53 protein-coding genes and 1 riboswitch (2 of these 54 cut by a window edge) are annotated in these 55,215 nt (G+C 64.0%); of the genes, 23 read left to right on the top strand and 30 right to left on the bottom strand.

Annotation, left to right across the window (positions count from 1 at the left end):
- Positions 1-1,963, top strand: the 3' portion of a protein-coding gene (locus ACJRPG_RS13740) for a S46 family peptidase (protein ID WP_408000654.1). The gene continues 173 nt to the left of window position 1, outside the view; 1,963 of the gene's 2,136 nt are visible here — the last part of the coding sequence; its start codon lies beyond the left edge, outside the window; it ends in the stop codon at positions 1,961-1,963.
- Positions 1,964-1,996: 33 nt separating this feature from the next.
- On the opposite strand, the gene ACJRPG_RS13745 is transcribed toward ACJRPG_RS13740, so the two are convergent.
- Positions 1,997-3,955 (bottom strand): alpha/beta hydrolase family protein, encoded by a 1,959-nt coding sequence (locus tag ACJRPG_RS13745; RefSeq protein ID WP_408000655.1) that lies wholly within the window; start codon positions 3,953-3,955, stop codon positions 1,997-1,999.
- Between the two features lie 120 nt (positions 3,956-4,075).
- On the opposite strand from ACJRPG_RS13745, the gene pnuC reads away from it, so the two are divergent.
- From pnuC to ACJRPG_RS13760, 3 genes are read left to right on the top strand one after another with little or no spacing between them, the layout of a single operon-like run.
- Entirely contained in the window at positions 4,076-4,708 is a 633-nt protein-coding gene (gene pnuC, locus ACJRPG_RS13750; protein WP_408000656.1) for a nicotinamide riboside transporter PnuC, read from the top strand.
- On the top strand, positions 4,705-5,226 hold the full coding sequence (locus ACJRPG_RS13755; protein WP_408000657.1) for an AAA family ATPase: 522 nt from the start codon (positions 4,705-4,707) through the stop codon (positions 5,224-5,226). The genes pnuC and ACJRPG_RS13755 overlap by 4 nt, the downstream gene beginning before the upstream one ends.
- A 4-nt stretch (positions 5,227-5,230) precedes the next feature.
- Positions 5,231-5,938: a hypothetical protein gene (locus tag ACJRPG_RS13760; protein ID WP_408000658.1), complete on the top strand. Its 708-nt coding sequence runs from the start codon at positions 5,231-5,233 to the stop codon at positions 5,936-5,938.
- Here ACJRPG_RS13760 and ACJRPG_RS13765 read toward each other — a convergent pair.
- Positions 5,935-8,034 (bottom strand): TonB-dependent siderophore receptor, encoded by a 2,100-nt coding sequence (locus tag ACJRPG_RS13765; RefSeq protein ID WP_408000659.1) that lies wholly within the window; start codon positions 8,032-8,034, stop codon positions 5,935-5,937. The two genes, ACJRPG_RS13760 and ACJRPG_RS13765, sit on opposite strands and share 4 nt — an antisense overlap.
- Positions 8,035-8,089: 55 nt before the next feature.
- Positions 8,090-8,190: riboswitch (TPP riboswitch) on the bottom strand.
- A 106-nt stretch (positions 8,191-8,296) separates the two neighbouring features.
- Between ACJRPG_RS13765 and ACJRPG_RS13770 the strand changes: the two genes are divergently transcribed.
- Genes ACJRPG_RS13770 through ACJRPG_RS13780 form a run of 3 tightly spaced genes read left to right on the top strand, consistent with a single transcriptional unit; the run spans position 8,297 to position 9,512 of the window.
- Complete coding sequence (locus ACJRPG_RS13770; RefSeq protein WP_408000660.1) at positions 8,297-8,599, top strand: ferritin family protein; 303 nt, start codon at positions 8,297-8,299, stop codon at positions 8,597-8,599.
- Between the two features lie 37 nt (positions 8,600-8,636).
- Positions 8,637-9,095 (top strand): Imm26 family immunity protein, encoded by a 459-nt coding sequence (locus tag ACJRPG_RS13775; protein WP_408000661.1) that lies wholly within the window; start codon positions 8,637-8,639, stop codon positions 9,093-9,095.
- Positions 9,096-9,098: 3 nt separating this feature from the next.
- Positions 9,099-9,512 carry a GFA family protein gene (locus tag ACJRPG_RS13780; protein WP_408000662.1) on the top strand — a complete coding sequence of 138 codons (414 nt, stop codon included), beginning with the start codon at positions 9,099-9,101 and terminating at the stop codon, positions 9,510-9,512.
- On the opposite strand, the gene ACJRPG_RS13785 is transcribed toward ACJRPG_RS13780, so the two are convergent.
- The 6 genes from ACJRPG_RS13785 to ompR form a co-directional block, all read right to left on the bottom strand.
- Positions 9,509-10,774, bottom strand: a complete 1,266-nt coding sequence (locus ACJRPG_RS13785; protein ID WP_408000663.1) for an RNA polymerase sigma factor — start codon at positions 10,772-10,774, stop codon at positions 9,509-9,511. The genes ACJRPG_RS13780 and ACJRPG_RS13785 overlap by 4 nt on opposite strands.
- Positions 10,771-11,469 (bottom strand): YciI family protein, encoded by a 699-nt coding sequence (locus ACJRPG_RS13790; RefSeq protein ID WP_408000664.1) that lies wholly within the window; start codon positions 11,467-11,469, stop codon positions 10,771-10,773. The genes ACJRPG_RS13785 and ACJRPG_RS13790 overlap by 4 nt, the downstream gene beginning before the upstream one ends.
- Before the next feature lie 16 nt (positions 11,470-11,485).
- Entirely contained in the window at positions 11,486-11,908 is a 423-nt protein-coding gene (locus ACJRPG_RS13795) for a YciI family protein (RefSeq protein ID WP_408000665.1), read from the bottom strand.
- An 11-nt stretch (positions 11,909-11,919) separates the two neighbouring features.
- Positions 11,920-12,393: a VOC family protein gene (locus tag ACJRPG_RS13800; RefSeq protein WP_408000666.1), complete on the bottom strand. Its 474-nt coding sequence runs from the start codon at positions 12,391-12,393 to the stop codon at positions 11,920-11,922.
- Positions 12,394-12,500: 107 nt separating this feature from the next.
- On the bottom strand, positions 12,501-13,838 hold the full coding sequence (locus tag ACJRPG_RS13805) for a sensor histidine kinase family protein (RefSeq protein WP_408000667.1): 1,338 nt from the start codon (positions 13,836-13,838) through the stop codon (positions 12,501-12,503).
- 9 nt (positions 13,839-13,847) lie between these two features.
- Positions 13,848-14,615: an osmolarity response regulator transcription factor OmpR gene (gene ompR, locus ACJRPG_RS13810; RefSeq protein WP_408000668.1), complete on the bottom strand. Its 768-nt coding sequence runs from the start codon at positions 14,613-14,615 to the stop codon at positions 13,848-13,850.
- Positions 14,616-14,802: 187 nt separating this feature from the next.
- Here ompR and ACJRPG_RS13815 point away from each other — a divergent pair, with 187 nt between their 5' ends.
- Both ACJRPG_RS13815 and ACJRPG_RS13820 read left to right on the top strand, forming a co-directional pair.
- A complete protein-coding gene (locus ACJRPG_RS13815; protein ID WP_408000669.1) occupies positions 14,803-15,204 on the top strand; it encodes a hypothetical protein in 402 nt (133 codons plus the stop codon).
- A 172-nt stretch (positions 15,205-15,376) separates the two neighbouring features.
- Positions 15,377-17,248, top strand: coding sequence for a flagellar assembly protein A (locus ACJRPG_RS13820; protein WP_408000670.1), 1,872 nt, complete (start codon positions 15,377-15,379; stop codon positions 17,246-17,248).
- Here the strand turns inward: ACJRPG_RS13820 and ACJRPG_RS13825 are convergent.
- Positions 17,238-18,317: a CaiB/BaiF CoA transferase family protein gene (locus tag ACJRPG_RS13825; RefSeq protein ID WP_408000671.1), complete on the bottom strand. Its 1,080-nt coding sequence runs from the start codon at positions 18,315-18,317 to the stop codon at positions 17,238-17,240. The two genes, ACJRPG_RS13820 and ACJRPG_RS13825, sit on opposite strands and share 11 nt — an antisense overlap.
- Positions 18,318-18,427: 110 nt before the next feature.
- Here ACJRPG_RS13825 and ACJRPG_RS13830 point away from each other — a divergent pair, with 110 nt between their 5' ends.
- Complete coding sequence (locus ACJRPG_RS13830) at positions 18,428-18,901, top strand: chemotaxis protein CheW (protein ID WP_408000672.1); 474 nt, start codon at positions 18,428-18,430, stop codon at positions 18,899-18,901.
- Between the two features lie 3 nt (positions 18,902-18,904).
- Here the strand turns inward: ACJRPG_RS13830 and ACJRPG_RS13835 are convergent, their stop codons facing one another.
- The 11 genes from ACJRPG_RS13835 to ACJRPG_RS13885 all read right to left on the bottom strand — a co-directional run bounded on the left by ACJRPG_RS13835 (position 18,905) and on the right by ACJRPG_RS13885 (position 28,898).
- A complete protein-coding gene (locus ACJRPG_RS13835; RefSeq protein ID WP_408000673.1) occupies positions 18,905-20,884 on the bottom strand; it encodes an ATP-binding cassette domain-containing protein in 1,980 nt (659 codons plus the stop codon).
- The gene (prmB, locus tag ACJRPG_RS13840; protein ID WP_408000674.1) at positions 20,881-21,768 is read right to left on the bottom strand and encodes a 50S ribosomal protein L3 N(5)-glutamine methyltransferase; all 888 of its coding nucleotides are present in this window, start codon (positions 21,766-21,768) and stop codon (positions 20,881-20,883) included. The genes ACJRPG_RS13835 and prmB overlap by 4 nt, the downstream gene beginning before the upstream one ends.
- Before the next feature lie 6 nt (positions 21,769-21,774).
- Entirely contained in the window at positions 21,775-22,908 is a 1,134-nt protein-coding gene (gene dapE / locus ACJRPG_RS13845) for a succinyl-diaminopimelate desuccinylase (RefSeq protein ID WP_408000675.1), read from the bottom strand.
- A gap of 1 nt (position 22,909) precedes the next feature.
- Complete coding sequence (locus tag ACJRPG_RS13850; RefSeq protein ID WP_408000676.1) at positions 22,910-23,260, bottom strand: ArsC family reductase; 351 nt, start codon at positions 23,258-23,260, stop codon at positions 22,910-22,912.
- A gap of 52 nt (positions 23,261-23,312) precedes the next feature.
- Entirely contained in the window at positions 23,313-23,714 is a 402-nt protein-coding gene (locus ACJRPG_RS13855) for a hypothetical protein (RefSeq protein ID WP_408000677.1), read from the bottom strand.
- Positions 23,711-24,073: a hypothetical protein gene (locus ACJRPG_RS13860; RefSeq protein WP_408000678.1), complete on the bottom strand. Its 363-nt coding sequence runs from the start codon at positions 24,071-24,073 to the stop codon at positions 23,711-23,713. Before ACJRPG_RS13860 ends, ACJRPG_RS13855 begins: the two co-directional genes overlap by 4 nt.
- 165 nt (positions 24,074-24,238) lie before the next feature.
- Positions 24,239-25,384 carry a PilT/PilU family type 4a pilus ATPase gene (locus ACJRPG_RS13865; protein WP_408000679.1) on the bottom strand — a complete coding sequence of 382 codons (1,146 nt, stop codon included), beginning with the start codon at positions 25,382-25,384 and terminating at the stop codon, positions 24,239-24,241.
- A gap of 32 nt (positions 25,385-25,416) precedes the next feature.
- Positions 25,417-26,244: a 2,3,4,5-tetrahydropyridine-2,6-dicarboxylate N-succinyltransferase gene (gene dapD, locus ACJRPG_RS13870; RefSeq protein ID WP_408000680.1), complete on the bottom strand. Its 828-nt coding sequence runs from the start codon at positions 26,242-26,244 to the stop codon at positions 25,417-25,419.
- Positions 26,245-26,247: 3 nt separating this feature from the next.
- On the bottom strand, positions 26,248-27,465 hold the full coding sequence (dapC, locus tag ACJRPG_RS13875) for a succinyldiaminopimelate transaminase (RefSeq protein ID WP_408000681.1): 1,218 nt from the start codon (positions 27,463-27,465) through the stop codon (positions 26,248-26,250).
- A gap of 87 nt (positions 27,466-27,552) precedes the next feature.
- On the bottom strand, positions 27,553-28,413 hold the full coding sequence (gene motA, locus ACJRPG_RS13880) for a flagellar motor stator protein MotA (RefSeq protein ID WP_408000682.1): 861 nt from the start codon (positions 28,411-28,413) through the stop codon (positions 27,553-27,555).
- A gap of 125 nt (positions 28,414-28,538) precedes the next feature.
- Positions 28,539-28,898, bottom strand: a complete 360-nt coding sequence (locus ACJRPG_RS13885; protein WP_408000683.1) for a MerR family transcriptional regulator — start codon at positions 28,896-28,898, stop codon at positions 28,539-28,541.
- A gap of 79 nt (positions 28,899-28,977) precedes the next feature.
- On the opposite strand from ACJRPG_RS13885, the gene ACJRPG_RS13890 reads away from it, so the two are divergent.
- From ACJRPG_RS13890 to ACJRPG_RS13900, 3 genes are read left to right on the top strand one after another with little or no spacing between them, the layout of a single operon-like run.
- Entirely contained in the window at positions 28,978-29,379 is a 402-nt protein-coding gene (locus tag ACJRPG_RS13890) for a hypothetical protein (protein WP_408000684.1), read from the top strand.
- Positions 29,380-29,418: 39 nt separating this feature from the next.
- Positions 29,419-29,808 (top strand): VOC family protein, encoded by a 390-nt coding sequence (locus ACJRPG_RS13895; protein WP_408000685.1) that lies wholly within the window; start codon positions 29,419-29,421, stop codon positions 29,806-29,808.
- Positions 29,809-29,855: 47 nt separating this feature from the next.
- Positions 29,856-31,106 carry a DEAD/DEAH box helicase gene (locus ACJRPG_RS13900; protein ID WP_408000686.1) on the top strand — a complete coding sequence of 417 codons (1,251 nt, stop codon included), beginning with the start codon at positions 29,856-29,858 and terminating at the stop codon, positions 31,104-31,106.
- Between the two features lie 6 nt (positions 31,107-31,112).
- Here the strand turns inward: ACJRPG_RS13900 and ACJRPG_RS13905 are convergent, their stop codons facing one another.
- The 4 genes from ACJRPG_RS13905 to ACJRPG_RS13920 are packed head-to-tail and all read right to left on the bottom strand — an operon-like array spanning position 31,113 to position 34,460.
- Positions 31,113-31,784 (bottom strand): hypothetical protein, encoded by a 672-nt coding sequence (locus tag ACJRPG_RS13905; RefSeq protein WP_408000687.1) that lies wholly within the window; start codon positions 31,782-31,784, stop codon positions 31,113-31,115.
- The gene (locus ACJRPG_RS13910) at positions 31,781-32,728 is read right to left on the bottom strand and encodes an MlaD family protein (RefSeq protein WP_408000688.1); all 948 of its coding nucleotides are present in this window, start codon (positions 32,726-32,728) and stop codon (positions 31,781-31,783) included. The genes ACJRPG_RS13905 and ACJRPG_RS13910 overlap by 4 nt, the downstream gene beginning before the upstream one ends.
- Positions 32,729-32,735: 7 nt before the next feature.
- On the bottom strand, positions 32,736-33,569 hold the full coding sequence (locus ACJRPG_RS13915; RefSeq protein WP_408000689.1) for an MlaE family ABC transporter permease: 834 nt from the start codon (positions 33,567-33,569) through the stop codon (positions 32,736-32,738).
- 15 nt (positions 33,570-33,584) lie between these two features.
- A complete protein-coding gene (locus ACJRPG_RS13920; protein ID WP_408000690.1) occupies positions 33,585-34,460 on the bottom strand; it encodes a LysR family transcriptional regulator in 876 nt (291 codons plus the stop codon).
- A gap of 107 nt (positions 34,461-34,567) precedes the next feature.
- Between ACJRPG_RS13920 and ACJRPG_RS13925 the strand changes: the two genes are divergently transcribed.
- The 4 genes from ACJRPG_RS13925 to ACJRPG_RS13940 are packed head-to-tail and all read left to right on the top strand — an operon-like array spanning position 34,568 to position 39,805.
- The gene (locus ACJRPG_RS13925; protein ID WP_408000691.1) at positions 34,568-36,019 is read left to right on the top strand and encodes an MFS transporter; all 1,452 of its coding nucleotides are present in this window, start codon (positions 34,568-34,570) and stop codon (positions 36,017-36,019) included.
- A complete protein-coding gene (locus ACJRPG_RS13930; RefSeq protein WP_408000692.1) occupies positions 35,940-38,756 on the top strand; it encodes a M16 family metallopeptidase in 2,817 nt (938 codons plus the stop codon). Before ACJRPG_RS13925 ends, ACJRPG_RS13930 begins: the two co-directional genes overlap by 80 nt.
- A gap of 38 nt (positions 38,757-38,794) precedes the next feature.
- Positions 38,795-39,322 (top strand): SRPBCC family protein, encoded by a 528-nt coding sequence (locus ACJRPG_RS13935; RefSeq protein WP_408000693.1) that lies wholly within the window; start codon positions 38,795-38,797, stop codon positions 39,320-39,322.
- A gap of 45 nt (positions 39,323-39,367) precedes the next feature.
- Positions 39,368-39,805, top strand: coding sequence for a hypothetical protein (locus ACJRPG_RS13940; protein ID WP_408000694.1), 438 nt, complete (start codon positions 39,368-39,370; stop codon positions 39,803-39,805).
- Here the strand turns inward: ACJRPG_RS13940 and ACJRPG_RS13945 are convergent.
- Positions 39,798-40,847, bottom strand: a complete 1,050-nt coding sequence (locus ACJRPG_RS13945; protein WP_408000695.1) for an AraC family transcriptional regulator — start codon at positions 40,845-40,847, stop codon at positions 39,798-39,800. The two genes, ACJRPG_RS13940 and ACJRPG_RS13945, sit on opposite strands and share 8 nt — an antisense overlap.
- A 66-nt stretch (positions 40,848-40,913) precedes the next feature.
- Between ACJRPG_RS13945 and ACJRPG_RS13950 the strand changes: the two genes are divergently transcribed.
- The 3 genes from ACJRPG_RS13950 to ACJRPG_RS13960 are packed head-to-tail and all read left to right on the top strand — an operon-like array spanning position 40,914 to position 45,658.
- Complete coding sequence (locus ACJRPG_RS13950; protein WP_408000696.1) at positions 40,914-42,515, top strand: FAD-binding oxidoreductase; 1,602 nt, start codon at positions 40,914-40,916, stop codon at positions 42,513-42,515.
- On the top strand, positions 42,512-44,086 hold the full coding sequence (locus ACJRPG_RS13955; RefSeq protein ID WP_408000697.1) for a glycerol-3-phosphate dehydrogenase/oxidase: 1,575 nt from the start codon (positions 42,512-42,514) through the stop codon (positions 44,084-44,086). Before ACJRPG_RS13950 ends, ACJRPG_RS13955 begins: the two co-directional genes overlap by 4 nt.
- Positions 44,087-44,095: 9 nt before the next feature.
- Entirely contained in the window at positions 44,096-45,658 is a 1,563-nt protein-coding gene (locus tag ACJRPG_RS13960) for an FGGY-family carbohydrate kinase (RefSeq protein ID WP_408000698.1), read from the top strand.
- A gap of 63 nt (positions 45,659-45,721) precedes the next feature.
- Here ACJRPG_RS13960 and ACJRPG_RS13965 read toward each other — a convergent pair whose 3' ends face one another.
- The 4 genes from ACJRPG_RS13965 to ACJRPG_RS13980 form a co-directional block, all read right to left on the bottom strand.
- The gene (locus ACJRPG_RS13965; protein ID WP_408000699.1) at positions 45,722-47,080 is read right to left on the bottom strand and encodes a diguanylate cyclase; all 1,359 of its coding nucleotides are present in this window, start codon (positions 47,078-47,080) and stop codon (positions 45,722-45,724) included.
- A 232-nt stretch (positions 47,081-47,312) separates the two neighbouring features.
- Positions 47,313-48,506 (bottom strand): aminotransferase-like domain-containing protein, encoded by a 1,194-nt coding sequence (locus ACJRPG_RS13970; RefSeq protein ID WP_408000700.1) that lies wholly within the window; start codon positions 48,504-48,506, stop codon positions 47,313-47,315.
- Positions 48,507-48,594: 88 nt separating this feature from the next.
- Positions 48,595-49,056, bottom strand: coding sequence for a RidA family protein (locus tag ACJRPG_RS13975; protein WP_408000701.1), 462 nt, complete (start codon positions 49,054-49,056; stop codon positions 48,595-48,597).
- A gap of 39 nt (positions 49,057-49,095) precedes the next feature.
- Complete coding sequence (locus tag ACJRPG_RS13980) at positions 49,096-50,016, bottom strand: DMT family transporter (RefSeq protein ID WP_408000702.1); 921 nt, start codon at positions 50,014-50,016, stop codon at positions 49,096-49,098.
- A gap of 104 nt (positions 50,017-50,120) precedes the next feature.
- On the opposite strand from ACJRPG_RS13980, the gene ACJRPG_RS13985 reads away from it, so the two are divergent.
- Positions 50,121-51,554, top strand: a complete 1,434-nt coding sequence (locus ACJRPG_RS13985; RefSeq protein WP_408000703.1) for an aminotransferase-like domain-containing protein — start codon at positions 50,121-50,123, stop codon at positions 51,552-51,554.
- A 65-nt stretch (positions 51,555-51,619) separates the two neighbouring features.
- Entirely contained in the window at positions 51,620-53,533 is a 1,914-nt protein-coding gene (htpG, locus tag ACJRPG_RS13990) for a molecular chaperone HtpG (protein WP_408000704.1), read from the top strand.
- Positions 53,534-53,557: 24 nt separating this feature from the next.
- On the opposite strand, the gene ACJRPG_RS13995 is transcribed toward htpG, so the two are convergent.
- A complete protein-coding gene (locus ACJRPG_RS13995; RefSeq protein ID WP_408000705.1) occupies positions 53,558-54,133 on the bottom strand; it encodes a CHRD domain-containing protein in 576 nt (191 codons plus the stop codon).
- A 253-nt stretch (positions 54,134-54,386) separates the two neighbouring features.
- Here ACJRPG_RS13995 and ACJRPG_RS14000 point away from each other — a divergent pair, with 253 nt between their 5' ends.
- Positions 54,387-55,215 carry the 5' portion of a response regulator gene (locus ACJRPG_RS14000; protein WP_408000706.1) on the top strand. It continues 770 nt past the right edge of the window, so only the first 829 of its 1,599 coding nucleotides appear in the window; its start codon is at positions 54,387-54,389; its stop codon lies beyond the right edge, outside the window.

Genomic DNA, 55,215 nt, shown 5'->3' on the forward strand with positions numbered 1-55,215 from the left:
CGCCATCGTGTCGCTGGGCGGCTGTTCCGCATCCTTCGTGTCGCCTGATGGACTTGTGGTCACGAACCATCATTGCGCGTATGGCGCGATCCAGCGCAATTCCACGCCGCAGAAGAATTACATCGTCAATGGCTTCCTCGCGAAGACCCGCGCCGAGGAACTGCCGGGCGGCCCGAATACGCTGGTGTATGTCACCGACAAGGTGGAGAACGTCAGCGCCCGCGTGCTGAAAGGCCTGGAGAAGACCGGCGGCAAGGAACGCCATGAGGCCATCGAGCGCCGCGTAAAGGAGCTCATCGCCGAGTGCGAAACCGACAAGATGTACCGCTGCTCCGTGCCTGCCTTCCACCGCGGCCTGGAGTACTACCGCATCCGCCAGATGATGATCCGCGACGTGCGCCTGGTGTATGCGCCGGCCGACATGATCGGCAACTACGGCGGCGATATCGACAATTACGAATGGCCGCGCCACACCGGCGACTATTCCTTCCTGCGCGCTTACGTGGGCAAGGATGGCCGTCCCGCCGATCCTTCGCCGGATAACGTGCCGTATAAATCGAAGGACTTCCTCGTGGTGTCGGCTGAAGGCCTGAAGAACGGCGATCCTATCCTGCTGGCCGGCTATCCGGGCCGCACCAGCCGCTACAAGCTGCCGTCCGAAATCCGCTACGCGCGCGATATGGGCTATCCCCTGCAGGTGAAGGAGTACCAGGCCGACCTGGATACCATCGCCGCTGCCACCAAGGGCAACGATGCAGCCGCCGTGCGCTACGCTTCGGTGGTCAAGTCCATCAACAACCGGATGAAGAAGACCCAGGGCCTGATGGACGGCTTCGCGCGCAAGGACATCGCCGCCATCAAGGACGTGCAGGATGCCGAATTCCGCGCCTGGTATGCCAAGCAGCCGAATGTGTCACCAACCCTGCTGGCCGAACTGGATGCCGCCATCGCCGCCGATATGGCGCTGGACCAGGAGCAGTTCGCATGGGGCGTGGCCACCAACAGCGACCTGCTGAAGAGCGCCCGTACCCTGTACCGCCTGGCGCTGGAACGCAAAAAGCCGAACGCCGAACGGGAGAGTGGCTACCAGGACCGCGACCTGGGCTTCATCAAGGCCCGCCTGAACCGCCTGGAGCAGTCGTTTGACGCGAATGTGGACAAGGCCCGCTTCGCGGAAGGCCTGAAGCGCTACGCCGCGCTGCCGGCCAAGTCCCACCCGCAAGGCCTGGACGCGCTGCTGCCGTCGCCGCAGGCGCTGGATGCGATATATGCCGCCACGGAGCTGGGCACCACTGCCAAGCGCATTGCGCTGCTGGACCAGGACGCCGAAGCGCTGGCCAAGTCGAACGACGCCTTCATGCAGCTGGCCGTAAAACTGAACGGCATCGCTTCCTCGCTGGAGGAGCGCACCAAGGAAGTGGAAGGCAACCTGGAAAAGGTGATCCCGCAGTACATGGCAGCCGTGATCGCGTACAAGAAGTCGCAGGGCAAGCCTGTCTATCCGGACGCGAACTCCACGCTGCGCATCACCTACGGCACCGTGTCGCCGTACTCGCCGCGTGACGGCATGAGCAAGGGCCCGTTCACGACCGTGGAAGGCATCGTCGAGAAGCACACCGGCAAGGATCCGTTCGACGCCCCTGCCAAGCTGCTGGAGGCGATCAAGGCCAAGCGCTATGGCCAGTTCAAGGATCCGGTGCTGGGTACCGTTCCGGTGGACTTCCTGTCCAGTGCCGACACCACGGGCGGCAACTCCGGTTCCGCCATCGTAAACAAGCGCGGCGAACTGGTAGGCCTGAACTTCGATTCGACCTATGAGTCGATCACGAAGGACTGGTACTTCGACCGCGACATCACGCGCGCCATCCACCTCGATGTGCGCTACATGCTATGGGTGATGAAGGAAGTCGACCACGCCGATAACCTGCTCAAAGAGATGACAATCAAGTATCCTAAGAAGTAAGCGCAAACAGAAACGGGGCCAAGGCCCCGTTTTTCATTTGCCGATATGCTTGGCGAGAAAGGCTTCCAGCCGGTTATAGACCTCTGATACGTTTTCAGTATCGTAGAATCCGTGCCCCTCATAGTCCACGTAATACCATTCCGGCGGGCGTCCGGCTTTCTCCAGTGCGGCCTTCATCAGGAAGGCATGCTCCTTTGGCGCCGTCTCGTCCTTGCCGCCGTGGATCAGCATCACGGGAATCTTGATGGCATCCGCATGCCGGGTTGGTGATATGCGTTCCAGTTCCTTCTTGTCCTTGCCGAGCGAATCGGCAAAGAACTTGGCCGTCCGCTTGGACGTTTTTGTTTCGTGTTCCTCGTGGACGAGGCCCAGCTCGTACACGCCGGCGTAGCCAATGGCGCATTTGAACAGGTCCGGTTCGCGCTCGGCCAGGCGCAGCGCCGCATAGCCGCCGAAGCTGCCGCCATACACGCACATTCGCTTTCCGTCCACCACGCCTTGTGCAACCACGTGCCGCGTGCCGTCCACCAGGTCATCGATGATCTTGTCGCCCCATTGCAGGTAGCCGGCTGTACGGAATGCGTCGCCATGGCCCCCTGAGCCGCGGAAGTTCACTTGCAGCACGGCGTAGCCTCGATTGGCGAGGAACTGCGCTTCAGTGTCGAAATACCAGTCATCGCGCGGGCCGAAAGGACCGCCGTGCGGCAACAGAACCATGGGCAGTTTTTTGCCCGCGCTGTTCAAGGGTTTGGTCAGGTAGCCGTGCAGCGGCAGGCCGTCGCGTGCCGCGAAGCTGATGGGCTGGCGTTCTGCCATCTGCTCCGGCTCGATGTCTTCCATCGCGGTCAGCAGCAGGTCGGCGCCGTTGGTACTGCGGTTATACAGGTAGTAGCTGCCCGGATCGCGGTCGCTGGAAACCTTGAACAGCAGTTTGCTGCCGTCATCCGTGAAGTCGACGAAGCGCACAACGCTGTCGGGGAATTGCGCGCTGAGCAGTTTGTGCAGCTTCGATTCCGCGTCCGTTTCGTCGAAGTAGATAACGCGGGGCCGGCCGACGCTGGTAATGGCGGCAATCGGGATATCGCGCCGGCTGCCGCTCATTGTGATCCATATGCTGTTCGCGCCGTCGGCAGCGATCACCTTGCGTTCACCCGTCGCGATATTTTCACGCACGATGGTATCCGGGCCGCCGTTTGCGGAATGCGTGCCGATGAATTCCTGGTTGTTTGCAGTGATATAGAGCGGACGCAGCGAGCTGCCAACCCGCTTGCCGTCTTCCCGGTTCCACTTGGCCGCCGCCGCGTCGTACCGGTACAGCATGAACAGGTTGTCCTGGTCATAGCCGAAGGCGAAAGCAGGCACGCCATCGTTCCGCACGGTAAATTGCATGCCGCGGTAGGGGAGCATGGCCTTCTGCTTGCGGATCCCGCTCAGCGTATCGACATCGAGGAGCTCGCTGTGCTCCGTGCGCCAGAGGCGGGTGCCGAGCATCAGCGTGTTATTGCGCACAAGGGGGATGTCGGCAATGTAGGCGAAACCATAGTCGTCGCCATAGCGGGTGGGATTCCTGCCATACTGGAGATAGTCATAGCCGTACAGGTATTCCTGCCGGCTACCGTCGTAGTTCATGGCGACGATCTCCCCGGTCAGCTGGGGCACCTCGCGCGAACCCACTTCGAGCGCCTTGGTAACGACAAGCCGGTCATTGCTGACCCAGGTGTAGTAAGCGGGCACTTCAAATATCTTCATGCGCACGGTGGCTTCGATTTTCAGCTCAGGCAGGCTGTAGAAGGTAATAGTCGGCACCAGGCGCTTACCTATCTTCATATTGACTGTGACTGCAAGGTGCTTCCCATCCGGCGACATCCGGGGCTGCGAGAACTGGTCGAATTTGGCGAATGCCGACACCGGGACTTTCACCGGCGCCGTTTGCGCTGCGGCGGTCAATCCGAAGGTGGCGAGCAGGAGCGCAGCCGGCATGTGTTTTTTCATGAAGGTACCCGTTATTGTTGATAACAGAAATCTATCACCCTGGAAAATGTTTATCTACTGCAATATTTGGAGAGAATTTGTGCTGCGTGGCATAATCCGGCGTCCTTCCCCATCGCGCCCATGAACGAATCCCTGACCCTGTTCGGCCTGTCCACCACACCGCTGGAACTGATCTCTTTCGCGCTCTCCGTCGCCGTGGTCTGGCTGAATATCCGCCAGAACCACTGGGCCTGGCTGTTCGCCATCGTTTCCTCGGCCACCTACGGCGTGGTGTTCTATCGCGCGCGGCTGTATGGCGATATGGCGCTGCAGCTGGTGTTTATCACCGTGTCGGTCTGGGGCTGGTATCAATGGCTGCGCGGCGACGACAGCCACGATCAGCTGCCGGTAACGGTGCTGGCAAATAAGGGGCGCTGGCTGGCGATTGCCGGTTGGCTGGTTGGCTTCGGCGTGCTGGCCTGGTTCCTCAAGTCCTTTACCGATACCGATGTGCCGCATGCGGACGGCTTCCTCACGGCGGGCAGCCTGGTTGGCCAGCTGCTCCTGTCGCGCAAGAAGCTGGAGAACTGGCATGTGTGGATCGTCGTCGATATCCTCTACGTTGCGCTGTACGTGCACAAAGGCCTGATGCTGACGGCCGTGCTGTATGCGATGTTCGTGGTGATGGCCGCTATCGGCCTCGTGGCCTGGCGCCGCGCGATGCAGGGCGCTCCGGAAGGCCTGGCCGCCGGCGATGCGATGGTGCTCAAGTGAGCGCTGCACCGCTGCGCGTTGCCATCATCGGCAGCGCGTCTTCCGGCAAGACCACGCTGGCCGCCGCCCTGGCCGAACGCTACCGGGCCATCTGGGTGCCCGAGTACCTGCGCGAATTTGTCGACACCGTGCAGCGCGTTCCCGTGGAAGAGGACCAGATTCATATTGCTCAAACGCAAGTGGAGCGTGAGCAGGCGGCAATTGTGCGTGGTGGAAATTTTATTTTCTGCGATACTACACCTCTGATGACGGCGGTCTACAGCAGGCATTATTTCGGCGGCATCCGTCCCGACCTGGAAGCGCTGCTGCAGTCGCGCCATTACGACCTCACGCTGGTGTGCGCCGCCGACCTGCCATGGGTGCCGGACGGCCTGCACCGCGAATCGGAGGACGTAAGCGCCATCATCAACCGCCTGCTGGATGAAGAACTGGAAGCGCGCCGCGTGCAGTACACCCGTGTCAGCGGCCCGCTCGACCAACGCCTGGAACAGGTAGCGAAGGTACTCGGAAAGGAGTAGACGCATGAAGAAGCTGCTCGCCATCGCCAGCTTGCTGCCGCAAGTTGCCAGCGCTGCGACCGGCTACTATCTGGTGTCCGTCTACGATGTCGCCGGCCAGGCTTCCATCGACTACAAATACTGGAATGCCCATTACCGCGACCGCCGCACGGCTATGCCGGAAATCGGCTTCGGCTACGGCGTTACCGAGCGCTGGTACACCGAGGTATATGGCAGCTGGATCCAGTTCAACGGCGAGCGCACACGCTACGTCGGCACCTCCTGGCAGAACGATTTCATGCTCACGCAGGGGCAGTACGATATCGATGCGGCCCTGCACACGCTGGTGGAACGCGGCAAGGACCGCGGCTACAGCGTCGAAATCGGGCCGGTGCTGCAAACCCAGGTCTGGCGCACGCAGATCAACTTCAATGTATTCCTCCAGCGCGAGTTCGATACCGGTACTGCGTCCGATACGGAGCTGGTCTACCAATGGCAGGTGAAGCAGCGCTGGAAGCCCTGGCTGCAGCCCGGCGTGCAGGGCTTCGGTGAAGTAGGGAAGTGGAACGACTGGAAGGGCGTGCACGAACAGTCGCACCGTGTGGGGCCGGCGCTGTTCGGGACTGTGGACGCAGGCCGCCAACAGATCAAGTACGAGGCGGCCTGGCTGCTCGGCAAGAATTCGGACCGCAGGGCGAAGAGCTTCACCATGCGGGTCCAGTACATCTTCTAGAAGAACAGCTGCGCGGATACGCGGAAGGTGCGTTCCGCGCCCGGGAACAGGTAGCCGCCCAGGTCCGGCGTCACGTCGCGCCAGTAGAAGCGGTCCAGCGCATTGCGTACCTGCGCGCGCACCACCAGCGGCATGCCCGCCACTTTCGTCGAGTACGAACCGCCCAGGTTCAGCACATGGTACTTCGGCACCATGACCGTGTTCTGCTCATCGAATGCCTTCTTGCCCGTGAACTGCCAGTCGCCGCCGACTTTCAGGCCAGGCAGCTGCGGCACGCTGTATTCCGCGAACAGGGTCGATTTCACGGCCGGCACGTTGGTCACGCGTTTGCCGTCGTAGAAGGAGAGGCCGGTACCGCTTTGCTCCGTATGCAGCGCGGTGGCCGATGCACCGACCAGCAGTTCGCGCGTGAGCTTGCCCTGTGCCGAGAACTCGATGCCGCGGTGGCGCGCTTCGCCGTTGCGAACGAAAGTGTTGGAGGCATCGGTGTATTCCAGGCCCTTGTCGATCTGGTACAGGGCGGCGGCATAGCTGATGCCGGAGACCTCGGCCTTGGCGCCGAATTCCACCTGCTTCGATTTGCCCGGCGCCAGCGCGCGGTTCTGGTTGGTGGTTTCGATCGGCGCGATGCCACCATGTTCCAGGCCTTGTGCGTAGGACGCATACAGCGCCACATTGCTGCGCGGGCTGTAGACCAGCGAAACGTTCGGCAGCCAGAAGTTGGCATTCGTCGGCGCCACGTCCACCTCGTTGCGTTTCAGCTTCACATAGCGCGCGCCGGCATGCAGTTTCAGCTCGCTGCTCAAGCCGATGATGTCCTGCACGAATAGCGCGCGTTCGTGGTCGTTGCGGCGCTCGGATACCGGGCCGCTGCTCAGCCCAACCGGCGGCACCACCACAGGATGGTAGATATTGCTCACGCCCGCCCAGTCGTAGAGGTAGTCGCCCCAGTACTCATGGTTCTCGTAGTAGGAGAAGCCGCCGGTGAATTCGTGGCGCAGGGCGCCGGTGGCAAAGCGGCCCTGCAGCATGGCCTGTGCGGCGGCAGGCTTCTTCTTTTCGCCCAGGCTGCGGTAGTCATATACATCGTAGTCGCCGTTCGCGCAGAAGCCAGGGTACAGCTCCTGGGCGCTGCAGCCATAAGGGAAGGCCGTGTAGTCATCGCGCTTGAACAGATGGCGGTTGGCGCTCACGGTGGCCGACCACTCGGAGGAGAACTGGTACTGGAAGCGTGCACCGATATTGCTGCTCTCTGTCTTGACCGGGAAGCTCCAGGGCTGATTGTTCAGCATCGTATCGGCCGGCACGCCGGGCAGCGATACGCCGTTGATGAGCTGGAAGCCGGGCGCGGAGACCTGGGCCTTGTTCTGGTAATCGGCGTCGACCTGCAGCAGGGCCTGCGGCGAAATCTGCCAGTCGAAGGCGCCGGAGATGAAGTTGCGGTGGCCGTCCGCACCCTTGATGTAGGAGCGCAGGCGGTCTGCCGCCACATTGATGCGGTAGCCGAAACGGCGGTCCTCGAAACGGCCGCCGAAATCGGCCTCGCCGTGCAGCGTGCCGCGCTCGCTGACTTCGAACAGGGCGGAACGCTGGGTGCTGCTGGTGGGGCGCTTGGTCACGTAGTTGACGATGCCGCCCGGCGCCGCCACGCCGGCCTGCAGGCCCGACAGGCCTTTCAGCACTTCGATGGCCTCCTTGTTTTCCAGAGGAATCTGGGTGTCGGCGGAGATCGGCAGGCCGTCCTTGCGGTAGCTGTTGGCGTTATTCAGCTTGAAGCCGCGGATCGAGAACTGCTCGGCATAGCCGACGGCGTTGTAGGCGTCGCTGATGCTGGCGTCGTAGCGCGAGGCATCGGTGGTGGTGCGGATGTTCAGCTCCTGCATCTGCTCGCGCGTGATCACGCTGACAGAGGCAGGCGTCTGCAGCAGCGGGGCGTCGGAGAAGCCGGCTACGGAGGCGCGTTCGGCGGCGGTGCGGGTGGCGGTAATCACCACTTCCGCCATCTGCGCCTCATTGGCCTGCGCCACAGCGATGGAAGGGAAGGCTTGTGCGACGGCCAGTGCGGCGGCGCTTGCTGCGAATTTCGTCTTGGTCATGTTGTGCTCTTATGCTTCGGTCGAGCCAACGCGGGGAGAGCACTCAAAGGAGGGAGGATGCAACTTTGCGCTTTCCTTCGCTGGCATTATCCAGATCAGGTACGGAGGGTATCTCTCACCCGGAACATCCAAGTCCCAGGACCCCTAGCGAGGCCGAAGCTTAACACATTTCGTGCGCCGCCTGTTCGCCGCCCTCGCTACACTTGAGAAATGCGCCCCGGCGGCGGACAATGTGCTCATCAGATTTCTACAGGAGACTGCCATGACGCAGGAACACGTCGTCGAGCCACGGGAGGCGCTGAACGCCCAGGTGCTCGACATGCACCGGGCCATAACTTCGCTGATCGGCAAGCTGGAGATGCTGGATACGCAGAATCAGCGTTTTGAAGCCTGCACCGACCCCGAACTCAAGCTGGTGATGGGGTACCAGCGCGACGCCACGCGCAAGCATGTGGCGATGCTGCTGGAATGGGTGCGCCGCCGCGATCCGAAACTGGACAAGGAAATGAAGGAAGCGCTGTTCAAGGCGGGACCGATCGCCGCCCAGTACCACTACGGAGACTGAGACTCCGCAACGGTACGGCGGCAAGGAAAGGATGTGAATGAAGTTGCTGCCGTACCGGGAAGGAAGCCTGTTTGCCGTGCCGCTGAGGAATGGCGGTTATGCCACCGGACTGGTTGCCCGCCTGTCCCCGCAAGGGAAGATCATGCTGGCCTACCTGTTCGGGCCGAAGTTCGAGAAATTGCCCACGCTGGAGCAGGTGCAGGGCCTGCGCGCGAGCGACGCGCTGAAGGCCATCCGCACCGGCGACATGGCGCTCGACAATGGCCGCTGGCCCATCCTCGGCGAGGCCGGGCACTTCGACCGCGCCGACTGGCCGGTGCCTGTCTTCATCCGCCGCGCCGATGCGCTGAAGCGGGCCTGGCGCGCCACCTATTCCGACGACCCGGCCAAGCCGGAAAAAGAAGTCTCCGTGCCCTACGAAACCGAGGGCCTGGAGCTGGATACCCTGTACGGCTACGGTTCCACCGAGCTGCTGCTGACCAAACTGCTGGAGTAAGCCATGTTCGAAGGCGGCTGTTTTTGTGGTGCGGTGCGCTACACAGCGCAGGGGCCGGCTTCGCACAGCACCTTATGCCATTGCAGCATGTGCCGCCGCATCGCGGGCGCGCCCTGCGTGGCCTGGTTCAGCGTGCCGCGCGCCGCGCTGAGCTTCACTGCGGGCCAGCCTGCCATCTTCCGTTCCAGTCCCGGCGCCGCGCGCGGCTTCTGCGCGCAGTGCGGCACCCAGCTGACCTTCGAGGACGAGCGCGATCCGGAGTGCGTGGACATCACCACGGCCAGCCTGGACGATCCGGAAGCGGCGCCGCCGGCCGACCATACCTATGTGCAGAGCCGCCTGCACTGGCTGCACCTGGCCGACGAGCTGCCGCGCTACCTGCGCACGCGTAGCGAAGGCGCGCGCGAGATTCCTTAGCCCGGCGGGGACGCGCAGGCCGCGGCGCGCGACAGCAGCAGCGCGCGTTCGCGTTCGTTCTGCGTCAGCCCTGCGGCGCGCTCGAATTCCGTGCGCGCTTCCCCCAGGCGTCCCAGCTGGAACAGCAGGTGGCCGCGCACACTGGGCAGCAGGTGGTAGTTGCGCAGCGCCGGTTCGTCGAGCAGGGTGTCGGCCAGTTCCAGGCCGGTAGCGGGATCGAAAGCCATGGACAGGGCGACCGCGCGATTCAGTTCGATCACGGGGGAGGGCGCCAGCTGCGCCAGCTCTTCGTACAGGGCCGCAATGCGGTTCCAGTCCGTCTCGTCGGCCTTGCGCGCGCGCGCGTGGCAGGCGGTAATGGCTGCCTGCAGCGCGTAAGGGCCCAGGCTGCGGCCCAGCTTTTCGGCGCGCTCCAGCGCCGCCAGGCCGCGGCGGATCAGCAGCTGGTCCCATTTGGCACGGTCCTGTTCCAGCAGCAGCACGGGCGCGCCCTGCGCATCGGTGCGGGCGCGCTGGCGCGAAGACTGGATCTCCATCAGCGCCACCAGGCCGTGCACTTCCGGCTCCTGCGGCACCAGCTCGGCCAGGATGCGGCCCAGGCGCAGGGCTTCCTCGCACAGGGCGGGGCGCATCCAGTCGGCGCCCGCGCTGGCCGAATAGCCTTCGTTGTAGATAAGGTAAACCACCTGCAGCACGGAGGACAGCCGCTCCACCAGTTCCGCGCCGCGCGGCACTTCAAACGGCACTTGCGCAGCGCTCAGCGTGCGTTTGGCGCGCACGATGCGCTGCGCCACCGTGGGCTCCGGCACCAGGAAGGCGCGCGCAATCTCGTCGGTGGTGAGGCCGCCCAGCAGGCGCAGGGTCAGCGCCACCCGGCCTTCGGTCGGCAGCACGGGATGGCAGGAGATGAAGACCAGGCGCAGCAGGTCGTCGCCGATATTGTCGTCCAGCGTGCGTTCGAGATCGGGCGCCGCGTCCTGCAGCAGGCCTTCGATTTCGTAGGTCAGTTCGGCTTCCTTGTCCTGCTCCAGCTTCTTGTGGCGCAGGTAGTCCAGGGCGCGGTTTTTTGCTGCCGTCATCAGCCAGGCTGCGGGCTTGTCAGGTTCGCCCTGTTCCGGCCAGGTTTCGAGGGCGCTCACCAGCGCTTCCTGCGCCATTTCCTCTGCCAGCCCCACGTCGCGCAGCATGCGCGTGAGCACCGCAATGATCTTCGCGGATTCGATGCGCCAGACAGCGTCCAGCGACCGGTGGATTGCGTTCAAGCGTTCACCACTTCACGCAGCTCCACCTCCATATCGCCGGGGAAGGGGTAGGGGTAGTTGCGCACCCAGTCATAGGCTTCGCTGATATCGGCCACCTGCAGCAGCCAGAAGCCCGCGATCAGTTCCTTGATTTCGGTGAAGGGGCCGTCGATCACGCTCGGCCGGCCGCCGGAGAACTTAACACGGGCGCCCTTGGCCGTGCCCTTCAGGCCATCGCCCGCCATCAGCATGCCGCTCTTCACGCCCGCTTCGTTGGCGGCATTCATGCGGTCGATCACGGCCACCGGCGGTATCACGTCCGCTTCCAGCTGATGGTCGGAGCGCAGCAGCACGATAATGGGCGTGAGCTGCGGAGCGCTTTGGGTATCGATGCCGTGGCAGCCGCCCGGGCAGCCGGTTTCGCGCACTTCCAGCGTGAACTCGCCCTCGCCGTCGGCGCTGGGCCAGCGCCTGGCTTGCTCGATGGCTTCCTGTTTCGACGCCGCTTCGATGACGGTGAAGCCGGCCACCAGTTCGCGCGTATCGGCGAACGGGCCTTTATGGATGCTCCATACCCCGTCGCGCCGGCGCATGCGGACGCCGCGCGCGCTGGGATGCAACCACCGTCCACCCGGCACGGCCGCCCTGAGTTCGGCGGAGGGAAAATCCGCCCGCTCGGTGTGGCGGTCGCCACGGCGCAGAATCATGTAGTGCATTGCATCCCCCTTGTTATCAAGCTGCGTGCTGCGAAGCGGACTTGGCGCGCAGGCGTTCTTCCTGCTCGCGCAGTTCCGGCGTGAACTCGGCGCCGAAGTCATCGGCATCGAAGACCTGGCGGATTTCCAGCTCGTCGCCGTCTTCCATCGGCGCGCGCTTCATCCATTCCTTCACTTCGTCCAGCGACTTGCCCTGGATGAGCCAGAAGCCGGCGATCAGTTCCTTCGCTTCGGTGAAGGGACCGTCAATCACCTGGCGCTCCTTGCCGAAGCGGATGCGTGCGCCGCGCGAGCTGGGGTGCAGGCCTTCGCCAGCCAGCATGATACCGGCGTTCACCAGCTCTTCGTTGAATTTGCCCATCGCCGTCAGCTGCTCGGTGGTTGGCATGACGCCCGCTTCGGTATCGGCGTTGGCTTTTACAATGACCATGAATCGCATGTCCGTTCTCCTTATTTCTGGCAGTCGTGGGGCATCGAGGCGGCAGCGGCGGTGGCTTCTTCGATCGACACGTCGCGCTGGTGGGTGGCGATGGACCACATATGACCGTAAGGGTCCTGCAGCACGCCATAGCGGTCGCCCCAGAACATGTCGGCCAGCGGCATGCGCACTTCGGCGCCGGCGCCGATGGCACGGGCGAAGGCCGCGTCGGCGTCTTCCACGTAGTGGTGCAGGGTGACTGGCGAGCCTTTCAGCGTACTCGGGCTGTAGGCATGCATTTCGGGGAATTCGTCGACCAGCATCAGGAAGGAATCGCCGATCTTGATCATGGCGTGCATCAGTTTGCCGCTGCCGTCCGGCACCGGCATGCGGGCGCATTCGATGGCGCCGAAGGCCTTCTTGTAGAACTCGATTGCGTCAGCCGCGCCCTTGCAGACAATGTGCGGGGTCAGCGAATGCATGCCCTCTGGAATCTTCTGAACCATGGTGTCTCTCCTTGTGGATTAGGGAAGCGCAAACTGCGCCGCCATATTCCCACGACGCGCGGGAAAACTCCAGATCGACACCAATCGAAAAATATTTTTGGTTTTTTTCAGGCGGCGTTCAGGACAATGCGGATGATGAGGCCGCCGCCTTCACGGTTGCGCAAGAGCAATTCGGCCTCATGCTTCTGCAGCACCCGCTCCACGATGGCCAGGCCGAGCCCGGCGCCATTGGCTTGGCTGCGTGCCGTGTCCAGCCGGGTGAAGGGTTTCAGCAGCTGGGTCAGCTGGTCTTCCGGCACCCCCACGCCATGGTCCTGGAATTCGATGATGACCTGGCGGCCCTTGAGGGTGCAATGGATATCGATCTCGGCGAGGTCGGTGCCCGGCGTTTTGCCGTAGCGCCGCGCGTTTTCCACCAGGTTGTTGAAGACCCGTTTCAGGTCGGTGGCATTGCCCATCACCTGGGCTCCTTCGCACAGGCCGGTCTGCACCCACACGTCCGGCAGGCGGGTGGCCTCGTGCGCCACTTCTTCCAGCATGGCGGAGACGTCCAGCAGCAGGAAGCTGGTCTGCTCGGTGGGTTTGGCGTAGTCCAGGAACTGGGCGATGATGGCGTCCATCTGCGCGATATCGGACTGCATGCCTTCACGCGCCTCCGGCGACAGCTCGGCCATCTCCACTTCCAGCTGCATGCGCGCCAGCGGTGTGCGCAGGTCGTGCGAAATGCCGGCCAGGATCACGGCGCGGTCGGATTCCACCCGCTGCAGGTCGTCCACCATCTGGTTGAAGCTGCGGTTGGCCAGGCGCACCTCTTCCGGGCCTTTTTCCGGCAGCGGGTCGGGGCGGGCGCCGCGGGCAATTTCACGCGCGGCATGGGTGAGCCGCTTCAGCGGCAGGTTGATCAGGCCCGAGATCAGCGCCGCGCCAAGGAGGGACACCAGCGATACCACGCCGGCCCAGCCCAGCCACTGCACGCCGGTCAGGCTGGTGATGCGTTCGCGTTCCAGCATCAGCCAGTAGGCGTCGTCCTCGATCTTGAAACTGACCCAAAAGCCGCGCTGGCCGTTGACCCGCGAGGAGAAACGGGTGTCGGCGCCCAGCGTGGCCTTGACCCGGGCCTGGATCAGTTTCATCAGTTCCGTGTCCGGCGGCGGCTCCACCTCGTCATCGTCCTCCAGCGAGAACACGCGGATGCCTTCATTCGACACCAGTTCGATCAGCAGTTCGCGCCGCAGGTCGGGCGCGGAGTGGGTGAGGGCGGCGCGGGTGATGGTGACGACGGAAATGACCTGGGCGGCCACCTGCTGCGCCTGCGGCTCGCGCTGCACCACGCTGATCATGCCGATCCAGGACGCCATGCTCAGCGTGGTCAGCACGCCGAGCAGCAGGAAGGTGCGCCAGAACAGGCCGCCCTTCGGCCGCCCGAAGCGGAAATTAAACGGCATGGTGCGGAATCAGCGCGGCTGGCCCTCGGGAATGAAGACGTAGCCCAGGCCCCACACGGTCTGGATATACAACGGGCTGGAAGGGTCGGGCTCGATCAGCTTGCGCAGGCGGGAAATCTGCACGTCCAGGCTGCGGTCGAACACCTCGTATTCGCGGCCACGGGCCAGTTCCATCAGTTTTTCGCGCGACAGGGGCTGGCGCGCATGGCGCGCGAACACCTTGAGCACCGAGAATTCGCCGGTGGTCAGGGGCACGGTTTCGCCGTTCTTTTTGAGCGTGCGGGTGCCCAGGTCCAGCACGAACTGGCCAAATTCGAAGGTCTGCGGGGTTTCCGACGGCGCGCCCGGAATCTCGTCCGGCGCCTTGCGGCGCAGCACGGCGCCGATGCGGGCCACCAGTTCGCGCGGGTTGAAGGGCTTGGGCAGGTAGTCGTCGGCGCCCATTTCGAGGCCGACAATGCGGTCGACGTCCTCGCCCTTGGCGGTCAGCATGATAATAGGGGTCTGGTCGCCCGCGCCGCGCAGGCGGCGGCAGATGGACAGGCCGTCCTCGCCGGGCAGCATCAGGTCCAGCACCAGCAGGTCATAGCGTTCGCGCAGCCACAGCTTGTTCATGGCGGTCGCATTTTCGGCGGTGAATACGTTGAACCCCTGCTCGGTGAGGTAGCGGCGCAGCAGGTCGCGCAGGCGCACGTCGTCGTCCACTACCATGATCTTGGCCTGGTGGCCATTCTGGTTGCCGGGGGTGTTGTTCGATTCTGTCGATGTCGTAGTCATGAGGCTGTCGGAATTGTCAGAATTATGTCGCTATGGTAACGTCATAATGCTTTACGAGGCGCATCGGTGCAAAGTCATTACAAAGTGTTACAAACTTTACCCCCTGCGTCTTACTCTCATAGGGAATCGCGCATACACTTTGGTTATGGCAGTAAAGCTTATACCGAGTGCATTGAAGAGGATGAAAATGGGCAAATCGATCAACAAACTGGACTGGGCGAAGGACGCGCGAGCGTCGGCACGCGCCGGCGCCGGCGCGTTGGCCGTTTTCTGCGCGCTGCTGATGGCGGCGCCGGCCCATGCCGATCCACAAAGCGGGCAGGGTGCACGCCGCGACGAAGGCCAGGCCGGTTCGGCGCAGCCGCAGCGCAATCCGCGCAGCTTCCGCGATTCGCGCTGGGGCGATGAGCGCGACCCGCGCTCCTTTGAAGCGCGGGCCGAGGAACAGCGCCGCATGATGCAGGAAAATGCCAATAATGCGGAAATGAACCGCCGCATGAACCGCATGTCGGCCGACGAGCGCCGTGACCTGCGCCGCCAGATCAACGAAATGGGCGCCGAAGTCTATTCGACAACGCCGCGCCGCTAAGTCTGCAGCGCAGGGAGAACAAATGGGGCCGGATGGCCCCATTTGACCTTTCGGATTTCAAATTTCTGCTACCTTCCCTGCTGGAACATGTTACGCTAGTTAATAAATTAAAATGAGGCGATAGCGATTATGCAACGAAAGTGTGTCATGATCGGCTGAGGGAATGGTGAACGTGTTAAATAAGGCTGGGGCGGGCGAGGTTCCGGCAGGCGGAACGGGCACGCCTGCGGTGGTACAGCGTACGGACGGCGTGTATTTTCGCGCCGACGCCGACCTCGCCTCGCGCCAGGCTGCGGTCAACCAGCTGTTCCAGGCGCACGCCTATTTCACGGGCATCGACTACGGTGTCTTTATCCGCATGCTGTACGAGGCCGGCCCCGAGCTGCCGCCGGCGCAGCGCGACAAACCCCTGGTGCGCTTTGCCGACGCCGTGGCGCCATTCCCCGAGCAGCGCCGCGGGCTGTACAAGTCCGTGCGCATTATCGCCGGTGAAGCCGAATACTATTTCGAGCCGGTCTACCTGAATGCGGGGGGCGCCGACGAAGAGGAGTCGGCCCTCGACTTCGATGAATTCGTGGCCGATATGTGGGAGAAGGGCATCCGCTTCGGCATCGATGCGCCCGCCGTGCGCGCGGCGATCGAGGAAGGCAAGGCCACCCGCCTGACCGTGGCGCGGCGCCTCAGCCCCACCAATGGCCAGGACGCGATGATCGTCGAGGTCTCGCAGAAAATCCACCGCTCGAATGCGCCGAAGGAAATGGCCAATGGCCGCTTCGACCTGCACACCTTCCAGAACCGCTTTCCGCAGGTAGCGGCGCACACGCCGCTGCTGAAAAAGCAGGCGCGCGTGCTGGGCAGCCGGGGCTTCGAGCTGTCCGGCATTCCCGTCGAACCGCCGCTGCCTGAGGATACCGAGCTGAATGGCGTGGCCGGGCCGGGCACCGTGATCCAGCACCTGGCGGGAGAGGACTACCTGGTGTCGGCCGTCGAGGGCTTCATCAACGTGGACCGGCGCAGCAAGCGCATCTCCATCGGCCCCAAGATCATCAGCCGCGAGGGCGTGAGCGTGCGCACCACCGGCAACCTGCAGCTGTCCGGCGAGTACGAGGAATTCGGCGAGGTACAGGAAGGCCGCATTGTGGACGGCTTCAATATCACCATCCACAACGACGTGTACGGCAAGATCGTGTCGCGCGGCGGCACCATCTGGCTGAAGCAGAACCTGATGGGCGGCTCGGCCACCAATAGCGAAGGCCAGATCCAGGTGGGCGGCGTGGTGTCCAACTCGGTGGTGCATGTGAAGCTGGGCGAGGTGGTGCTGAATACCGCGCAAAGCAGCGTGATCACGGCGCCGCGCGTCGTGATCAACGAAGCGGTCAATTGCGAGATCGTGGCCGATGAAGTGGTGATCGGCACTGCCAGCGGCTGCGCCATCGCGGCCCGCAATATACGCATCGAGGGCGCCGGCCCGCGCAAGCAGAGCGAAATGTTGCTGTTTGCCCTGGTGCCCGATACCTCGAAGTTCGACCAGAACCTGCAGGAACTTACGATTCGCATGGCGCAGGCGGACGCCAACGCAAAAAAGCTCAAGGTGCAGGTGGATACCATCACGGCCCAGCAGGACGTGCGCAGCTACCTGACCCTCGCCACCAAGGTGCGCAAGCAGGAGGTGACGCTGACCGCGGAGCAGCTGCCCCTGTTCCAGAAAATGGCGGCGCAGGTGGGGCCGGCGCTGAAGGAAGTGGCGCGCCTTTCGGTCGCCGTCAAGGAAGCGGAGAGCCAGCGCAAGGTGCTGGAAGAGCAGGTGGAGCTGGTGCGCAAGCAGAAACAGGCCGTGGCCGGCGCCGCCAGCTGCAAGGTCGCCGCCGTGAATGGCGAAACCCTGCTGCGCACCATGGTGTTCGAACCCGACCAGGGGCCCATGTATGAGCTGGCGCCGCGCGAAATCAAGGCGCGCCTGCGTGCCGGCACCTATGTGAAGCCGCCCGAGTTCAGCGGCAGCTTCGGCGAGATCGACTGGTCCACCGATTCAGCTAAAAGCTGAATTTCACGGGCGGCGCCGCTGCCCAGTATTCCCCTTCCGTTTCATGGCGGCGCCGCTGCGCCATACCGCGTTCCCTGAACTGCGGGTGGGCCAGCGCTTCACTGGTGCGCAGCACCGGCGTCACGCAGCAGTCGGCATCCGCGAACAGCGCGGTCCATTCGGCCTGTGTACGCTGCGCGAACAGCGCATCGAGCTCCGCCACCATCTGCATGGCCTCGCTGCCGCCCACTTCCTGCCCCAGCTGCCAGTGCTTCGCCGCCAGGCCGGGCCGCCGCAGCACGGCGCAGCAGGCTTGCCAGAACTTGAGTTCCAGCGCGCCCACGGCCATGTAGCGCGCGTCGCTGGTGCGGTAGACGTTGTAGCAGGGCACGCCGCCCGTCAGCAGCCCGCGCCCGGGCTGCGCTTCCGCGCCTTCATTGACGGCGACCAGGGGAAAGATATTGTGGGCGAATACCGTGTCCGTCATCGAGATATCGACAAAGCGGCCGGCGCCGCCCATCTTCACCGCCAGCAGGGCGGCGAGGATGCCCTGCACCGCGGCCTGCGCGCCGCCCAGCAGGTCGCCTACCTGCAGGTTGCCGAGCGCCGGGCGGCCGTCGCGGCCCGTGTTCTGCTCCAGCATGCCCGCATAGCCGACATAGTTGATGTCGTGGCCCGCCTGCTGCGCCAGCGGACCGCTCGCGCCATAGCCTGAGATGGCGCACATCACGAGGCGCGGATTGCGGGCGCGCAGCACCTCCCAGCCAAGCCCCAGGCGCTGCATGACGCCGGGCCGGAAGCTTTCCACCACCACGTCCGCCTGTTCCACCATGCCGAGAAAGCGCTCGCGCTGCGCCGCATCCTTGAGGTCCATGCGCAGCAGCTGCTTGCCGCGGTTGACGGCAACGAAGAATTGCGACACCTCCTTGCGTACCGCTCCCATGCTGCGCGCATAGTCGCCGGCGCCGGGGTCTTCGATCTTGATGACTTCCGCGCCCATGTCGGCGAGGTGCATGGTGGCGGCGGGGCCGGGCAGCAGGCGGCTCAGGTCGAGCACGCGGATGCCGGCGAGCGGTTGGTTGGGCGTCATGCGAACCATTCTAGCGCAGGCCGAAAAAGTTGAGCACAATCAACGCCTTGGGTGCGGGCCGGGCATAGCATGGCCAGACTATTGCGGCCTTCGCCGCCGAAAGGAACGCCATGTCCGCCAATCTCCCCGATGCACCCGCGCTCCACCAGTACCTCACTTTCCGGCTCGGCGGTCTTGAGTATGCGCTCGACTATTCGCGGGTGCAGGAGCTGCGGCCGCTGCAGGCGCTGGAACGCTTCGCCGCGGACGGTGAAATCATCGGCGGCGTGGCGATTTCGCGCGGCGTGATCATGCCCATCGTGGACATGCGCATCGCCTTCGGCCCGCGCACGGCGCAGCACGACCCGAAGACGGATGTGATCATCCTCAAGCTGTCGGACTGCGTGATGGGGATGGTGACGGACGGTGTGACGGATATCGTCACGCTGGGCCCGAGCCAGATACGGCCCTTCGACCATATCGGTGAGGATTCGGACTACCTGCTCGGCATGGGCCATATCCATGCGCGCAAGCTGATCGTGATCGATATCGACCGGCTGATGGCGATACGCCGCGCGACGCTGGGTGCGCGCCACGCGGCGTGAGCGTCAGGCGGCCAGCGCTTCCAGCTGCTCCTGCAGCTCCAGCCATTCGGCTTCCAGCTTTTCCAGATCCTTGGTGTAGAAGGCCTGGTCCGCCAGCAGCTGCTTCAGCTTCGGCTTGTTGGCGGCTTCGTAGATGGCGGGATCGGCCAGCGCGGCGTCCGTGTCCGTCTTCTGCGCCGTGCGCTTGGCGATCAGGTCGTCCAGCTGCTTGATCTTGTTCTCGATCGGCTTGCGCTGGGCGGACAGGCGCTGGCGCTGCTCGGCTTCCAGGCGCTTCTGTTCGCGCTTGTCCACCACTGGCGCGGCAGGCGGCGCAACGGGCGAGGTGGAGGGGTAGCTGGTCTTGTTTTCCTTGCCCGCGGCAGGCAGCACGTCCGTACCTTTGCCCAGCTTGGTCTGCAGCAGCCAGTCCTTGTAGTCGTCCAGGTCACCGTCGAAGGGCTGCAGCCTGCCGTCGGCAACGATGATGAACTGGTCGGTGGTGGCGCGCAGCAGGTGCCGGTCGTGGGATACCACCACCAGGGTGCCGTCGAACTGGGCCAGCGCTTCGGTCAGCGCCTCGCGCGTTTCCAGGTCCAGGTGGTTGGTCGGTTCGTCCAGCAGCAGCAGGTTGGGGCGCTGCCACACGATCAGGGCCAGCGCCAGGCGCGCCTTTTCGCCGCCGGAGAAGGGCGCGATCGGGCTTGTTACCATGGTGCCGGGGAAGTTGAAGCCGCCCAGGAAGTTGCGCAGTTCCTGCTCGCGCGTGGTGGGCGAAATCTTCTGCAGGTGCCACAGCGGCGATTCGTCGTGGCGCAGCATTTCCACCTGGTGCTGGGCGAAGTAGCCGATGATCAGGCCCTTGCCGGTGATGGACGTGCCGGTCAGCGGATCGAGATCGCCCGCGATGGTCTTGATCAGCGTCGATTTACCGGCGCCGTTCACACCCAGCAGGCCAATACGCTGGCCCGTCTGCAGCGAGAAATTGATGCCGCGCACGATGGTCTTGTCGCCGTTGTCGGTATGGTAGCCCGCGTCCACGTCTTCCATCACCAGCAGCGGATTCGGTGCGCTCAGCGGCTCGCGGAACTCGAAGGAGAATTCGGCGGCGGCGCGCAGCGGCGCCAGTTCTTCCATCTTGGCCAGGGCTTTCATGCGGCTCTGCGCCTGCTTGGCCTTGGAGGCCTTGGCCTTGAAGCGGTTGATGAAGGATTCCAGATGGGCCTTCTTGCGCGCCTGCTTTTCGGCGGCGCCCGCAGCCAGGACCATCTGCGCGGCGCGCTGGCGTTCGAAGCTGGAGTAGTTGCCGGAATAGCGTTTCAGCTTGCGGTCGTCGATGTGCACGATCACGTTCACGATTTCGTCGAGGAAGTCGCGGTCGTGGGAGATGATGATCAGCGTGCCGGCATAGCGTTTCAGCCAGTCCTCCAGCCAGATGATGGCGTCGAGGTCCAGGTGGTTGGTGGGTTCGTCCAGCAGCAGCAGGTCGGAAGGGCACATCAGCGCCTGCGCCAGGTTCAGGCGCATACGCCAGCCGCCCGAGAAGCTGGCGACCGGCTGCTGCATCTGGTCCAGCGTGAAGCCGAGGCCCAGCAGCAGCTGTTCGCCGCGCGACTGCACGGTGTAGGCGTCGGCATCGGCCAGCGCGCTGTGCACTTCACCCAAAGCGAGGCCGCTTTCCGGCGAATCCGGCAGCGATTCCAGGCGTTCCAGTTCCGCCTGCAGCTTGCGCAGGTGGACATCGCCGTCGATGGCGTAGTCCAGCGCGGCGCGCTCCAGGGGCGGCGTTTCCTGCGCCACGTAGGCCATGCGCCATTTGGCGGGGAAGTCGATGCTGCCCTGGTCGGGGTGCAGTTCGTCGCGCAGCATGGCGAACAGGCTGGATTTGCCGGCGCCGTTGGCGCCGATCAGGCCGATTTTGTCGCCGGGATTCAGCGTGAGGTCAACCTGTTCGAGCAGCGGCTTCAGGCCGCGCATCAGGCTGACGTTGGTCAGTTTGATCATAGTTTCAGTTGGTCTGCGGTCAGCAGGAAGACCATATCGTCGCCCTGGCTGGTGGTGAGCCAGGTGAGGCCGAGATGGCCGAAGGCCGCTTCCGCGAATTCTTTTTCATTGCCGATTTCAACGATCAGCAGGCCGTCGTCGCTCAGGCGCTCCTTGGCGCCTTCCACGATCTTGCGCACCAGGTCCATGCCGTCCGCGCCGCCGTCGAGGGCGATCTGCGGCTCGTGCAGGTATTCCTGCGGCAGCTTCGCCATCGAGCCGGAGTTCACGTACGGCGGGTTGGTGATGATCAGGTCGTACTTCTTGTCCGGCACGTTGGCGTACAGGTCGGACTGGATCAGGGTGACGCGGTCCTGCAGCTTGTAGGTGTCCACGTTGCGGCGCGCGACTTCCAGCGCATCCGGCGAAATATCGATGGCATCCACCGCCGCGTCGGGGAAGGCGTCCGCCATCATGATGGCGAGGCAGCCGGAGCCCGTGCACAGTTCGAGGATATTGCCCACGCCTTCAGGCTCGTTGACCCAGGGCGCGAAATACTGCGGAATCAGTTCGGCAATGAAGGAGCGCGGCACGATGGTGCGCTCGTCCACGTAGAAATTGTAGGTGCCGAGCCAGGCCTCGTTGGTGATGTAGGCAGCCGGAATGCGGTCTTTGGCGCGGCGCTCGATCACGGCCAGCACCTGTTCGACTTCCTGCGGCAGCAGGCGCGCATCCAGGAATGGGTCCAGCTTATCCAGCGGCAGCTTGAGCGTGTGCAGGATCAGGTAGGCCGCTTCGTCGAAGGCTTCCGCGCTGCCGTGGCCGAAGAACAGCTTCTCGGTGTTGAAGCGGGTGGTGGCGTAGCGCAGCAGGTCGCGCGGCGTAGTAAAGAGCGTGGTATCCATAGATGGTCAGCGCAGCAGGTTTTCCAGCGTGCGGCGGTAGATGTTTTTCAGCGGGTCGATGAAGCGCAGTTCGATGTGCTCGTCGATCTTGTGGATGCTGGCGTTGGGCGGGCCGAATTCTATCACCTGGGGGCAGATCTGCGCGATAAAGCGGCCGTCCGAGGTGCCGCCGGTGGTGGAGAGTTCGGTATCCACGCCTGCTTCGTCCTTGATCGCCTTGCAGATCGCGTCGGACAGCGTGCCGCGCGGCGTGAGGAAAGGCAGGCCGCTCAGCGTCCACTTCAGGTCGTAGTCCAGTTTGTGCCGGTCGAGGATGGCGTGCACACGCTGCTGCAGGCTTTCCGGCGTGCTCTCGGTGGAGAAGCGGAAGTTGAAGTCCACTACCATCTGGCCCGGAATCACATTGTTCGCGCCGGTGCCGGCCTTGATGTTCGACATCTGCCAGGAGGTCGGCAGGTAGTACTCGTTGCCATGGTCCCAGACTTCCGCCACCAGGTCGGCCAGCGCCTGTGCGCCGAGGTGGATCGGATTCTTCGCCAGCTGCGGATAGGCGATATGGCCCTGCACACCCTTGATGGTGAGGCAGCCCGACAGCGAGCCGCGGCGGCCGTTCTTGATGGTGTCGCCCAGCGTCTTGTCCGAGGTCGGTTCGCCGACGATGCAGTAGTCCAGCTGTTCGCCGCGTTCCTTGAGCATCTTGCAGACCACCACGGTGCCATCGGTGGCCGGGCCTTCTTCGTCGCTGGTGATGAGGAAGGCGATGGAACCCTTGTGGTCCGGATGGGCCGCAATGAATTCCTCGCAGGCGACGACCATGGCGGCGATGGAGGTTTTCATATCCGCGGTGCCGCGGCCATACAGCTTGCCGTCGCGGTGGGTGGGGTAGAAGGGCTCCGAGGTCCACTGTTCGACAGGCCCGGTCGGCACCACGTCCGTATGGCCGGCGAAGACGAGCAGCGGCTGTTCCGTGCCCTTGCGCGCCCACAGATTGGTGACGTCGCCGGACTGGATGGTCTCGCATTTGAAGCCCAGCGGTTCGAGCAGGTGGATCAGCTGGTCCTGGCAGCCTTTGTCTTCCGGCGTGACGGAGGAAAGGCCGATCAGTTTTTCGGTCAGCGCGAGGGTACGGGAAGCGGTCATCTTATTTGCTGAAGATCTGTTGGTACTGGTCGGGCGAGAAGCCGACATGGCTGGCGCTGCCGGTCTGCAGGACAGGGCGCTTGATCACGGACGGGAATTCGAGCATCAGCTGGATGGCGCTGGCGGCATCGGTGACGGCGGCCTTGCGCTCATCCGGCAGGCCGCGCCAGGTGGTGCCCTTCTTGTTTATCAGCGTCTCCCAGCCTACGTGCTTGAGCCATTGCTTGATGGTGGCTTCTGTCAGGCCCTGCTTCTTGAAGTCGTGGAAGGTGAAGTCCTGCTGCTGCTCAGCGAGCCAGGTGCGGGCTTTTTTGACCGTGTCGCAGTTGGGGATGCCGTAGAGTGTCGTCATGAGGGATAAGCGTGTCGCCGGGCCTTGCGGCCAAAGGCGACATTATATCCTTTCAGGCCTGCCTGGTTGCCGCGCTGGCCTGGGGTTTTCCGAGAAGGCCTCGGGTGAGATTGCTTTGCGGTTCAACGACTCCAAGCAGTGCGCCCAGCCGGGAAGGATCAATATGAAGCTGGTTCAGAGAGGTAAGCAGTTCGCCCTCATGAATCACGTGAAGTTCAGGCTCGCGTAACTCGAATTTACGGAAGAGAAAATCGATTTCTTTGTGCCGTTTATCGAGCAGGAGGAGCTTGTAAGCTTGTCCGTGCCGGTGAAACGTCGCCTCATACTGCCGCAGAACCTCCTCCACATTGAGTATGATCTCGGAATTTGCGTGGCGGGGAATCTGCTTCCAGCACAGAGAACCAGCCTCGGTCTGGTCGCAAATTTCCGCGTACAGTGCTTCGTACTCGTTCATAGATCCTCCGAGAAGGATTGCCAGTCTTTGAGTGCCTCTTCAATGGATGGGATATTCATGTCCGCGATCTGCGCGTGCAATTCGATGGCGGTTCGTCCTTTGATGGTCCAGGTGGACCAAGGATAGAGCGGAATTGTGCGTCGTAGCGCCTCCAGTTTATACCTTATGGCAGCAGGTGTTGGCACGTTTTGTCGCGATAGCAGCGTCAGTTCCCACATCAGCTGTTGCATGCGCATCCGCCGCCGAAAATTAATGACGCTACGCCTGACGCTGCCTACCTGATACAGCGTCAGGATACCCACCAGCAATGATGCAATGGAGGCCCAAGCACTGTAAGAGTTGAGCGATTGCGGGCTCATCTGAGCGTCCCATGTGAAGTGAACACTCTTTATACCGTCGGATTCCAAAAAAAGTTCTTGTGACGAGTCAAATGGCGTTCAAATGCGCGTGCCTATCCAGATCACTGATTCAGTGGCCGCTGCGGCGTCCCGTGCGAATGGGATTGCCAGTACGGATCTCGGCCGTCAGGTGTTGAGGGTGAACTCGGTGAAAGAGGTTTCGGCGCTGGCGGGCTTGGGCTCTTTTTCGCCTTCGGCCGGTTTGGCTTCGGCGCTGGCGTTGTTGAGGAGCCAGAGCAGGTTGGTGGCGGAGTCCGCGTTGGCCAGCGCTTCTTCCTGCGAGATCTTGCCTTCCTTGAAGAGGCGGTACAGCGCCTGCTCGAAGGACTGGGAGCCCGGCGACAGCGATTTCTCCAGCGCTTCCTTGATCTCGCCGATCTCGCCTTTTTCGATCATCTCGGCGATCAGGCGCGTGTTGACCAGCACTTCCACTGCCGGCGTGCGCTTGCCGCCATCCGCCGAGCGGATCAGGCGCTGCGACACGATGGCCTTGACCGTCGACGACAAATCCTGCAGCAGCGCCGCGCGGTTCTCGATAGGGTAGAAGCTGATGATGCGGTTCAGCGCGTTATACGAATTATTCGCGTGCAGCGTGGCCAGCACCAGGTGGCCCGACTGCGCGTAGGCCAATGCCGCCGCCATCGTTTCCTTGTCGCGGATCTCGCCGATCAGGATGCAGTCCGGCGCCTGGCGCATGGAGTTGCGCAGCGCGGTGTAGAAGTCCTTGGAGTCGGCGCCGATTTCGCGCTGGTTGACGATGGATTTCTTGTTCTGGAACAGGTATTCGATCGGATCTTCCAGCGTGAGGATGTGGCCCGACTTCTGTTCGTTGCGGTGGTCCAGCATGGCCGCAATGGTGGTGGACTTGCCGGAGCCGGTGGAGCCCACCAGCAGCAGCAGGCCGCGCTTTTCCATGATGATCTCGGACAGCACTTCCGGCAGGCCCAGGTCCTTCAGCGCCGGAATACTGGCCGGCACGAAGCGGAACACGCAGGAGATGCTGCCGCGCTGGCGGAACGCGGAGAGGCGGAAGCGGCCGGTGCCCGGCACCGAGAAGCCGGTGTTCAGCTCACTGGTCGTCTCCAGTTCTTCCAGCTGCGCGGGCGTGCAGATTTCGCCCAGCAGCTGGAGGATGTTCTCGTTTTCCAGCTTCTGCTGGTTGACGGGAACGAGATTGCCGTTGATCTTGATGTGGACAGGCGAATTCACCGCAAAGAACATATCCGATGCGGATTTTTCCTTCATCAGCTGGAACAGACGGTCCATCGCCATCGCACTCTCCTCAGGATCGAACGGTGCTTATTTTATACGCCGCGCAGCAGTTCGTTGATGCCGGTCTTGGCGCGGGTCTGCGCATCCACGCGCTTCACGATCACGGCGCAGTACAGGCTGTACTTGCCGTCTTCCGAAGGCAGGGAGCCCGACACCACCACGGAGCCCGACGGCACGCGGCCGTAAGTCACTTCGCCGGTCGAACGGTCGTAGATCTTGGTCGACTGGCCGATGTAGACGCCCATCGAAATCACCGAGTTCTCTTCCACGATCACGCCTTCCACGATCTCGGAACGCGCGCCGATGAAGCAGTTGTCTTCGATGATAGTCGGATTGGCCTGCATCGGTTCCAGCACGCCGCCAATGCCCACGCCGCCGGACAGGTGCACGTTCTTGCCGATCTGCGCGCAGGAGCCCACGGTGGCCCAGGTGTCGACCATGGCTCCTTCATCGACGTAGGCGCCGATGTTGACGTAGGAAGGCATCAGCACCACGTTCTTGCCGATGAAGGAGCCGCGGCGCGCCACGGCCGGCGGCACCACGCGGAAACCGCCCCTGGCGAAGTCGTCGGCCGTGTAGTTCGCGAACTTGGTCGGCACCTTGTCGTAGAACTGCATGGTGCCGTCGGATGGCAGCACCACATTGTTTTCGAGGCGGAAGGAGAGCAGCACGGCCTTCTTCACCCACTGGTTCACCACCCAGGCGCCCGAATCCTTCTGCGCCACGCGCAGGCTGCCATTGTCCAGCGCGGCCAGCACATGCGACACCGCATCGCGCAGCTCCGCGCTGCCGTTCGATGGGTTGATGTCGGCGCGGTTGTCCCAGGCTTGTTCGATGATTTGCTGAAGTTGTTGAGTCATGATTTATTGAGTGGTCAGGGTTTTGCAGAATTGAACGATGCGCTGCGCAGCTTCGAGACCTTCGGCGGTCTCGGCGACCAGCGCCATGCGGATGCGGTTGCGGCCCGGATTGATGCCGTGCGCATCGCGCGCGAGATAGCTGCCCGGCAGTACGGTGACATGGTAGTCACGGTACAGGCGCTGGGCGAATTCGGTGTCCGACAGGCCGGTACGGCTCACGTCGGCCCACAGGTAGAAGCCCGCGTCAGGCAGCTCCACGTCGATGACTTCCTGCAGCAGCGGCGTGATGGCATTGAACTTGGCGCGGTATTGTTCGCGGTTGGCCTCGACATGGGTTTCGTCGTTCCAGGCCGCGATGGACGCAGCCTGCACGGGAGGGCTCATGGCGCCGCCGTGATAGGTGCGGTACAACAGGAATTTTTTCAGCACTTCGGCATCGCCGGCCACGAAGCCGGAGCGCATGCCCGGCACATTGGAGCGCTTGGAGAGGCTGGAGAACACGATCAGGCGCGCGTAAGGGCGCTCCACCGTGGACAGGCCCAGCATGTGCGCGGCCTGCATCGCGCCCAGCGGCGGCTCGTCGCCATGGTAGATCTCGGAGTAGCACTCGTCGGCCGCGATGATGAAGTTGTAGCGTTCGGACAGGGCGAACAGGTGCTCCCAGTCGGTCAGCGTGAGCACGGCGCCGGTCGGATTGCCGGGCGAGCAGATATACAGCAGCTGTACACGCTGCCAGATCTCGTCCGGCACCGTATCGAAGTCCGGCGCGAAGTTGCGGCCCGGGTCGGAATTGACGAAGTAAGGCTCGGCGCCCGCCAGGTAGGCTGCCCCTTCATAGATCTGGTAGAAAGGATTCGGGCATATTACCAGCGCACCCGGCTTCGGTTCGATGACCGCCTGCGCCAGTGCGAACAGCGCTTCGCGCGAACCGTTCACGGGCAGCACCTGGGTGGCGCGGTTCAGCGCGGGCAGGTCGTAGCGGCGTTCCAGCCAGCCGGCGATGGCGCCGCGCAGCTCTTCGCTGCCCGCCGTCAGCGGATACACGGCAAGGCCGGACAGGTTGTCGATCAGGCTTTGCTGGATGAAGGGCGGCGTGGGATGTTTCGGTTCGCCGATGCCAAGGCTGATCGGACGGTACTCAGGATTCGGTTTTACGGCTGAGAAAAGCTGCTTGAGCTTTTCGAAGGGGTAGGGCTGCAGCTTGTCGAGAAGAGGGTTCACGTTGCGGACCAGTCGGGCAATTCGGATAAGGCATGGCTGTATAGCCTCCCATTATAGCGTGAAGCCGGCGCCGTTTCCCTCCGTGGCTTACTTCACCTTCACGGTACGCACCTGCTTGTCCAGCTCCATGAAGGATGGGCGCTCGGTTGCCGAGATCACCTTGCGGCCGAATTCCACCGACAGGGCCGGGGCGTAGCCATTCAGGCTGGCCAGCAGCGTGACCTTCACGCACTGGTACATCTTGGCCTGTTCCTGGTATTTGCGGCGCAGCAGCTGGGCTACCGGACCCACGAAGCCGTAGGACAGCAGGATGCCGATAAAGGTGCCGACCAGCGCGGCGGCAATCAGCACGCCCAGTTCCGCCGGCGGCAGGCCGACCGAAGCCATGGTGTGCACCACGCCGACCACCGCCGCCACGATGCCAAAGGCGGGCATCGATTCGGCCATGTGCTGGATGGTGTTGACCGGCAGCTCGGCGTCTTCGTGATGTGTTTCGATCTCGTTGTCCATCAGGTTCTCGATCTGGAAGGCGTCCATATTCCCCGAGATCATCAGGCGCAGGTAGTCGGTGATGAATTCGAGGATATGGCCGTCTTCGATGATGCGCGGATAACGCGTGAAGATCGGGCTCTCGTAGGGCTCGTCCACGTCCACCTCCACCGACATCAGGCCTTCCTTGCGCACCTTGGTCAGCAGCTCGAACAGCAGCGACATCAGGTCCATATACATGGTTTTGGTGTAGCGCGAGGTCTGGAACAGGGTAGGGATGGCGTTGAAGGTGGCCTTGATCGCCTTGCTGTCATTGGCGACGAAGAAGGCGCCAAGCGCGGCGCCGCCAATCATCAGTAGTTCGGTGGGCTGAAACAGCGCGGCCAGATGGCCGCCTTGCAGGGCGAAGCCGCCCAGCACCGATGCCATGACAACGATAAATCCGAAAATCACCAGCACATTACTCTCCAGTCCATCGGCAAAAAGATGCTATCCAGCAATATTAACCGTTTTTCCGGGGAAGTTGGGGACTTTGTGCCGGTATCGGCGATTTAAAGCGGCCAAAATGCAGCAGGTGCTGCCGCTCAGGGGCGCAGCGGACACGCGGCCATGCTGTCGTCGAGCCGTCTCGCCAGTTCGCCGCGCAGCGCCTGCAGTCCGCTGATGCGGCGGTCGATTTCATCCAGCTTTCGGCCCAGCGCTTCGCGCAGCGCGGCCGACGAATTTTCCGGATCGGCCAGCAGCGGCAGGTCCGCTTCAATCTCCGCCAGGCTGAAGCCAAGGGCCTGCGCCGTGCGGATATAGCGCAGCCAGTCCACCGATTCGGGCGGATAGTCGCGGTAGCCGTTGGCGTTGCGGCGCGTGCGCAGCAGGCCGCGCTTTTCGTAAAAGCGCAAGGTATCCCGGCTGATGCCGGTTGCGGCGGCGATTTCCCCGATCTGCATGGCGGCTCCATTTTGTGCTTGACCATGGAGTGTACTCCAGGCTTTAGCATCGCTGCATGTTCATTTTATGGAGTTCCCCATGATTTCCGCCATCGCGCAACGCCGCATAGTATGGTCCAGCGCCCTGTATGACCTGTTATTGACCGCGCCGTTTGCCACGCCGTGGACCTTCGCGCTGGTGCGCGACCACCTGTCCACGCTGAACATGGCGCTGGGCGGCGAGGCTTTGCCGGCCTTCGGGCCTTTCCACATACTGTTTGCCTGCCTGCTGGGCAGCGTGGTCCTGGTTTGGTCGGTGCTGCGCCTGAGCGACCCGCAGCCGCGCTACGGCCGTTTCGACGGTGTTGCGCGCTTCCTGTTCAGCGCCTGGATGGCATGGGCGCTGGCGCAGACGCAGGCGCCGCTGCTGTGGTGCTTCCTCATTCCCGAATTCAGCTGGGGCGTGGTGCAGTGGCTACCCCGGCGCCCGAACGCAGCGTAGAGGTGTATGCTGTTCGTCCGATGAGCAGAAGGAGGGGCTATGCAAGCGCAACCACTGATCGCCGTCAGCAATGTCGAAGCGTCCAGCCGCTGGTACCAGTCGGCGCTCGGACTGAAAAGCGCGCACGGCGGCCATGAATATGAGCAGCTGGTGTTCGAAGGCCGGCTCGTGCTCCAGCTGCACCGCTGGGACGCACATCATCACCCCTACCTGGGCGATCCCGGACAGCGGCCCTACGGCAACGGCGCCTTGCTCTGGTTCTGGACCGAGGATTTCGATGCCGCGGTGGAGCGGGCCATCGGCGCCGGCGCCACGGTGCTGGAAGGCCCGAAGGAAAATACCAATGCCCAGCACCGCGAACTATGGCTGCGCGACCCGGACGGTTATGTGGTCGTGATTGCCGGGCCTTATGGCGACGTAGGGATGTGAGGCCGAGGGTTGCTATACTGCGGCCTTGATTGATAGAACCGCAGATTATGTCCTTTGCCACCCTGGGCCTCGCTCCTGCCCTTGCCGATGCGGTCACGCAGATCGGTTATGAGACCCCGACCGCCATCCAGGCCGCCGCCATTCCCGCAGCGCTGCGCGGCGCCGACGTATTGGGTTCCGCCCAGACCGGCTCAGGCAAAACTGCAGCATTCGCGCTGCCGATGCTGCACGCCTTGCTCGGCGCCAAGCGCGAACGGACTGGCCTGTACGGCCTGGTGCTGGTGCCCACGCGCGAACTGGCCACGCAGGTGGGCGAAGCGATCCGCAAGCTGGTGCAGCAGCTGCCGCAGCCGGTCAAGGTGTCAATCGCCTTTGGCGGCGTGTCGATCAATCCGCAGATGATGGCGCTGCGCGGCGGCACCGACATCATGGTGGCCACGCCGGGGCGCCTGCTCGACCTGCTCGAGCACAACGCGCTGAAAGTCGACCGCACCGCCGTGCTGGTGCTGGATGAGGCGGACAAGCTGCTCGATATGGGTTTCAGCGAGGAGATCGCGAAGATCCTCGGCAAGCTGCCGGCGCAGCGCCAGAACCTGTTCTTCTCCGCGACCTTTCCCCCCGCCGTACAGGCGCTGGCATCCCGCCTGCTGCGCGAACCGGTGCGCATCGAAGCCTCGGCCGACGCTGCGCACGAGCCGGATATCCTGCAGCGCGCGATCGAAGTTGATGCGCCGCGCCGCACGCAGTTGCTGAAGCAGCTGGTCAGGCAGGAGAAGTGGAGCAGGGTGCTGGTATTCGTCGCCACCAAATACGCTTCGGAACACGTGGCGGACAAGCTGCGGCGGAACGGTGTGCGGGCGGAAGCCTTCCATGGCGATTTCAGCCAGGGCGCCCGCACCGAAGTGCTGGCAGACTTCAAGTCCGGCCGCCTGCAGGTGCTGGTGGCGACCGACGTTGCGGCGCGCGGCATCGATATCGCCGAGCTTCCGGTCGTCGTCAACTACGACCTGCCGCGTTCGCCGGCGGACTACACGCACCGCATCGGCCGCACGGGCCGCGCCGGCGCCAGCGGCATTGCCGTGAGCTTCGTCAGCGCCGAGACCGAGGGCCACTTCCGCCTGATCGAGAACCGTCAGAAGAAGCGCGTGCCGCGCGAGCGCGTTGCGGGTTTCGAGCCGGTGCAGCAGGCGGCGGCATCGCCCGTGTCGGACCCGAATGGCGGCGTCAAGGGCCACCGCAAGAGCAAGAAAGACAAGCTGCGCGAGGCAGCGGCACTGGCCGCGCAGCCGAAAAGCTGAAGCGCTTCAGCGCCTGGCCGAGCTTTCGACGACGGCAATCCGCCGCCGCAGGCGTTCGGCTTCCATCGTATCGCCCGCCTTGTCGGCGCGCATCGCCTGCACATTCAGCCAGGCCAGCAAAGGACGGCGCCAGCCCTGGGCCGATGCCGTGTCAACCGCCATGGCGGCCAGCTCCGGGGTGGCGCGGTTGGCCTTGAACAGGGCGCCGGCGGCCACCAGCTGCGACATGGGATCGGCAATCGCCTTTGCTGCTGCCGCGGCCGCGGTATCGCTCCCTGCTGCAAGCACAGCGCGCTGCGGTTCGGGCAGCCGGGCTGCATCGGCAGGCCCCGCGCGGCCGGCGAGATATTCGGCATAGGCCGTATCTTCCGGCGAGGCGTCGGCGCGCAGCGCTGCAAAACCGCTGCATTCCTCGAAGTCCAGCGAAGCAGCGCGCGCCGCGCAGCGAATCAGTTCGGCCCGGATCAGCAGATCCATCTTGCCGGTGCTCGCAATCTCCGAACGGGCACGGGCAAATTCGTTCTTTTCGATCTGCGGCTTGCCGTCCATATAGGCGTCCGTGGCGCGCTTCAGCGAGTCCTGCGCATTCATCTTCCAGTCGGGGACGGGCGGGCCGCTGCTGCAGGCGCCAAGGGCAGCTGTGGAAGCGAGCGCGATCAGGATATGGCGGGTCATCATGGCAGCTTGATCTCCGTTTCGCGTTTGAATGGCCATTTGCGGTTGATTTCGTTCACCAGCTGTTCGATGCGGCGCAGATTGCTGTCGATGTCGGCGCGCAGGGCGCCCAGGTCTTCCGTTGCCACGCGCGCGTTGGCGCCAACGGCCTGCGCTTCCACCAGCACCGCGTCCATCTTCTTGAGGCTGGTGCGGGCATCGGCCAGCAATCCGTTCAGCTGCACGATGGCCGCCTGCGCATCGGTGGCGATGCCGGCCTGGCCGAAGACGCGGCGGTCCGCATTGCCAACCAGCGCATCGGCCTTGACGATCAGCGAGTTCGCATTGCGCAGCAGTTCCTGCGCCTTGCGGTCTTCGCCTGCGATCAGCCCCATTGCGCCGCCGGGGCCATTCAGCCGCTCCGTCACGCCCTGCACATTGCGCAGGCTGTTGCCCAGGGCGGAGTCATTCGCGGTGAGCGCCGAAATATTGGCCAGCACATCGCGGGCGGCAGAGAGCAGGCGCGGGATCTCCGCCGCGGCATCGCCGACGAGGATGCCGCGTTCCGCGCCGTCCGGCAGCGGCGGGTCGGTCGGGATGCCGGTAAAGGCGCGCAGCCTGGCGCCGCCGACGATGCCTTTTTCCAGCGTGAAGATGCTGCTGGTGCGCAGCCAGTGCGCGTCCTTGGTGGGCACATCGACCAGCACGCGCGCCTTGCCGTCGCGGCCAAGCTCGATGCGCTGCACCCGGCCGATAGGGAAGCCGGCGAAGGTCACGTCCATGCCAACGGTAACGCCTTCCGAATCGTCGGCGGTGAGCACCAGCCTCTGGGTTGCCTCGAAGGCGCCGCGCGCATACATCAGGTAGACGACAACGCCCACGATCAAGGCGGCCATGAAGATCAGCAGCAGGGCCGCCTTGATTTCGGCGTTGCGCACGGGAGACTGTGCCGTAGTGGTTTCGTTCATGATGATGTCAGTAGTAGTTGCCCATCAGTGAAGCTGCTTCGATCAACAGCAGCACGGAGAACATGCGCACCATGTCTGCCAGGCCGTGCGTGGCGCGGTGGCGGTGCAGGAAAGGATTCGCGGCCTCGTCGTAGAAGGCGGAGGCCAGCGGAATGATGCTGACGGCAAGGCTGAAGAACACGATCTTGAGCATCAGGATCAGCGCCACGGCGGGATTGAAGATCTGGCCTACCACCCGCGTATAGCCCGGCAGCGCCCATGGCGTGAAGCCGTAGATGCTGAGGTAGGCCAGCACCAGTGTCAGCACGCAGCTCACAGCGGCCAGCATCCACACGGCGAACATACCCGCTGCGGCGCGCGGATAGAACTCGGTGCGCAGCACGGCCGAACGCGAAGGCAGCTCGCCGGCTGATCCGGCGGGCGCCGCGGCGGCCGCCGCTACCCGCATCTGGGCAAATTCGACGGAGGCCGGCAGGGTGCTGCGCAAAGCCACAAACAGCGCGGCAGTCAGCGGAATCAGCTCCAGCACCAGTACCCGCACCACCATCTCCAGCGCGTAGCCGGACAGGCCATAGCTGGCGGCCGTCACCACCACAATGCGGATGATGACAAGGCTGATCAGGGCCGACAGCACGGAGAACCACAACAGGTTGGGCGCGGTGGCCAGCACCAGGTGATGGGCCAGCGCATAGCGGTTATCCCGGCGGTAGCTGGACGGTGCGACGGCGCGGAACAGCAGCAGGCCTGCGAAGTGGATCAGGCGCCACCAGCTGGTGAGCCATGCCATCGCCGCGCGGTGCAGCCGCTGCAGCGGCAGGAAGGTTGATGCGTGTGTGACCATATTGTGATCTTAGCATCACTTCTGGAACTGGCCGGGCACGGATTCGATGATGGCGTCCGCCACGGCGCGCACTCTTGCGCTGCGATTCAGGTCGCTGTGCATCACCAGGTACATATCGTACTGGTGCTTGCGTTCCGGCCAGATGCGTACCAGCTGCGGGTCCGCGTCGGCCATATGGGTGGGCAGTTCGCCGATGCCGATGCCCGCCCGGGTGGCTTCCAGCAGCATCAGGCCCGTATTCACCGTCATCACGACGCGGGCGTTATGCACCGGTTCGCCGCCCAGCTTTTCGGCCTGGCGCGGCGCGATGCCGGCCTCGTAGATAACAATGTCGTGCCCCGCGAGACCGGTGCCGGGTTCCGGCACGCCACGCTGGGCCAGGTAGGCCCTGGTGGCATACAGGCCGGCGCCGCGGCGGGCCAGGTGGCGCGAGATCAGGTCCGGGCTGCCGGGACGGGCGGTACGCACGGCCAGGTCGGCTTCGCGCCGGGTCAGGCTGCTGACCTGCGTGCCCACGTTCAGCGCCACCTGGATCTCCGGATGCCGCTCGTGCAGCCGGGCCATGGCCTGCATCACGAAATGGACGGCCATGGTATCCGTCGTCGTCACCCGCACCGTACCGGACAGGCGGTTGTCGATGCCCTGCATTTCGCGCTGCAGTTGGTGCGCGGCCTGTTCCATCAGCTCGGCGGAGCGTGCCGCGGTTTCACCGGCGGGCGTGGCTACATAGCCGTTCGGCGTGCGCAGGAAGAGGCGGGCATTGAGCGATTTTTCCATGGCGCCAAGCCTGCGCCCGACCGTGGCCTGGTCGATGGCCAGCTGCGCCGCAGCGCCGCGCAGCGTGCCGGCGCGGTAGATGCCCAGAAAAATACGTGCGTTATCCCAGTCCATGCCGCTCTCCGTGATGCATTTTTGCATCGATGTGCCGATGTTATGCAGATTTACTGCATCATGCAAGCTGGCTAAGATCGCATCAGGACATAGATCAAGGATGCATCATGCTGCTGCTGACCCTCGCCATCGGTTTTGTGATGGCCATGCTGGACGTTACGGCCGTGAACACGGCCTTGTCCGATATCGCCGCCGACCTGCATGCGCCGCTGGAAGGGCTGGTTTGGGTGCTGGACGGCTACACCCTGACCTTTGCAGCCCTGCTGCTGGCCGGCGGCGGCCTGGCGGACCGCTACGGGCCCAAGACCGTCTATGAAAGCGGGCTGGCGGTCTTCCTGCTGGGTTCCATCGGCTGCGCGCTCGCGCCCGATGCAAATATGCTGGTGGCCGCGCGCCTGCTGCAAGGGCTTGGCGCGGCGCTGTTCATGCCCAGTTCCCTGAGCCTGCTGACCCACGCTGCGGGCGACGAGGGGCGGCGGGCGCGCATGGTGGCCGTGTGGTCGGCCATCGTGGGCTGCGCGGCGGCCTGCGGGCCGCTGCTGGGCGGCGCCCTGGTGCAGGCTTTCGGCTGGCGCTCCATCTTCTGGCTGAACGTTCCGGTGGGCCTGGCCGGCATTGCCATGGCCAGAATGCTGATCGTTGCGCCGTCCGCACAGGTGCGCGCCATGCCGCTCGCCAGCCATGGCATGGGCGCCCTGGCACTGGCGGCCCTGAGCTATGTGCTGATCGAAGGCCCGGTGCTGGGATGGCAGAACCGCGGCGTGATTGCCGCGGCGCTGGCCGCCGCAGTGCTGGCGCTGGCGCTGTTGCGGCGCGAGCGCGTGGCGGCGCATCCTGTCCTGCCGCGCGGCCTGTTGCAGCGGCCCGGCTTCAGCGCCGCCATCGGCACCGGCTTCCTGATCAACTTCGGGGTATTCGGCCAGCTTTTTCTCCTCAGCCTTTTCCTGCAGCAGGCGCATGGCGCCAGCGCCCTGGAGACGGGACTGCAGCTGATGCCGACCATGGTGGCGAGCACCGTCACCAATTTTGCGGCGGGCCGCGTTATCGAGCGTTTCGGCGTGCGCTTGCCCCTGCTGGGTGGACTAGGGCTGGCGGCCCTGTGCGCTGCGTTGCTGGCAGGGGCGGATGGCGCCACGCCGCTCGCGCTGGTGATGTCCGGCTGCGTGCTGCTGTTCTTCGCCATCGGCCTGGCCATTCCGGCCATGACGACGACGGTGATCAGGGCCGCCGGTCGCAGCTACGCGAACACTGCCTCCGCAGCGTTGAACGCGAACCGCCAGGTGGGCGCACTGGTCGGCGTGGCTGCCGTGGGCACGGCGCTGCACCTGCTGCCGGCCTGGGACCAGCGCCTGGCATTCAGCTTTGGCGCTATCACCATTGCCTACGTGCTGGCCGGCCTGCTGGTCTACCGCAGAATTCGGGAGCCGCGCAACCCGGAATCTGGTGTATCGTACGAAAATGACATCACTCAGAGACCTTATGACCTTCGTTCGCCTGGTCGCCATTGCGCTGCTCAGTCTTTCCTTCCTGGCTCCGGCAAGGGCGGCGCCGCTCGATGAAACCCTGCCCGTCGCTCCCTACGTCAAAGTCGGCAAGCTGGCCAACGGCCTGACGTATTACATCCAGAAGAACGGACGTCCGGAAAAGAAACTCGAATTGCGGCTGGTGGTGAAGGCCGGCTCGATTCTTGAAGACGAGGACCAGCTAGGGCTGGCGCACTTCACCGAGCATATGGCCTTCAACGGCTCCACCAATTTCAAGCGCCATGAGCTGGTGTCCTACCTGCAGTCCATCGGCATCAAGTTCGGCGCGGACCTGAACGCCTATACGGGCTTCGACGAAACGGTCTATATCCTCCCCATCCCTACCGACAAGCGGGAGAACATCGAAAAGGGCTTCCTCGTGCTGCAGGACTGGGCGCAGGGCGTGCAGTTCAACGATGCCGACATCGAAAGCGAGCGCGGTATCGTGCTGGAGGAACTGCGGCTGGGCAAGGGCGCCAATGACCGCATGAACAAGCTGCTGCTGCCGCGCATGTTCAACGGCTCGCGCTATGCCGAGCGGCTGCCGATCGGCAAGGCCGATGTGCTGCGCACGTTCAAGCCCGATGCGATCCGCCGCTTCTACAAGGACTGGTACCGCCCGGACCTGATGGCGGTGATTGCCGTTGGCGATATCGAACCTGCGGATGCGGAGAAACTGATCCAGCAGCACTTCGGGCAGCTCAAAAATCCGGTGCAGCCGCGTCCCCGCATCTATGCGGAGATTCCGGAGCGGACCAAGTCCGATGTGCTGGTGCTGCGCGACCGCGAAGCCAGCGGCAATATGCTGCTGATCCGTTATCCCATCGTGCCCCGCACGGAAAGCACCACGCTGCTGGGCTACCGCTCGGACCTGATCGAGCAGCTGTCCGGCATGATGCTGAGCGCCCGCATGGCGGAACTCACCCAGCGCGCCGACCCGCCTTTCATCCAGGGCGGCAGCGGCATGAGCAAGGTGGTGCGCGGCTACCGTTCCTTCAATGTGACCGCGATGCTGGGCAAGGGCGGGGCCACGCCTGCCATCAATGCGCTGGTGCAGGAAAACGAACGTGCACGCCAGTTCGGTTTCACGGCATCCGAGCTGGAACGTGCGAAGCGCACCCTGCTGCGCAATGTGGAGCGTGCGCATAATGAGCGCGATAAGAGCGACTCGCGCATGTACGCCTCGGAATACCTGCGCAACTTCCTCGAAGGCGAGGCGATTCCCGGCATCGAAAACGAATACCGCTATGCGAGCCAGCTCGTGCCCGGGATTACGCTGGACGAGGTGAATGCGGCCGTACGCAAGGCCATCCCTGCCGAAGATGCCAAGCTGGTGGTCTATATGGGCGTGGACAGCCCGGATGTACCGGCTCCGGTGCCGGCTGAGCTGCTGGCCGCCGTGGACGCGGCACGCAAGACCACGCTCACCGCGCGCGAAGACAAGGTGTATGGCACCAAACTGATGGAGGAGCCGCCGAAACCAGGCAAGATCGTCAGCGAAACAGTCAACCAGCCGCTGGGCACCACGGAGCTGCTGCTGGGGAATGGCGTCCATGTTGTGCTGAAGCCGACCGACTTCCGCAACGACCAGGTGCTGCTGGGCGCCGTGCGGCTCGGCGGCCAGTCCCTGTTCGACGATAAGGATATCTTCAACGCGCGCTACGCCAGTGCCGCGATGGCGCTGATGGGGACCCTGGATTACTCGCCGCTGGACCTGCAGAAGATTCTGGCGGGGCGCAGCGTGAATGCCGCCGTGTCGCTGAGCGGCATCTCGGAAGCGCTTGGCGGCACTTCAGGCAGCGCGGACATCGAAACCATGCTGCAGCTGCTCTATGCGCGCCTGATGCACCCACGCATCGACCCGGCCCTGTTCGAGTCCTTCCTTGCCAAGCAGCGCGACGTCGCCAGGAACAGCCTGGCGCGTCCGGAGGCCGTATTCGCCGATACCGTGGGGGCCACCCTGTTCAACAACCATCCCCGGGTGCCGCGCGCGCCGCGGGTGGACGATTTCGACAAGGTGCAGCTGGACCGCGTGGCCGATATTTACCGCCAGCGCTTCGGCAGCGCCAAGGGCTGGACGCTCTTCCTGGTGGGCAGCTTCGATGTCGAGAAGGTAAAGCCTCTCATTGCCACGTACATCGCCAGCCTGCCGGCGGGCGACATCGCCACGACCTTCCGCGACCCCGGCGTGCGGCCGGTGCGCGGCGTGGTGAAGAAGGAAGTGCGGCGCGGGCGCGAGGCCAAGAGCAATATCTCCATTACCTTCGCCGGCGATGCAGCGTATTCGCAGCAGGAGCAGGTGAGGCTGCAGGCCATGCTGGAGGTGCTGAACATCAAGCTCACCGAAGTGCTGCGCGAGCAGATGGGATTGATTTACGGCGGCGGTTCGCAGGGCACACTGAGCAAGCTCCCTTACGGTAACTATGCGATTACGCTGTCGCTGCCTTGCGGTCCCGAGAATGTGGAGAAGGTGATTGCAGCTGCATTCGCGGAAATCCGCAAGCTGCAGGCGCAAGGACCGGAAGCGGGCGACCTGGAGAAAGTGAAGCAGAACTGGACCACCAATCACCGCCGTTCCATGCGCGAGAACGGCTATTGGCTGAACTACTTTCAGGGCGCCTACCTGAACGGCATCGCGCCAGAGACCATCCTGCAATATGGCGAGCGGGTGGACGCAGTCAAGGCGGCCGACATCAAGGACGCCGCCAGCCGCTATTTCGACTTTGAAAATTATGTGCAGGTGGTGCTCTATCCGGAGGCGCCGGCCCCGTGATAGTCTTGACCCCATACTAACAAAGAGGAGGGGACGTCATGTTCAAGAAAATCCTGATTGGCCTGGCAGTGATCGTTGCCGTGATCCTGGGGCTGGCGCTGATGAAGCCGGACAGCTTCACCGTGCAGCGCAGTGCCACCATCAAGGCGCCGCCGGAAAAAATCATGGGCTATCTGGATGATTTCCACCGATGGCAAACATGGTCGCCGTGGGAAAAACTGGATCCGAACATGAACCGCAGCTTCGAGGGCGCAGCATCCGGCAAAGGCGCCGTGTATGGCTGGAGCGGGAATAGCGATGTGGGCAAGGGCCGCATGGAAATCACCGAGCACACCCCGCCATCGAAGGTGGCCATCAAGCTCGACTTCATCGAGCCTTTCGCCACCAGCAATACGACGGTCTTCGCGTTGCAGCCGCAGGCCGACGGCACGCAGGTGACGTGGACCATGACGGGCCCCATGCCCTTCATGAGCAAGCTGATGACAGTCTTTGTCAGCATCGACACCATGGTTGGCCGCGACTTTGAAAAAGGACTGGCCCAGCTCAAGGAAGTCGCGGAAAAATAAGGCGCAGCGCTATACTGGTAAAAAGACCATCTCAGCGAGGTTTTCATGCGGTCCCTTTTTTGCCAGTTGGCCTTGTTCGCCGGCGTCCTTGTCTCCGCTTCCCCTGCGTCTGCCGACCCGGTGCGCAGCGATCATCCTATTGTCGGGATCTGGAAGCTCGAACTGCCGGACGGTTCATGCGAGGAAACCTACCGCATCCGCGCCGATGGCACTACGCTTGTCACCAGCGCGGAAGAGATCTCCGAGACGCGCTTTACCATCGACGACCAGCCGGACGCCGAAGGCTTCTACAAATCCCAGGACACCATCACCAAGAACAACGGCAAGCTCGATTGCAGCGGCAACACGATGAAGGTGGGCCAGTCCGCCACCAACTACCTGCTGTTCCATGGCAGCGGCAATATGTTCCTCATGTGCTATCAGCGCGATACGCGCGCCTGCATCGGCCCCTTCATCCGCGTGCGCGGCAGCGCATCTACCTGAGCGGGCCCCGCTGTCCTTCGCGCCAGGCGCCCGGATTGATGCCCGCCCATTCGCGGAAGGCGTGGTTGAAGGCGCTCTGTTCCTGGTAGCCCAGCAGGAAGGCAATGTCCACAAGGCTGAGGCCGGGCTGCGCCAGATAATCCTTCGCCATGCTGAAGCGGGTGCTGTCCAGCACCTGCTGGAAGCTGGCGCCGGCATCGGCCAGTTTGCGCTGCAGCGTGCGCGGAGTGAGCTCCAGTTGCGCCGCCACCGCCGCCAGCCGCGTCTGGCCCTGCGACAGGCCGCGCGCCATGCAGGCCTGCACCTGGGCCACGATACCGGCCGCATTGGCGCTGCGTTTCTGCAGCATCACCTCCGCATGCTGCTGCAAAACCGGGTAGAGGCTGACGTCGGCATTTGGCACCGGCCAGGCGAGCATTGCAGCATCCACGCATGCGGTGTTGCTGGCCGCGTTGAAGCGTGGCGTTGTGCCGAGAATGCGTGCGTATTCCGCATGTCCCGCGGGATCGCCGCCATCGTGCATGAAGCTCAGGGAGCCGGGCGGCAGGGACGTGCCCGCCAGCCAGTTGCCGAAAGTGCGGATACCCGCAAAGACGCTGTCCACCAGATGACGGTGATGCGGCGGGTAGTTGCTGTGCCAGCCGTATTCCGCTACATCCCCCTTGAGCTGGACGCTGGAGCGGCCGAGGTCGTGCGCCAGCTGCTCATAGCGGATGGTCTGTTCCAGCGCCTGGCCGAAATCGCGGCAGCTCAGCAGGATCAGGCCGTAGACGCTGTAGGTGCCCAGCTTGACCCGTTCGCCGACGTGCAGGCCGAAATGGCCGTCCTGTGTAAGCGTGGCGGCGGTGTCGAGCAGGGCGACGTAGCTGTCCGCAGGCAGGGAATCGGGCAGCGGGTGGAGGCTGCCGGGCGGGAGGCACGCTGCCGTCTCCAGCGCCGCAGGGCTCACGCCGCGTTCTGCAGCAGCATCCAGCAGCGGCTGGAGGTAGGAGCCCGCGACACGGCGGGCGGCACTGGCATGATCGAACAAGGTGTTTGGCATGAAAACGCAAGACCGGCTGCACGCCGCTGACTTAATCTCTTGTCAGTATATAACGATGGGGCAGCTATGCGGCGTTGGAACGGTTGGGGTGATGAGGCAATTGACTATCCGCTGAATGCGGATGCGCTGGCGTTTCTCGCCAGCCGTATCGGGCGAGGCCAGGCGCCGACGGATGCCTCGTTCGAACAGGCTTGCGCGGCACTGGGCAGCTCGCGCCTGCCGCCGCACCGGCTGATCGACACCCGGCCCGCCATCCGCCTGCGGAATGCGCTGGGACAGAGCCTGCCTGACTGGCTGCGCCTGCGCTATGGGCGGATCGATGCCGCGCCGGATGGCGTCGCCTTTCCCGAGAACGGCGCCGACGTGCGCGAGCTGCTGGCTTATGCGGCCGAACATGGCGTAGCGCTGATTCCGCACGGCGGCGGCACCAGCGTTGCCGGCCATCTCACTGCGCAAGGCCATGGGCGGCCGGTGCTGTCGGTGAACACGACGCGCATGTCGCGCATGCTGGGTCTGGACAAGGAAGCGCAGCTCGCCACGTTCGGCGCAGGCGTGTTCGGGCCGGACCTGGAGGCGCAGCTGCGTGCGCACGGCTATATCCTCGGCCACTACCCACAGTCGTTTGAGTATTCCACGCTGGGCGGATGGATCATTACCCGGTCATCGGGCCAGCAGTCGCTGCGCTATGGCAGGATCGAGCAGATGTTCGCAGGCGGCACCGTCGAAACACCGGTGGGCAGCCTGCATATTCCCGCTTTCCCCGCATCGGCGGCAGGAACCGACCTGCGCGAGATGGTGCTGGGTTCCGAGGGGCGCATGGGCATCCTCACGGAAGCCACAGTGCGGGTGACGCCGGTGCCGGCTTTCGAGGCCTTCCATGCTGTGTTCTTCCCGGACTGGGAGAGCGGCGAGCGCGCCATGCGCAAGATGGCGCAGGCGCGGCCCGGCCTGTCGATGCTGCGCCTGTCGAATGCCGTGGAAACCGAGACGATGCTGGCGCAAGCCGGCCGCAGGACGGCGGTTTCGCTGCTGGAAGGCTGGCTGCGACTGCGCGGCTGTGGCGAGGAAAAATGCATGCTGCTGCTTGGGCTCAGCGGCCGGCGCACCCAGGCCAAGGCCGCCCTGCGTACCGCGCTGGCTTTCTGTCGCAGCGAGCGCGGTGTGCACCTCGGCCGCAAGCTGGGCGAAAAATGGCAGCACGGGCGTTTTCGCAACGTTTACCTGCGTAACACTGCGTGGATACATGGCTACGCCATCGACACGGTTGAAACAGCTGCCGACTGGCCGCGCGTCAGCACCATGATGCGCGCAGTGGAGGCTGCGGGCCGCGAGGCCCTGGCTGCACAGGGCGAACGGGTTCACTGCTACACCCACCTGTCGCATGTGTATGCCCAGGGGGCGAGCGTCTATACCACCTTCATCTTCCGGCTGGCCGGTAATTTCGAACAGGATCTGGCGCGCTGGCGGGCGATGAAACATGCCGTCAGCCTGGCGATCGTGGAGAATGGAGGAACCATCAGCCACCAGCACGGCGTGGGTTCGGATCACGCGCCTTATCTGGAGGCGGAGAAGGGCGCGGAAGGCGTGGCGGCCATGCAGGCCCTGTTCCGCCACTTCGATCCCGAACGCCTGATGAATCCCGGTAAATTGCTGGGAGACGGCAGATGAATACGCGCAGCGGCATGGCAGAAGTGCACGGCCGTGAATGGGACCTGCTGATCGTCGGCGGCGGCATTACCGGCGCGGGCATTCTGCTGGAAGCGGCACGGCGCGGCCTGCAGGCCTTGCTGGTGGAGCAGCGCGACTTTGCCTGGGGGACGTCGAGCCGCTCCTCGAAGCTGGTGCACGGCGGCTTGCGCTACCTGAAGCAGGGGCAGTTCCGGCTGACGCACGAATCCGTCCGGGAGCGCGAAGCGCTGCTGCGCGAGGCGGCGGGACTGGTGGAACCGCAGGGTTTTGCCTTTGGCGACTACGAGGGGCGCAAGCCGGGCAGGGCATCGATGCTGCTGGGTCTTGCCATCTACGACCGCATGGCCGGGCAGCGCGCACGCCATTACCACCAGCTGGACGAATTCACCGCGATGGCGCCCCATATCCGGCGCGACGGCCTGCGCGGCGGCATCTGCTACAGCGACGCACAGACCGACGATGCGCGGCTGGTGCTGCGTGTGCTGCAGGAGGCGCGGCAGTGCGGCGGCGTCGCCATCAACTATCTCGGCGTCGATAGCCTCCAGCGTGACGGGGCGCGTGTCAGCGGAGCGTTGCTCGGCGACCGCATCACCGGCGCGCAGCATGCGGTGCGCGCCAGGCTGACGGTCAACGCCACCGGCGCCTGGGCCGACCAGCTGCGCAAGCAGGCAAACGGTGCGGCGCCGCGCCTGCGGCCGCTGCGCGGCAGCCATGTGGTGCTGCCTTCCTGGCGGCTGCCGCTGGCGCAGGCCGTGAGCCTGATGCATCCGCAGGACGGGCGTCCGGTCTTCGCTTATCCCTGGGAGGGCGTCACCCTGGTCGGCACAACGGATGTCGATCACAAGGCAGGTTTGCAGCAGGAACCGGCCATCACGCAGCAGGAACTCGACTACCTGCTCGCGGCCTTGCACTGGCAGTTCCCGGAGCAGGGGATTGTGGCCGGCGACATCATTGCCGCCTATGCAGGCGTGCGTCCGGTCATCGATACCGGCCAGGCCGATCCGTCGAAGGAGGCGCGCGACCATGCACTGTGGCTGGAAGACGGCATGCTGACCGTCACCGGCGGCAAGCTGACCACCTTCCGCAGCATCGCACTGGACGCTTTGCGCGCCGCGCGTCCCGCGCTGCCGGGCTGGCGGCAAAGCCGGAAGCGGCAGCCGATCTTCGCGCCGGTACCTCCCTTGCGCCGCGGGATGCAGCTGGCGCAGGGACTGGCGCGGCGCCTGCAGGGCCGCTATGGCGCAGACGCCCAGGCCCTGCTCGATGCGGCGCAGGACGGCGAACTGGAAACCATCGGCGCCACCAGCACTGCATGGGCGGAGCTGCGCTGGGCGGCGCGGCATGAATCGGTGCAGCACCTGGAAGACCTGCTGTTGCGCCGCACCCGCCTCGGCATCCTGTTGCCCGAAGGCGGCGCTGCAATTTTGCAGCGCGTGCGTGAAATCTGTCAGCACGAGCTGGGCTGGGACGACCAGCGCTGGGCTGCCGAGCAGGCCGCTTATCTGGCATTATGCAAGGCACATTACAGCTTGCCATCAGAGCGAGACTAGACGAGACATATGGCCGACGACTACATCCTCTCCATTGACAATGGGACGCAGAGCGTCCGCGCCCTGCTGTTCGACCTGCAGGGACAGCTGGTCGCCAAGGCGCAGGTGCATTTGCAGGCCTATTATTCCGACTATCCCGGCTGGGCGGAGCACAGCGCGGAGGGCTACTGGGAGGCGGTATGCGAGGCCTGCCGGCAGCTGTGGGCGATGCCGGGCGCCGTGCGGGAGCGGGTGCGCGCCGTGGCTGTCACCACGCAGCGCGGCACGGTCATCAACGTCGATGGCAAGGGACTGCCGCTGCGGCCCGCCATCACATGGCTGGACCAGCGGCGCACGGAGCAGTTGCCCCCGCTTGGGCCCCTGTGGAAGGCGGCTTTCAGGCTGGCGCGCGTGGACGGCACCATACGCTACTTCCAGCGCGAGGCCGAGATCAACTGGATCGCCAACGAGCAGCCGGATATCTGGCAGCGCACGCACAAGTTCCTGTTGCTGTCCGGCTTCCTGAACTTTCGCCTCAGCGGGCGTTATGCCGACTCGGTGGGTTCCCAGGTGGCCTACCTGCCTTTCGACTATAAGAAGCACCGCTGGGCGGGCCGCCGCGACTGGAAATGGCAGGCACTGCACATCAAGCCCGCCATGCTGCCGGACCTGGTGCAGGCGGGCAGCGTCATCGGCAGCATTACGCCGGAAGCGGCGCTAGCCACCGGTATTCCGCAAGGCCTGCCGCTGATTGCCGCCGCAGCCGACAAGGCCTGCGAGGTCATCGGCATCGGCGGCCTGGCGCCGCATATCGGCTGCCTGAGCTACGGCACCACGGCCACCATCAATACCACCACATGCAAATACCTTGAAGTGACGCCCTTCATACCGCCATATCCCGCCGCCATCCCGGGCGCGTACAACACCGAGGTGCAGATTTTCCGCGGCTACTGGATGGTCAACTGGTTCAAGGAGCAGTTCGGCGACCGCGAACAGGCGGCTGCGCAGACGCGGGGGATGAGCGCCGAAGCGCTGTTCGACCAGCTTGTGAATGCCGTGCCGCCCGGCTCCATGGGCCTGATGCTGCAGCCCTACTGGAGTCCGGGCGTGCGCGTTCCGGGGCCGGAGGCGAAGGGCGCGATGATCGGCTTTGGCGATGTGCATACGCGCGCCCATATGTACCGCGCGATCCTGGAGGGCCTGGCCTATGCGCTGCGCGAGGGCAGGGAGCGCATCGAACAGCGCAGCGGCACCAGGATTACGGAACTGCGTGTTGCGGGCGGCGGCTCGCAAAGCGATGCGGCAATGCAGCTCACGGCGGACATCTTCGGCTTGCCCGCGGCGCGCGCCCATGTGTATGAAGCGTCGGGCCTGGGCGCGGCCATCGCGGGCGCAGTGGGCATTGGGGCCTACCCGGACTTCAGCGCCGCGATCCAGGCCATGACCCGGCAGGGCCGCGTCTTCACACCCGACCCGGCGCACCGCAAAACCTACGATGAACTCTATCGCCGCGTCTACCTGAAAATGTACAAACGCCTGCAGCCGATGTACGAAGACATCGCCGACATCACCGGCTACCCGCAAACCAGCTGAGCCCGCAACCTGACACCATGGGGCCAGACCCCATGGTGTCAGGTTGCGGGCTCAGCAGTGGGATCAGGTCGAGATGACGGCCTTGATGGCGTCCATGGCGGCGCTGCCGGGGCGGGTGACGCGGACCTGGTTGCGGCCTTCTTCCTTGGCCACGTACATGGCGCGGTCGGCGGCCACGAACAGCGTTTCGATGTTATCGAGCTGGCTTGGGACGATGGTCGCCACCCCGATGCTGACCGTGATCCAGGCCGAGGTCAGGGAGCGCGGATGCGGCAGTTGCAGCCCTTCGACGTGGGCGCGCACCGATTCGGCCAGCATGGTGGCCGCTTCGGCATCCGTTTCCGCGAACAGCAGCACGAATTCCTCGCCGCCGTAGCGCGCCGCGATGTCGGTCACGCGCAGGGCGTGCGAGCTGATGGCCTGCGCCACTTCCTGCAGGCAGACGTCGCCCGCCGCATGGCCCAGCGTGTCGTTGTACAGCTTGAAGTGGTCCACATCCAGCACCACCAGCGACAGCGGCGAACCGGTGCGGATGGCGCGCTGCCATTCCTTCTCCAGGAAGCTGTCGAAGTGGCGGCGGTTGGCGATCTTGGTCAGCGGATCCACCATGGCGGCGCGCTGCAGCGCATCTTCCGACAGCTTGTGGTGCGTGATGTCGTGCAGCAGGCCGATGAACAGCGGCTGGCGCAGGAACATCGGCGTCAGCGTCAGGTCCATGCAGACCGAGGTGCCCAGCTTGTGGCGGATGATGACTTCGCGCGTGCCATGGCTGTGCGCCGTCTCCGGATTGGCCGCGTAGCGCGCAAAATATTCCAGGTATTCCTGCGCTACCAGGGGATTCAGCATCTCGGAGATGTATTTGCCCGCCAGCTCGTGGGCGTCGTACCCCAGGTAGCCGTCGCAGGCCGGATTGGTGAACTGGATGCGCCCATTGGCCTCGATGATCATCAGGCCCTCCGCCATATTATTGACGATGGTGCGCAGGCGCTCGGCCTGTTCCTGCTGCGTTTCCGAGCTGGCGCGGATCTGCAGCTGGGTGCGCACGCGGGCGCACACTTCGGCCATGCGCAGCGGCTTGGTGATGTAATCGACGGCGCCCAGGTCAAAGCCGGCCACCACGTCTTCGGTCTCGGTGCGGGCGCTCATGAACACCACCGGAATGCGCTGCGTGACCGGATGCGCCTTCAGCTGGCGGCAGGTTTCGAAGCCGTCGATGCCAGGCATCACCACGTCGAGCAGGATCAGGTCGGGATGCACCCGCCGCGCCAGTTGCAGCGCGCGCTCCCCCGAGTTCGCCACAAAAGTCTGATAGCCTTGTTCGACCATCAGCTTTCGCAGGGCGCTCAGGTTGTCCGGGGCATCGTCCACGATCAGGATCGCGGCGTCGCGCCGGGGAGCGTAACGGGTGCTACCGAGATTCATGTTGTCCTGTGCAAGTTGACTACCGGGAAGATCATACGCCTGCGTCAACGGAATAAATAGTGAAATCGGGAAAGTTTTTAGGACAATACGCCAAATTTTAATTTCCTGCGACACATTTGAATTTCCGTGTGGCAATCTTGCTCTGGTAGCGGTCACGCAATCGTGTGCCCATAAAAAACGGCGGCCCGTGGCCGCCGTTTTTTTCAGCAATGAAGCGAATTAGCCGCGCAAATCAGAGGCGCGCCTTGATCAGCTTGCCGAGGATTTCGATGCCCTGGCGAATACGCTCCGGCGGCACGGTCACGAAGGACAGGCGCAGGGTGTTGGTTTCCGGTTCGTTGGCGTAGAACGGCGCGCCCGGCACGAAAGCCACCTTGTTCTGGATCGCTTCGTCCAGCAGCTCCATGGCGTTGATGTGCTTCGGCAGCGTCACCCAGATGAACATCCCGCCTTCCGGCTTGGTCCAGCTGGCGCTGGCAGGGAAGTGTTCGGCCATCGCGTCCAGCATCACCTGGCACTGGTTGCCGTACAGCTGGCGGATGGTCGGAATGTGCTGGTCCAGGAAGCCGTCCTTCACCACTTCGTGCACCACCATCTGGGTCAGCTGCGCGGTGTGCAGGTCGGTGGCCTGTTTGGCCAGTTCCAGGCGGCGCACCAGCGGCAGCGGCGCCACCACGTAGCCGAGGCGGATACCCGGCGTCAGCACCTTGGAGAAGGAGCCCATATAGATTACGCCGTCCGGATTCATGTTCAGCATCTTCGGCATCGGGTCGCCCTTGTAGCTCAGCGAGCCGTAAGGATCGTCCTCGATCAGCGGCAGGCCCAGACGGGCGCAGGTTTCCACCAGTTCCTGGCGGCGCGCCACGGACAGCGAACGGCCGGTCGGGTTCTGGAAGTTCGGCAGCGCGTACAGCAGGCGCGCGCCTTCGGCCACGGCGTCCAGCGAGGACGGCACCAGGCCGTCGTCATCGGTCTGCACCGAAGCGAACTGCGGACGGTACACCGAGAAGGCCTGCAGGGCGCCCAGGTAGCTTGGCGTTTCCACCAGCACCTTGCTGCCCTCGTCGATCAGCACCTTGCCCAGCAGGTCCAGCGCCTGCTGCGAGCCGGAGGTCATCAGCACTTGTTCCGGCGCAATCTTCGCGCCATTGCCGGAGAGGGAATCGGCCACCCATTGACGCAGCGGCAGGTAGCCGTCGGTCGGGCCATACTGCAGCGCGGTCTTGCCGTTGGCGCTCAGTACCTTGTCGAACGCCGCTTTCATCACATCGACCGGGAAGGTGGCCGGCGAAGGCAGGCCGCCGGCGAAGGAGATGATTTCAGGCTGCTGCGTGATCTTCAGGATCTCGCGGATGAAAGAGCTTTGCAGCTGGGCAGCGCGTTCGGAGAAGCGCCACTGGATCGGGTTCGGGTTTTCGATTTTCATACCATTCTCTCGGAGGTGGGGGAACAAGCGCGCTTGTGGCGGGCCTTTTAAAGAGCGGCGCCGGGTAAGCGCCGCCCGCAATTCCAAATTAAGCTACTTCAGCGATCAGTTCAATTTCAACGCAGGCGCCGCGCGGAATCTGCGCCACGCCGAAGGCGGAGCGGGCGTGCTTGCCGGCGTCGCCGAACACTTCGCCCAGCAGCTCGGAGCAGCCGTTCGTTACCAGGTGCTGCTCGGTGTAGTCCGGGGTGGAATTCACCAGCGACATGACCTTGACGATGCGTTTCACGCGGGTCAGGTCGCCGCCAACGGCTTCCTGCAGCGTGCCCATCAGGTCGATGGCGATGGCGCGGGCCGCCTTCTGGCCTTCGGCCGTGTCGATATTCTTGCCCAGCTGGCCTACCCATGGGGTGCCGTCCGGCTTCTTGGCGATGTGGCCGGAGATGAAGACCAGGTTGCCGGTCTGCACGTACATGACGTAGGCAGCGACCGGGGCGGCAGGAGGGGCCAGGGTGATATCGAGCGACTTCAGTTTTTCGTAGACGGACATGTTCGGATTCCAAAAAATGAGGCGAAGACCGATATTGTATCAGCGGCGGATCTGCATGCGGCGGCCAAGGCCGACCGTTGCAATCACGCCCAGCGCAAACAGCATGTGCTCGCCCTGCAGCGGCTCGCCCAGCAGCAGGGCCGCGCCCAGCAGGGTAAGGAAGGGCTGCACCAGCTGCACCTGGCCCACCCGCGCTACGCCGCCGCGCACCATGCCGCGGTACCAGAAGAAGAAACCGAGGAACATCGAGAACACGCAGGTGTAGGCAAACGCCATCCAGGCCTGGCCGCTGGCCTGCGCCACGGCCGCCGGATCGGCCCGCCACTGCCATGCGGTCAGCGGCAGCACCACGGGCAGCGACAGCAGCAGCGCCCAGCTGATGGTCTGCTCGCCGCCCAGCGATTTCGACAGGCGGGCGCCTTCCGCATAGCCGAACGATGCCAGCAGGCCCGCCGCCAGGATGGCGATGTCGGCCAGGTGCAGGCTGCCGCTGTTCTGGCGCAGCGCAAACACAATCACCAGTGCCGTGCCGAGCGCGGCCACCGCCCAGAAGCCGGCCGAGGGCTTTTCCTGGCCGCGCAGCGCGGAAAACATGGCCGTCGCCAGCGGCAGAATGCCGACCAGTACCGCGCCGTGCGAAGCCGGTACCCACTGCATGGCAATCGAGGTCAGCAGCGGGAAGCCGATCACGCAGCCGCCCGCCACGGCGGCCAGCGCCGGCAGGTCGCCGCGTTTCGGCAGCGGCGCGCCTTTCCAGTACAGCCAGATGCCGGCCAGGATGGCGGCGATCACGGCGCGGCCCATGGCCACGAAGAGCGGATGCAGTTCCGCCACTGCCATGCGGGTGAAGGGCAGGGTGAGGCTGAAAATCGCGACCCCGATCAGCCCCAGCAGCATGCCCATGGTTTCGTCCGGCAGGCGGAGCGGGGCGGTAGACAGGGGGCGGGCTTGGGGCGGCATGATCTTCTCTTTGATTTGGTGGCAGACAAGGTGTATCGTAGAATAATTAACCAGTACAGTGCCTATACACTTTTCCATATCATTCGACATACTGTGACGGTAAAATGACCAGTACACTCGCCATGCCCCTGGCCCTGCTGTCGCGCGACGCGGGCGAATCGCTGATCGACCAGATCGTGCGCAGCGTCGCCGCGCGCATCGACGACCGGGTGCTGCGCAGCGGCAGCCGCATGCCCTCGATCCGGCGCTTTGCCGCGAGCCACGCGGTAAGTCCTTTCACGGTGGTGGCGGCCTATGACAAGCTGGTAGCGCGCGGCTACCTGGAATCGCGCCGCGGCGCCGGCTTCTTTATCCGCGACCGGGCGCCCATCAACGCCCCGCGGGCCGTCGCCGCCGAAGCGCCGCCGCAGCAGATGGACGTGGTCTGGCTGGTGCGGAATATGTTCCGCCAGCTGCCCTACCAGCATATGCCCGGCGCCGGCGTGCTGCCGACCGACTGGCTGGATGGCGGCGCCATTGCCAATGCCTTGCGCAATGTGAGCCGCCAGCATCCCGCCACCTTGCTGAACTACGGCCAGCCGCAGGGCTTCCTGCCGCTGCGCCAGCAGCTGCAGCACAAGCTGGCCGCCATCGACATCGGCGCCACGCCGGAGCAGTTCGTGACCACGGTGGGCGTGACGCAGGCGCTGGACCTGGTGGCGCGTGAATTCCTGCGCCCCGGCGATACGATTTTCGTGGACGATCCCGCCTGGTTCCTGATGTTCGGCTCGTTTACGGCACTGGGCGCGAAAGTCATCGGCATTCCGCGCCAGGCGGACGGGCCGGATATCGCCCGCCTGGCCGAGATGGCGGCGCTGCACAAGCCCAAGCTCTATGTCATCAACTCCATCCTGCACAATCCCACCTCCACCTCGATTTCGGCGGCCAAAGCCTTCCAGGTGCTGCGCATCGCGGAGGAGCATGACTTTACGGTGGTGGAAGACGATATCTACTGCGACCTGCATCCGGGCGCCCAGCCTGCGGTGCGCCTCGCGGCGCTGGACCAGCTGAAGCGGGTGATCTACCTGAGCGGCTTTTCGAAGACCATGGCGGCCAACCTGCGCGTCGGCTATATCGCGGCGGCGCCGGAGCTGGCGCAGCGCCTGGCCGACCGCAAGATGCTGCAGACCCTCACCAGCAGCGACATCGGCGAACGGGTGGCGTACAACATCCTGTCCGAAGGCCTGTACCGCAAGCACGCGGAGCGCATGCGCGGCCGTATCGACGCGGTGCGCGACCGCACCATGCGCCAGATGGAGCGGATTGGCCTGCGCCTGGCCAGCCAGCCCTCGGCCGGCATGTTCGTGTGGGCCGATACGGGGCGGGACACCAATGTCATGGCCGAGCGGGCCATGGCCGAAGGCATGCTGCTGGCGCCGGGCAGCCTGTTTTCGCCCAGCCAGCTGCCATCCACCTTCATGCGCCTGAACGTGGCCGCCATGCAGGATCCGGCCGTGTGGCGCTTCCTGGAACGGGAGATGCTGTCAAAAAGCTCTTGAAATCCCCCGGAACGCCCCCAGATTGCGCGAATCCGACCAACCTTATAAAACTATAGAGGATAACAATGGGCGATCACAAAGAAACCCTGGGCTTCCAGGCGGAAGTGAAACAACTGCTGCAGCTGATGATCCACTCCCTGTATTCGAACAAGGAGATCTTCCTGCGCGAACTGATTTCGAATGCCTCGGATGCAGCCGACAAGCTGCGCTTCGAAGCGATCAACAATGACGCGCTGTACGGCAACGACCACGAGCTGAAAATCAAGGTCAGTTTCGACAAGGCCGCGCGCACCATCACCATTTCGGACAACGGCATCGGCATGAGCCGCGACGAAGCCATTGCCCACCTGGGCACCATCGCCAAGTCGGGCACCAAGGAATTCTTCGGCAAGCTGTCCGGCGACCAGCAGAAGGACGCGGCCCTGATCGGCCAGTTTGGCGTGGGCTTCTATTCCGGCTTCATCGTGGCCGACAAGATCACCGTGGAATCGCGCCGCGCCGGCCTGGATGCCAAGGACGGCGTGCGCTGGGAATCGGCCGGCGAGGGCGATTACAGCATCGAGCAGATCGAGAAGACCTCGCGCGGCACCGACATCATCCTGCACCTGCGCGAAGGCGAGGATGAGCTGCTGTCGTCGTGGAAGCTGAAGTCCATCATCCGCAAATACTCTGACCATATCTCGCTGCCGATCCAGATGCAGAAGGAAGAATGGGACGAAGAGAAGAAGGAGATGGCGCTCAAGGACGAGCAGGAAACCATCAACCAGGCCAGCGCCCTGTGGGCCCGCAGCAAGAGCGACATCACGCCTGAGCAGTACGACGAGTTCTACAAGCACGTATCGCACGACTTCCAGTCGCCGCTGACCTACACCCACAACCGGGTGGAAGGCCGCAGCGAATATACCCAGCTGCTGTACATCCCGGCCAAGGCGCCGTTCGACCTGTGGGACCGCAACAAGCGCGGCGGTATCAAGCTCTATGTGAAGCGCGTCTTCATCATGGACGATGCCGAGCAGCTGATGCCGACCTACCTGCGTTTCGTCAAAGGCGTGATCGACTCGGCCGACCTGCCGCTGAACGTGTCGCGTGAAATCCTGCAGGAATCGCGCGACGTGAAAGCGATCCGCGAAGGTTCCACCAAGCGCGTGCTGGGCATGCTGGAAGAACTGGCGAATGCGGATGAGCAGGAGAAAAATGACAAGTACGCCACCTTCTGGACCGAATTCGGCCAGGTGCTGAAAGAGGGCATCGGCGAAGACGCGGCCAACAAGGACCGCCTGGCCAAGCTGCTGCGCTTCGCTTCCACCCATGGCGATTCCGACGCCCAGACCGTGTCGCTGGAAGACTACGTGGGCCGCATGAAGGAAGGCCAGGACAAGATCTACTACGTCACCGCCGACAGCTACACGGCGGCGAAAAACAGCCCGCACCTCGAAATCTTCCGCAAGAAGGGCGTTGAAGTGCTGCTGCTGACGGACCGCGTGGACGAGTGGATGCTGTCCTTCCTGACCGAGTTCGAAGGCAAGGAACTGGTGTCGGTGGCGAAGGGGGGCCTCGATCTCGGCAAGCTGGAAGACGAAGCCGAGAAGAAGGAGCACGAAGAGACCGAGACCCAGTACAAGGACCTGGTTGCGAAGATGAAGGAGTCGCTGGCCGACAAGGCCAAGGACGTGCGCGTCACCTTCCGCCTGACCGATTCGCCGGCCTGCCTGGTGGCGGACGAGCACGAGCTGTCCGGCAACCTGCTGCGCATGCTGAAAGCGGCCGGCCAGAACGCGCCGGAGTCCAAGCCGATTCTGGAAATCAACCCGAATCACCCGCTCGTCACCCGCCTGAAGTACGAAGGCCCGGACAGTGTCAAATTCGCCGACTGGTCGCACATCCTGTTCGACCAGGCCTTGCTGGCCGAAGGCGGATCGCTGAGCGACCCGGCCTCCTTCGTCAAGCGCATGAACGAAATGCTGCTCAGCGGCAAGTAAGCAAAGGGGCTTAGGCCCCTTTTTTTACGTCCGGCGCCGCCGCGCAATGCCGATGGCGAGGGGCACGCCCAGCAGCAGCATCATGGCGCTTGCCGGTTCCGGCACGGGCGCAGGCGCCAGGAAGCCGCGGATTTCGCCTCCGGGGTAGAGTGTGGTGTGGATGTTGAGATAGGCCATGCCGGCGTCCAGCCCGGCCAGCAGGGCGGCTTCCGCACCTGCCGTGGTGCCGCCGTTGTTGGCGATGAACGTGGCATTCCAGGTCGAGGCCAGCGAGGTGTCAAAGCTCATCAGGTAAGTGCCTTCGCTTACCCCGGAAGGGAAGCCGGTGAAGGTCGGCACCATGGTGGCCACGCCCGCCGTAGCGGGTGGCGCGACGCAGCAATGGATGTGTGCGGCTGTCACAGTTCCGAGCAGGTCGGTGAACACCGTCCCCACGGTCAGCGTATGGCTTGTTACATCGAATGTGACAATTGCGGCGCCGATGGCAGGCGAGGCGTTCGGCGTGGCTTCCTGCGCACCGGTCAGCGTGGCGCTGTAGCTGTCCGCCAGCACGGGGGCGCCGCATACGGCCAGCACCAGGGCGAGAATCAGGGATTTCATGTCGTCTCCTCCATTGCGGTTAAGGGCGGAGATCAACCATGCAAGAAACAGGCCGCACCGGCGCCGGCCAGCTGTGGCAGGGGCGCGGACTGCGATGCGCACGGCGAACTGCTTAAATGCTGAGCAAGACGCTGTATCAGTTCTGTTACAGACGCGTCGCGCACGGTTGAAACCATTGGGCGCTTTTTCGAGGTCGACTAAGTTAGAATGCAAACTTGCTTATATTCACCTTTTTGCCGTGCTGACCAGTTCTATGCAATCCAGCCATTGTTCTGTACTGCTGATCGACGACGAAGCACTCGCGCAGGACTATATCCGCCACAGCCTCGATGGCGATGCCGAAATCGCGCTGTGCTACAACTCCTGCTCCGAGCGCGCCGTGGAGCTGGCCGTCGAATGCCAGGCAACGGTGGTGCTGGTGGACCTGCGCATGCCCGGCACCGACGGCTTTGCCGTGGTGCGCCTGCTGCGCGGCGACGCGCGCACCGAACACCTCCCCATCATCCTGCTGTCCTCTGAAGACAGCGCGGACATCAAGGTCCAGGCTTTCGCCGCCGGCGCAAACGATTACCTCGTGAAGTGGCCGGATCCGCGCGAACTGGCAGCCCGCGTGCGCTATCACAGCGACGCCTATATCGCGCGGCGCCAGCGCGACGATGCCTTCGAATCGCTGGCGCGCAGCCAGGAAGAGCTGCGCGTGAGCCAGGCGGCCCTGCACCAGGCGCAGAAGATGGAAGCCATCGGCCAGCTGACCGGCGGCGTGGCCCACGATTTCAATAATGTGCTGCAGATCATAGGCGGCAACCTGCAGCTGCTGAAACTGATCGGCGGCGTCAGCGAAAGCGCCCGCGCGCGCATCGATACGGCGCTGGCCGGCGTGGAGCGCGGCGCGCGGCTGGCGGCCCACCTGCTGGCCTTCGCGCGCCGCCAGCCGCTGCAGGCCGTGGTGATCGATCCCGGCACAGTGCTGGGCGAGATGTACGACATGCTGCGCCGGGTGCTGGGCCCGCAGGCCGAAATCGTCACCGATATCGCGCCCGGCCTGTGGAATGTGGCGGTCGACCCCAGCCAGTTGCACAATG

Source organism: Pseudoduganella rhizocola (assembly GCF_045984285.3).
Classification (GTDB): Bacteria; Pseudomonadota; Gammaproteobacteria; order Burkholderiales; family Burkholderiaceae_D; genus Rugamonas.

Excerpts from the sequence above, each read along its gene's own strand:
- ACJRPG_RS13965 (WP_408000699.1), bottom strand. The coding sequence starts at position 47,080 with ATGAATCTCGGTAGCACCCGTTACGCTCCCCGGCGCGACGCCGCGATC.
- ACJRPG_RS13960 (WP_408000698.1), top strand. The coding sequence starts at position 44,096 with ATGGCCGACGACTACATCCTCTCCATTGACAATGGGACGCAGAGCGTC.
- ACJRPG_RS13815 (WP_408000669.1), top strand. The coding sequence starts at position 14,803 with ATGGGCAAATCGATCAACAAACTGGACTGGGCGAAGGACGCGCGAGCG.
- ACJRPG_RS13865 (WP_408000679.1), bottom strand. The coding sequence starts at position 25,384 with ATGGCGATGGACCGTCTGTTCCAGCTGATGAAGGAAAAATCCGCATCG.
- ACJRPG_RS13765 (WP_408000659.1), bottom strand. The coding sequence starts at position 8,034 with ATGACCAAGACGAAATTCGCAGCAAGCGCCGCCGCACTGGCCGTCGCA.
- ACJRPG_RS13900 (WP_408000686.1), top strand. The coding sequence starts at position 29,856 with ATGTCCTTTGCCACCCTGGGCCTCGCTCCTGCCCTTGCCGATGCGGTC.
- ACJRPG_RS13935 (WP_408000693.1), top strand. The coding sequence starts at position 38,795 with ATGTTCAAGAAAATCCTGATTGGCCTGGCAGTGATCGTTGCCGTGATC.
- ACJRPG_RS13980 (WP_408000702.1), bottom strand. The coding sequence starts at position 50,016 with ATGCCGCCCCAAGCCCGCCCCCTGTCTACCGCCCCGCTCCGCCTGCCG.
- dapE (WP_408000675.1), bottom strand. The coding sequence starts at position 22,908 with ATGACCGCTTCCCGTACCCTCGCGCTGACCGAAAAACTGATCGGCCTT.
- ACJRPG_RS13925 (WP_408000691.1), top strand. The coding sequence starts at position 34,568 with ATGCTGCTGCTGACCCTCGCCATCGGTTTTGTGATGGCCATGCTGGAC.
- ACJRPG_RS13760 (WP_408000658.1), top strand. The coding sequence starts at position 5,231 with ATGAAGAAGCTGCTCGCCATCGCCAGCTTGCTGCCGCAAGTTGCCAGC.
- ACJRPG_RS13905 (WP_408000687.1), bottom strand. The coding sequence starts at position 31,784 with ATGATGACCCGCCATATCCTGATCGCGCTCGCTTCCACAGCTGCCCTT.
- ACJRPG_RS13805 (WP_408000667.1), bottom strand. The coding sequence starts at position 13,838 with ATGCCGTTTAATTTCCGCTTCGGGCGGCCGAAGGGCGGCCTGTTCTGG.
- htpG (WP_408000704.1), top strand. The coding sequence starts at position 51,620 with ATGGGCGATCACAAAGAAACCCTGGGCTTCCAGGCGGAAGTGAAACAA.
- ACJRPG_RS13770 (WP_408000660.1), top strand. The coding sequence starts at position 8,297 with ATGACGCAGGAACACGTCGTCGAGCCACGGGAGGCGCTGAACGCCCAG.
- ACJRPG_RS13955 (WP_408000697.1), top strand. The coding sequence starts at position 42,512 with ATGAATACGCGCAGCGGCATGGCAGAAGTGCACGGCCGTGAATGGGAC.
- ACJRPG_RS13985 (WP_408000703.1), top strand. The coding sequence starts at position 50,121 with ATGACCAGTACACTCGCCATGCCCCTGGCCCTGCTGTCGCGCGACGCG.
- prmB (WP_408000674.1), bottom strand. The coding sequence starts at position 21,768 with ATGGATACCACGCTCTTTACTACGCCGCGCGACCTGCTGCGCTACGCC.
- ACJRPG_RS13795 (WP_408000665.1), bottom strand. The coding sequence starts at position 11,908 with ATGCGATTCATGGTCATTGTAAAAGCCAACGCCGATACCGAAGCGGGC.
- ACJRPG_RS13790 (WP_408000664.1), bottom strand. The coding sequence starts at position 11,469 with ATGCACTACATGATTCTGCGCCGTGGCGACCGCCACACCGAGCGGGCG.
- ACJRPG_RS13970 (WP_408000700.1), bottom strand. The coding sequence starts at position 48,506 with ATGAAAATCGAAAACCCGAACCCGATCCAGTGGCGCTTCTCCGAACGC.
- ACJRPG_RS13930 (WP_408000692.1), top strand. The coding sequence starts at position 35,940 with ATGACCTTCGTTCGCCTGGTCGCCATTGCGCTGCTCAGTCTTTCCTTC.
- ACJRPG_RS13890 (WP_408000684.1), top strand. The coding sequence starts at position 28,978 with ATGATTTCCGCCATCGCGCAACGCCGCATAGTATGGTCCAGCGCCCTG.
- ACJRPG_RS13975 (WP_408000701.1), bottom strand. The coding sequence starts at position 49,056 with ATGTCCGTCTACGAAAAACTGAAGTCGCTCGATATCACCCTGGCCCCT.
- ACJRPG_RS13920 (WP_408000690.1), bottom strand. The coding sequence starts at position 34,460 with ATGGACTGGGATAACGCACGTATTTTTCTGGGCATCTACCGCGCCGGC.
- ACJRPG_RS13745 (WP_408000655.1), bottom strand. The coding sequence starts at position 3,955 with ATGAAAAAACACATGCCGGCTGCGCTCCTGCTCGCCACCTTCGGATTG.
- ACJRPG_RS13950 (WP_408000696.1), top strand. The coding sequence starts at position 40,914 with ATGCGGCGTTGGAACGGTTGGGGTGATGAGGCAATTGACTATCCGCTG.
- ACJRPG_RS13915 (WP_408000689.1), bottom strand. The coding sequence starts at position 33,569 with ATGGTCACACACGCATCAACCTTCCTGCCGCTGCAGCGGCTGCACCGC.
- ompR (WP_408000668.1), bottom strand. The coding sequence starts at position 14,615 with ATGACTACGACATCGACAGAATCGAACAACACCCCCGGCAACCAGAAT.
- ACJRPG_RS13895 (WP_408000685.1), top strand. The coding sequence starts at position 29,419 with ATGCAAGCGCAACCACTGATCGCCGTCAGCAATGTCGAAGCGTCCAGC.
- ACJRPG_RS13775 (WP_408000661.1), top strand. The coding sequence starts at position 8,637 with ATGAAGTTGCTGCCGTACCGGGAAGGAAGCCTGTTTGCCGTGCCGCTG.
- ACJRPG_RS13940 (WP_408000694.1), top strand. The coding sequence starts at position 39,368 with ATGCGGTCCCTTTTTTGCCAGTTGGCCTTGTTCGCCGGCGTCCTTGTC.
- ACJRPG_RS13945 (WP_408000695.1), bottom strand. The coding sequence starts at position 40,847 with ATGCCAAACACCTTGTTCGATCATGCCAGTGCCGCCCGCCGTGTCGCG.
- ACJRPG_RS13800 (WP_408000666.1), bottom strand. The coding sequence starts at position 12,393 with ATGGTTCAGAAGATTCCAGAGGGCATGCATTCGCTGACCCCGCACATT.
- pnuC (WP_408000656.1), top strand. The coding sequence starts at position 4,076 with ATGAACGAATCCCTGACCCTGTTCGGCCTGTCCACCACACCGCTGGAA.
- ACJRPG_RS13995 (WP_408000705.1), bottom strand. The coding sequence starts at position 54,133 with ATGAAATCCCTGATTCTCGCCCTGGTGCTGGCCGTATGCGGCGCCCCC.
- ACJRPG_RS13860 (WP_408000678.1), bottom strand. The coding sequence starts at position 24,073 with ATGAGCCCGCAATCGCTCAACTCTTACAGTGCTTGGGCCTCCATTGCA.
- ACJRPG_RS13830 (WP_408000672.1), top strand. The coding sequence starts at position 18,428 with ATGTCCGCCAATCTCCCCGATGCACCCGCGCTCCACCAGTACCTCACT.
- dapD (WP_408000680.1), bottom strand. The coding sequence starts at position 26,244 with ATGACTCAACAACTTCAGCAAATCATCGAACAAGCCTGGGACAACCGC.
- ACJRPG_RS13855 (WP_408000677.1), bottom strand. The coding sequence starts at position 23,714 with ATGAACGAGTACGAAGCACTGTACGCGGAAATTTGCGACCAGACCGAG.
- ACJRPG_RS13850 (WP_408000676.1), bottom strand. The coding sequence starts at position 23,260 with ATGACGACACTCTACGGCATCCCCAACTGCGACACGGTCAAAAAAGCC.
- ACJRPG_RS13780 (WP_408000662.1), top strand. The coding sequence starts at position 9,099 with ATGTTCGAAGGCGGCTGTTTTTGTGGTGCGGTGCGCTACACAGCGCAG.
- ACJRPG_RS13885 (WP_408000683.1), bottom strand. The coding sequence starts at position 28,898 with ATGCAGATCGGGGAAATCGCCGCCGCAACCGGCATCAGCCGGGATACC.
- ACJRPG_RS13910 (WP_408000688.1), bottom strand. The coding sequence starts at position 32,728 with ATGAACGAAACCACTACGGCACAGTCTCCCGTGCGCAACGCCGAAATC.
- ACJRPG_RS13835 (WP_408000673.1), bottom strand. The coding sequence starts at position 20,884 with ATGATCAAACTGACCAACGTCAGCCTGATGCGCGGCCTGAAGCCGCTG.
- ACJRPG_RS13825 (WP_408000671.1), bottom strand. The coding sequence starts at position 18,317 with ATGACGCCCAACCAACCGCTCGCCGGCATCCGCGTGCTCGACCTGAGC.